Source organism: Mycobacterium sp. 4858 (assembly GCF_900240975.1).
In the GTDB taxonomy this organism is placed as follows: Bacteria; Actinomycetota; Actinomycetes; order Mycobacteriales; family Mycobacteriaceae; genus Mycobacterium.
In genome coordinates this window covers 227,718-283,926 of sequence record NZ_LT968776.1, presented here as the reverse complement: position 1 = coordinate 283,926, position 56,209 = coordinate 227,718, and the positions used below count along the sequence as shown (strand labels likewise).

The following is a 56,209-nucleotide window of genomic DNA, read 5'->3' as shown; positions in this document are numbered from 1 at the left end:
GGGGGCCCACGCCATATGGATGACACCGCTGGCCGGCGACCTCGGCTCTAAATTGATGGCCAACCCTTGAGATGACCGCGCTGCGCCCTGAGCGCGGCCGCGGCGATAATTCCCGATGCGGCCGGTGGCGAGCACGCGCGCAGCCAAGCGCCCCGTCAATCGCCCATCGACGTCGGACAGAACGGTTTCAGTTACTGACATGGCGATGACCGCCATAACAGTGGCTGTCATCATCTAGGATCGGGGCGTGAGTCGATGGGAACCCAATGCGCGGGGCCGCCTTGAACAGGCCGCCCTGGAGCTCTACAGCGAACGCGGGTTCGACCAGACGACGGTGGCGGAAATCGCTCAGCGCGCGGGGCTGACAGAGCGAACGTTCTTCCGGTACTTCGCCGATAAGCGCGAGGTGCTGTTCTGGGGCGAAGGAGTTCTACACGATTTGTTCGTGCGCGCCATTGCCGGCGCCCCCGACTCGGCGGCGCCGATGGACGCTATGGCCGCAGGGCTAAAGACCATCGGGATCCTCTTTGAGGGGCGCCCTCGCGAGCAGGCGCGGCAACGCCAGACCGTCATTGCCGCCAACGCACAGCTTCAGGAACGGGAGCTGATCAAGCTCGCCAAGCTTGCCGCGGGGATCGCCGAAACGTTATGCGGGCGCGGTGTGGCACAACCGGCCGCAAGCCTGACCGCAGAAATAGGAGTTGCGGTTTTCAAAGTGGCGTTTGAGCTTTGGGTCGACGACGTCAATGGCCGCGACCTGGCACAACTCATCAACGAGTCGCTCGAGGAAGTCAAAGCCTTAGCCACGCCTCGCTGATCGGCGCCGCCTGGCGGGCGGGACAGCAGGTGATGACAGTCCCTGTCATTGGTGCTAAGCTGATGACAGGTTATGACATCACGTTGAATCGATGGTGCCCGTGCGCTGCCGGCGATCGATGACACCAAGGAGAAGCTGCAGATGCCCGCCCAGAACATGGCTCTTTGGCTTCCGAAGCGCGGGGCTCGGTTCGAGGTCGGGCCTGCCCCGTACACCAGACCGGCGGCCGACGAGGTTGTTGTGCGGGCACGTGCGATCGCGGTGAATCCTGTCGACGGAATCCCCGGTTTCGCCTACCGGCTGATACTTCCGTGGCTGACGTTTCCCGCTGTGGTCGGCTCCGATGTTGCCGGCGAGGTTGTGGAAGTTGGATCCGACGTGACCCGTCTGCGCCCGGGCGATCGTGTCGTCGGCCATGCGGCAGGAATCGAGCGCAACCGCAATCGGGCAGCAGAAGGCGCTTTCCAGCTGTATGTGGTGCTCATGCAGCACATGGTCGCCCCACTGCCTATTGGTCTGCCCTTCGCGCAGGCGGCTGTGCTACCGATGGCAGTGTCGACGGCAGCGTCGGGCATGTTCCAGCAAGATCAGCTCGCACTGGCGTTGCCCACCAACGATTCCCGAGATCGCGGAGAAACCGTCCTGGTGTGGGGCGGATCGACCAGCGTCGGCAGCAATGCGATCCAGCTCGCGCGCCATGCCGGGTATCGCGTCATCGCCACCTCGTCGCCGCGCAACTTCGACTACCTCCGCTCACTGGGTGCCACCGAAACCGTCGACTACCACAGCCGCGCCGCGACCAGCGAACTCATCGACGCGATGGGCGATAGTCCGCTTGCCGGCACACTCGCGATTGGTCGAGGATCCCTGGCGCCGACGCTGGCCATCGCATCGAAAGTACTAGGCAGCCATCGGATCTCGTCCGCCCAGCCAGCGCTGTTCACCCGAGTCGAGTCGTCGTTCAGGCGCCGTAAAGGGGTCCGTGTGAATTCCATCTGGGGCGGAAGCCTCAAGGACAACGAAGTCGGCCCCGCGATATACGTGGACTTCCTGCCCAAAGCACTTTCCAACGGCACGTACCGAGCCGCACCCGACGCCATGGTCGTCGGCGACTTGCTCGACAAGATTCCCGACGCTCTCGAACGCCTTCGGAAGGGCGTCTCAGCAAGAAAGCTTGTCGTCACTGTATGACATGTACGACCGACCGTTAGCTATGAACTAAGTAGAAGCACAACATGTTTCGGCATCGAGGTGTTGAGATGATCGTGGATGAGCGGCCCGGCTTCACCGCCAGGGTCTTGGACCGGGCGGTTGCATGGCGCTGGAAGTTGCCGAAGGCAACACATCGCTTCCGGATCGAACATGACCTCGCCATACCCATGAGGGATGGGATCACGCTGCTGGCCGACCACTACGTGCCTGCTGACACCCAAGGGCGCGGAACGATCCTGATACGCACGCCGTACGGGCGGGGCCTGCCCATCAATATGGACGCGCGGCTATTTGCCGGACAGGGTTACCACGTGGTGACGCAGAGCTGCCGCGGCTCGTTCGGCTCCGGCGGTCAGTTCACGCCGATGGCCGCCGATATGGACGACGGCCAAGACACCATGGCCTGGTTGCGCACGCAGCCGTGGTTCGACGGGCGACTAGCCACGTACGGCGCGTCCGGTGTCGGATGGACGCAGTGGGCTCTGCTGGTCGATCCGCCACCAGAACTGCGCGCGGCGGTGATCATCGCCGGCCCGCACGATGCCACCGAATTCGGCTTGGGCACAGGTGCTTTCCGTCTCCACGACTTACTCACGTGGTCGAGGGTAATTGTGAACCAGGAACGGTTCGGGTTGTTCGGTACCATGTGGATCTTCGCTCGGGCAGCGAAGCTCAACGCCCGCACCGTCGCGGCGCTCCCTCTGGCAGATGCCGCGGACATTGCACTCGGACACCGGGCGCCGTGGTTCCGCAAGTGGCTGTGTACTTCAGACCTCAGCGACCCGTTCTGGGAGCCCTACAACGCCAGCGCCGCGCTGGAAAAGGTGTCGGTGCCGATCCGGCTCGTCGGCGGCTGGCAAGACCTGCTGCTTACCCAAACCATGCGCCAGTACGACGTGCTGCACGAACGTGGACTCGACGTCACACTCACCGTCGGGCCATGGATACACCAGGAGGTCGTCAGCGGCGCGAACGGACAACTCGCCGGCGACAACCTTGACTGGATGGCCGAGCACCTCGCGGGCGAACCCGTCATCCGCGCGCACCAGCCCGTCCGGATCGCCGTCACCGGCACTGACGAATGGCGCGAACACCCTCACTGGCCACCGCCAGGCACCGAACAGATCCACTATCTACAGCCGACCGGACACCTCACCACTCGGCAGGCGCAGTCCGGCACCACCTCGTTCACCTACGACCCCGCGCATCCCACACCCACGGTTTCCGGGCCCTTGATCGACAACAACGCCGGAGTGCGCGACAACCGCGACCTCGAATCACGCTCAGACGTGCTGACCTTCACCAGCCCCGCGCTACCCGCGATGCTGGAGATCATCGGCACCCCCATCGTGGAGCTCGACCACAGCACGAGCAATCCGCACGCCGACGTGTTCGTCCGGCTCTGCGATGTCGACACGAAAGGCTGTTCCCGCAATTTCTCTGAGACCTTCCTACGGCTCGATCCCGCCGCGGGGGACCAGCTGCTGCGGCTACGTCTGCACCCCTGTGCACACCGGCTCGCGGCCGGCCACCGGCTACGGCTACAGGTATCGGGCGGGTCGTTTCCTCAGTACATGCGGAACGAGGGCACCGACGCGTCACCTGGCACGGGCACCGAGCTACGAGCATGCCGCCACACCATCCACCACGGGAAGTCCCGGGTAATCCTTCCCGTTCCCGCATAGGTCTGGGTCTACCCGGGTATCTTCTCCGATATCTTGTCCACGATTGTCGCTAGGGCCGTCGGAGCGCCGTTGCCCTCTTCGCAAACCTGCGCATAGATGACCACATTGTTCTTTGCCCGGGCCCCTTTGGCGCAGACCGAACCGACGAGCTGACCGTTCTTCAATCCTGTTGCCGTCCAACGCACATCCGTAGCGGTGACGTCGATTTTTTGCCATTTAGTGTACATATTGAAAGAATTCTTGGTGACAGCATTGTCGCAGGAATTCAATGGCTTGGCGAAAGCGGTGTCCAGCAACTGCGTCGCTGTTTTCGCGTCGGCGACCATCGCAACGTCCTGATTGACCAGGGGAGGGTGCGTCATGTCGTGCTCATAAGAATTGGCCCGGTATGCGGTGTAATCGCCAAACGAGTCGGTGTTCGGCCCGTATAGCGCCCCGCACTCGGGGTTACCCTCGACGACGGCAACGGGTTTCGGAGGGGAAAGAAAGCCCGGCGGAGACTTGGCGACATAGTCGAATTTCGTCCCGACGATATCGCCGACGGTGTCCGGCGCCAGGATCAGCGAGTCGATGCTGGTGGGCGCCATCGTGGGTGGAGGCGGAGGTGGCGCTGTGGTTGTCACCGTGGTTGTCCCCGTTGGTGCCGCCGGCGTTGCGCTGTGGCCGCCGCCCTTCCCGCCGGCACACCCAACCGCCACCGTGATAGCGGCGAAGGTGGCGGCTACGGCGAAACTGTCCGTGATGTTCATCCCTGATCTCCTCAGGACCGTGGGCGGCTGCGACGCAGACCGGCCGCGATGCTTATGCAAAGCCAACGCGTAAACGGCCCGATGCACCTAGTGTCGAAAGTCCCTAGCTCGCCGCCAGGAAGCTCTCAATTCCCATTTCGAAACGCCGGGCCAGCCGTGTTGCTGCGCGCTACGTCAGAGTGTGAGTCTGACCCCCCAAGGAACGTTCTCGCCTGCTGTTTGTCCGTAGATGAGCAACGTTGGGATTCCCGGAGAGCAGGTATTCCGATGCCCAGCATCGGGGTGCAAGCACCGTGTCCGGTTTTATGTCGGAACACCGGATCAAGGGAACCTGGTATGAAGCTCCACTCCGATCACTCCGATCAGTGCCAAGCTCTGAGCGCCTCGTGACTGCCGCTACGCCTTGTTCACGGGATACGGCTTTGCGCAAACCGGCCTGTCGGCGGGGCTCTTCATCATCGGCCCGGCCTACGACCCCCGAAAAATTACCGCCATCGCCCCAGGTCATTCCGCGATAGGGTGACACGACCGGTGGGTTGGCCACCCTGTTTACGCGCGAGGACAGTGACCGTCGATGGCCGACGTGGATGCAGAGGCGATCCAGCAGGATCTGATCGCCGGGGTCGCCGCGGAACTCGACTTCGCGGGCGTCGAGCAGATCGGACGCGGCGGATTCGGGGTCGTCTACCGTTGCGCGCAGCCTGAGCTGGACCGCATGGTGGCCGTCAAGGTCCTGACCAACGACCTCGACCCCGAAAACCTGGACCGGTTCCTGCGCGAGCAGCGCGCGATGGGCCGGCTCTCCGGGCACCCGCACATCGTCACCGTCCTGCAGGTCGGCACCACCCGCGGCGGCCGGCCGTTCATCGTGATGCCCTACCACGGCACGGGGTCGCTGTGGGGGCAGGTCAGCGGGCACGGGCCCCTGGACTGGCGCCAGGCGCTCAGCATCGGCGTCAAGCTCGCCGGCGCGCTGGAGGCCGCGCACCGGGCCGGCATCCTGCACCGCGACGTGAAGCCGGGCAACGTGCTGCTGACCGACTACGGGGAACCGCAGCTGACCGACTTCGGGCTGGCCCGCATCGCCGGCGGGTTCGAGACCCGCTCGGGCGTGGTCATCGGTTCACCGGCGTTCATCGCCCCCGAACTCCTCGAAGGCGCGACTCCCACAACCGGATCCGACGTCTACTCGCTGGGCGCGACGCTGTTCTGCGCGCTGACCGGCCACCCGCCCATGGGCCGGCCCATCCCCGAGATGCTGGCCAGACAGCGGGTGCCCGAGGACGTCATCGCCGTCATCGAAACCGCCATGACCCGCGATCCGTCACGCCGGCCGGCGTCGGCCCTGGAATACGGTGAACAGCTGCGCGAGGTACAGCGCCGCCACCACCTCCCGGTCGACGACATGGTGGTGCCGGTCGAGCTCAAGCGCGCGGGCTCGCCGCCGGCCGGATCGTCGGATCATCGGCGCGAGGCCACCACGACACCCCCGGCGCCGTCGACGAAATACCGTCCCCCCGCGTCGATTCAGTCGCTGGTCCCGCGAGACCGGTTGATGGCGCTGCTGCGCGCGGCCGGGCGGCGGCGGCTGATCCTGCTGTACGCGCCGTCGGGTTACGGCAAAACCACCCTGGTCGCCCAGTGGCGCGCGGAACTGGCCGCCTCGGGCGTGACGGTGGCGTGGCTGACCGTCGACGACGACGACAACAACGTGGTCTGGTTCCTCGCCCACCTGCTCGCGGCCATCCGGCGGGTACGTCCCGCGCTCGCCGAACCGCTGGAGCAGATCATCGAGCAGCGCGGCGACGAGGCGACCCGCTACGTGTTGACCTCGCTGATCGACGCGATCGACGAGGCCGGCGAACCCGTCACGCTGGTCATCGACGACTGGCAGCGGGTCTCGGACGCCCAAACCATCGACGCTCTGCGATTTTTGATCGACCACGGTTGCGATCACCTGCAGATCATTGTGACCAGCTGGTCGCGCGCCGGATTGCCGTTGAGCAAGTTACGAGTTCGCGATGAGCTGGTCGAAATCGATTGCGAGAAACTGCGATTCGATGCCGAGGAGGCGCGGTCGCTGCTCAACGAGACCGTCGGGCTGCAGTTGGCGGGCAGCGACGTGACGGCCCTGACCGCATCGACGGACGGGTGGGTCGCCGGCCTGCAGATGGCCAAGCTGTCGCTGCGCGGCGGCGGCGATCCGGGCGCCTTGGTGAGCCGGATGTCGGGCGAAAGCGAGGAGGTCGGCGAATTCCTGGCCGAGAACGTCCTCGACATCCTCGACCCGCAACTGGTGGACTTCATGATGGCGACCGCGATCACCGAACGCATCTGCGGTGAGCTGGCGTCGGTGTTGGCCGGCGTCGACGGCGGACACGCCACGCTGGAAGAGGTCGAGCGCCGCGGCTTGTTCCTGCGCCACATCGACCATGACCCGCAGTGGTTTCGCTACCACCAGATGTTCGCCGGATTCCTCCGGCGCCGCCTCGAACGCGACGATCCCGGCCGCCTCCACGACCTGCACCGCGCCGCGTCGGCGTGGTTCGCCGAGCACGGCCACATCAGCGAGGCCGTCGACCACGCCCTGGCGGCGGGGGAGACCGCCCGGGCGGTGGACCTGGTGGAGGACCTCGAGACCAGGTCCCTGATCAACCAGTCACGCATGACCACCTTCCTCGGCCTGGTCGAGAAGCTGCCCCCGCAGCTCGTGACCACACGACCGCTGCTGCAACTCTCGATGGCGTGGTCGAACATCCTGCTGCACCGCACCCAGGCCACCGAGATCGCACTCGACCGCTTCGCCGCAGCCATCGCCACGTCCGACCTGCCGGAGGCGCGGTGCGCGGAGCTGACCCTGGAAGCCAGGGTGGTGCGGGCGGTGGCCGAGATCTATGCCGACCGGATCGAAGGCCTCGAGGACATGCTGGCCGAGGTGATGTCGAGGGCGCACGAACTGCGTCCGGTGCTCCCGCAGGCGGCCGCCATCGCGCTGGCGTTCGCGGCGATCCACCGCTTCGACCTTTCCGCCGCGCAACGACTCCTGGAGTGGGCGGAGCCGTTCAACGAGCAGGTCGGCGCGGTGGGCGCCGTCTACGCCCGCAGCTGGGCGGGCATCGCCGCGCGCCAGCAGCTCGACATCCCGCTGGCGTTGCGCAGGTTCCGGCAGGCGTTCGAGACCGGCACCGCGGCGGGGGCGCACTCGTACGCGGCGCGGATCGCCGGTGCGGTGCTCGGCGAAATGCTCTACGAAACGGGCGAATTGGACGAGGCCGCCGAACTGCTCGAGGAGAGCTATCACCTGGGCCCCGAAGGGGGCGGGGTCGACTACCTGGTGGCACGCTACGTCGTCGGCGCGAAAATCAAAGCCGCGCAGGGCGATCGCGAAGCCGCGGTGGACCGCCTCGACGCGGGCATGGCGGTGGCCGACAAGCTGCGGCTGCCACGCCTGGCCGCCGCCATCACCCTCGAGCGGGTCAGGCTGGGGCTGCCCATCGACCCCGCCGAGGCGGACCGGCTGCGGGCCGGCGGCGACATTCCCCGCGGCGGCGACGGCATCGCCATCCTCACCGCCGAGCTCGACGCGGCCTCGGGCATCCGGCTGCTCTCGCGCAGCCATGCCAGCGAAGACCGGGACGAGGCATGCCGGCGCGCCGGCGCCCTGGTGGCCGGAATGGACCCGGCCGCCCGGCCGTTGGCCGCCCTGCAGGCCCGCCTGCTGCTCATCGAAACCCTCACCGCGGCTGGGCGTGCCGCCGACGCGCGCGACGACATCGCGGCGGTGCGCGCCCTGTGCACCGAACAGGGATTGTCGCGGCTGCTCATCGACGCCGGCCTCGGTTAACGGGCGATCGTCCCGCGGGGGCCTGTAGTTGCAGGTACCTGTCGGTGCCGATAAGTTTCGAACATGCGAATCTGCGCCGGGTCGTGAGCCGGGGCGAGAATGCGCATCCAGATGCGGCTCCGGCAACCACACGAGTTTTCTCGTTCAGGCGTGTCCGGGGCCGGCGTCCGTTCGGTTGCTGACGGCTCTTCACGCTGACGCTCATGGCCGGGCCAGTCGTATCCGGGAGTCGTGCCGCGGAGGCCGAAGCCGTCTCCGAATTCCTGGACACCTGCCGCGCTATGCCCGCCTGCTTGCTGGTGGAGGGTGAGGCCGGAATCGGCAAAACCACCCTGTGGCTGGCCGCGACCGAGCAGGCCCGGGCGGTGGGCATGCGAGTGCTCACAGCGCGTGCGGCGATCACTGAATCGGTGACGGCCTACGTCTCGTTGGCCGACCTGTTTTCCTCGGTCGATCGCGAGGTCATCGAAGCGCTGCCCGGGCCGCAACGCCTGGCGGTCGACCAAATCATGTTGCAGGTCAGCGATGACGGCCGGGCAACCGATCAGCGTGCGGTAGCGGCGGCATTCCTGTCGGCGATCGACATACTGGCAGAAACCACGCCGGTGCTCTTGGCCGTCGACGACCTGCAGTGGCTGGATCCCTCCAGCGCTCGCGTGGTGGCGTTCGCAGCGCGACGCTTTTCGGGTCCGGTCGGCCTGCTGGCGACCGTGCGTACCGGCGGTGGTGACGATGTGTCTTGGCTGCAGCTCGAAAGGCCGGATGCCATAAGACGAATTGCCCTCAAGCCGTTGGCCCTCGGGGCATTGCGTCAGATCATCACTGCCCGGCTGGGACGCTCGGTTTCGCGGCATACCATGCTGCGGATCCATGAAGCTTCCGGCGGTAATCCGTTCTACGCCATCGAATTAGCGCGCACGATCCCTGAGGGTGAAGCGGGCATCGAGATGACGCTGCCAACCACCTTGGCCGGGCTGGTGGCTTCCAAGATCGATGTGCTCGATGAGGACACTCGCCAAATACTGCTTGCCGCTGCGTGCCTGGCCGAGCCGACGGTAGAGGCCGTGGCACAGGCTGCCGCCCAGGGCGTGGATGAGTGCGTACGGCGACTGCTGGTCGCGGAAGAGAGGGGCATCGTCACCATCGACCGGCACCGGCTGCGCTTCACCCACCCGCTGCTGACCGCCGCCGTATACACGATGGCCGCACCCACGCAACGGCGTGCAATGCACCGGCGATTGGCGTCGATCGTCGATCACCCTGAATTGCGCGCTCGTCACCTGGCGCTGGCCGCCACGCACGGCGACGCGAAGACGCTGGAGGCGCTGGATGCTGCCGCCGAATTGGCCAACAGGCGCGGGGCGCCGGCGGCTGCCGCGGAGTTCACCGAGTTGGCCAATGAGCTCGGCGTCGGCAGCCCCGAACGCCAGATTCGCTGTGCAACATTCTATTTCAGCGCTGGCGATGCCGTACGCGCACGCGATCTCCTCGAGGAGGTCATCAGGACGCCCGCGCCGGCGAAGGTACACGCTGAAGCGCTCAGCTTGCTGGGGCTGTGGGCTCTGCTCGACGGCAGTTCCCGGGAAGGCGCGAGGCAGCTCCAACGAGCAGCGGACTCCGCCACCGGCGACGATGAGTTGCTGGCTTACATACTCGCGTTGTTGGCGTTCGCGCGGATCAACATTCACGAGTTCGAAGGCGCCGTCGACGCGGCTGACGAAGCGGTCACCACCGCAACCCGGCTCGACGACCGTCAGCTGCTGAGCCAGGCGTCGAGCATGCGAGTGCTGGTGCGGTTCCTGGTCGGTGAGGGCTTCGACGAGGAGGGGCTGCGGACCGCGTTGCTGCTGGACGATGGCGACGACACACCGTCGGCCATGCTGTGGCCCACTCTCCAGCACGCCGCCTTGCTCAACGGGACGGGACGGCTCGACGAAGCGCGGCAAGCACTCAGGGCGATTCGGCAACGCTACATCGAGCGCGGCGCCGAAAGCGAAATGATGGTCGGTGCCTTCCATGGCGCGCTCAACGAAATATGGCGTGGCGACTTCGCAGAGGCATCACTCATCGGTGAGGATGCGCTGCAGCGTGCCCGCCAGCTCGATGCTGACCTGCCGTTGGCCGTGGCGCTGATGATTCAGGCGATGGTGGCCGCCTACGCCGGCGATGAGGCCGTCGCGCGTCGCGACGCCAGTGCCGCACTGACGGCTGCTGAACGCTGCGACTCGCCGGCGCTGGTCACCGTCTGGCCCACGAGCACACTGGGCTTTCTCGAGGTATCGCTGGGGAACTACGAATCGGCACTTCGGGTCCTGTCACCGCTGCTGCGTGGCTTCGAGCAGAGCCCGCGTGCCACGGAGATCTTTATCACCCCTTTTCTGCCTGACGCCGCTGAAGCCTTGATTCGTCTCGACAGGTTCACTGAGGCGAAGAACCTGATTGATGTGTTGGAGGACAACGGACGTCGGTTGGATCGGCCGTGGATGCTGGCGGTCGGTGCGCGGTGCCGGGCGATGCTTCTGGCCGGGGACCGCGATCTGACTGCGGCGCTGACGGCCGCGCAACGGGCGATGGCCGCGCATGAGCGCCTGCCGATGCCCTTCGAGCGTGGCCGCACGCAGTTGTTGCTCGGTGACATCCTGCGCAGGCAGCGCAGCCGCGAGAATGCGGCCGCGGCGATGCGCGCGGCGGCGGCCACATTCGAGGACCTGGGCACGCCGCTGTGGGAGCGCCGTGCCCGAACATCCCTCGAGCGCATCAATTTCGGCCCAGCCGACTCGAAAGTGCTGACGTCGGCCGAGCGGCGTATCGCCGACTTGGCAGCAGCCGGCAGGACCAATCATGACATCGCCTCCGCGCTGTTCATCAGTCCCAAGACCGTCGAGGTTCACCTCTCACGGATATACCGCAAGCTCGGCATCCGGTCGCGCGCAGAACTCGGCCGTCGCCTCGACCAACTGGAACGTGATGACTGACAACGGATTCGGCTACCGATTTGCCCAGGCGCGTCGCGGCCGCACAGAGATCAGGGCATCTGGTAGGCGCAGCGTCCCGGCGTGTGCTCGGTGAGGTGGACGGGTTGGCCGTCTACCAGGATCGAGCAGTCATGCGTACCGTGGTGATCGGTGTAATTCAAGGCCAGGAACTTGCTTCCCGTGACCTGCACGGTCTGCGACCACGGCGTCGGTACCCACGTGGTGGTGCTGGCGGGGTATACCGGGGTGCCGGGGTCGGGAATGGCGGAGAAGACATCGCCCGCGCCAAGGACCTGGTAGGTGACCGTATGCGCGCCCGCCGCAGGGGAATTGGTCTGCGGCTTCAATCCGCCGGTGGCGCCGACCCCGGCGTTCGCGTTCTCCTGCCACGTTTCGGTGCGCCGTTGCGGGGTGACGCACACCGCGTCGCCGTCGTATGCCTCGCGCCACACCAACCCTGAAACGCATGTCTTGGGGCCGTATGCGCCCCCGCCGGCGTAGCCCTTGCCGTCGGCTGCGGCGGCATTCTCGGTCTGGACCTCGGCGGCTATTGCGGGCGAGACGCAGACGTTGTCACCGGGCCGGGCCTGACGCGGAACCAGCCCGGGTGCGTCTCCGGGAATGCAGCCGCCATTCGCCGAAGCGGTGGGCGCGGCCACCGGGCCCAGGGCGGTAACAGCGACCGCATAGAGCACGGGTATCAAACGCACGCCCAGGTTGCGTGCTGCCCGCGTTGCCTCGCGGCCGGGCTGTGCCAGGGAAGTGCCCCCTGCTGGCGCATGACAAGACATGAGAACAACTCCCATCGACGTATGCCCTTCTGGTCGTCATTGGGAAGCTAACGCCGCCAGCGATGGGGATGGAATACGGAGTTTCCCTACCCAATTCCGGACTGGCGCCGCAGGGCCCCGCGTTCCGCGGCCGCTCGCCGAAAGCCGTCGGCAATGTAGGGGTTTTCCCTGATGTGGCGCGGACCAATTAGCGCTACCATCGGTCGCTACCTCGAACCTCCGAGCGACAGGGGTCGGATGCGGAACCGAGTCAGCGCCCGGGACGTCCGATGCGTGATCGTGCCGCTGCTTGCCGTATTCGCACTGGCCCTGGCAGCGGCGACCACCGTGGCGAGTACCGCGTCGGAGTCGTATCAGCTGGCCTCGACCTCGCCGCCGCCAACACCTCCCAGTACCTTGACCGCCAACGAGCAGGGCTACGTGCGCGTGACCACGGCCTCGAACGCTATCGGTTGTTCCATCAGCGCCGAACTGGTCGCCTGCCAAACCTCCGCCGACCGCTGGCCCCCTCGCGCCAGTGGTCAGCCGTTTCATACCGTAAGCGTCAGTGCCGACGGCAAATTCCAATTCGTGGACGCCGACCTTGGGGCGCTTGCCGGCAAGGTTGAGCTGGGACCCGGGACATACGAGGCTCAAGGCTGGACCGTCACGGCGACCGTCGACACCGTCACCTTCACCAATGACCGCACCGGCCACGGCATGCAGGTGAGCACACAGTCCGTCCAACCTATGTAGGGCTGGTCCTGCGGGGCACCCTTGCTTGTGCGGGGCAGCGTCGCAGGGCGACGCCAAAGTATAGGGAAACCACTGATATCACCCGCCGCTTGGCCGCGCCTAGCGTGGGAGCCGCACGCTGTCGATCCCATGCGTAGCCGAAAGGACGGCCATGTTGACCAAACCCATGCCGTGGACAGCGCTCTGCACGATCGTCCTTTGCGGCGCGACTCTGATCGTCGAAGCACCGGCTGCGACGGCCGACCCGCCGGCTCCGGCCTGCAAGCCGGGGTTCGTCTGGCGCGCCGCTCGCCCAGGCGATGCAGTGTGTGTCACCCCCGAGGTCAGGGACAAGACCGCACAGCAGAACGCCGTCGCGGCACAAAACGTCCAACCCGGTGGTGGCAACGCCTGCAAGCCCGGTTTCGTTTGGCGCAATGCCTATTCGGGTGACGCGGTCTGCGTGACGCCCGATGTGCGCGACCAGGCGGCCGCCGACAACGCGGCCGCCGCCTCCCGCACGGTCAGCGCCACCGGCGCGTGCCAGAAGTGGCGTGGCGTCAGTGAAGAACTCCTCCTCGCCGAAGACAACGGCTACAAAGTCTTCGCGTACACGTCGTTGACCGGCCAGGCCAGTTTCGAGGGGCACGGCGGACCCGAGGTCAAGGGGAGGATAAGCGCCGGCCCCGGGATCAGGGGCAGTGACATCGGCTTCGCCGTGGTCTGGGACAACGGCTGGAACAGTCGATACGCCGGCATGATCCACCCCGACGGCAGCGCGCGTGGCGGCTATGAAGACTTCGGTCCTGGAAACGCGGGTATCCACAGCGGCAACTGGGACGCGGTCGGAAAGTTCGTCTGTGACCAATAACTTTCTACTGCAGCAGTATTCGCTTTGATGCAGCAGCTGCGGTGACTTCCGGCAGGGCCACAAGAGGGGAGCGTCTCATGCCAGTTTCACATCGCCTGACCCGCAGTGCCGGAGTCGACCTGCACAAGCTTGCCCATACCTGCTACCTGTTGGCGGCGGTGGCCGCGGGCGCAATCGCTTTCGGGGTAGCTCCGTCGCACGCGGACCCGAACCTGCCCTACGGACCCAATACCTGTGTCCAGGGCCTGGTCTGGCGGGAGGCGCGGGTCGGCGACGCTGTGTGTGTTCGCCCGGGTGACCGCACCCGCACAGCACAAGAGAACGCCGCAGCCGCCGACCGGCGCGATCCCAACGGCCCGTACGGGCCACAGAGTTGTAAGCAGGGATCGGTGTGGCGGGAGGCGTTCGACGGCGACACGGTTTGCGTAACGCCAGACACCCGGCGAGAAAACCTCGACTGGAATGGGTATCGGTGCGGCACGGTTCTCGGTGCACAGCAGCACGCGGGTTACTGCCCGCCGTACCCGCCGCCGCCCAACGACATCGGCTAGTTGCGTGCGCCTTTCCCGAACCGCTTTGATGTGCGTTCCACGCGAAACCGGTAGGGAAACACCCTATTTCTCCAACACCCCGCCGCGAATAGCGTCAGGCAACAGGTGAATTGAGAGGAGCTTCTCATGTCGGTGAGTACGACACTGCAAGCTGCGCGTAACCCGCTCCTAGCCGGGATGCGGCTGCCCATGTTGCCGTTGTGGGTGGCGGCGGCCACCGTGCTGAGCGGTGTGACGGGGTTACCGGCCGCGTCGGCGAACGGTAATTGCATTCCCAACGACATGGCCAATTTGGTTCCGCGCAAAGCGCGACCGGGCGATATGGTTTGCGTACCCTCGAACATCGCCCAGACCGTCCAGGACGAAAACAATGCTGCGGCAAAGGGTGTGGGCTATGTGCCCGGTGGCGGCGCTTATGGGCCCAAGACCTGCACTTCTGGTTTGGTGTGGCGCGAGGCGTTCGACGGCGATGCGGTGTGCGTGAGTCCGCAACGGCGGCAACAAACGTGGCAGGAGAACGCCGACGCCGGTGTCGGCAACACCGGCGGCCTCAAACCCGAGGCCGGCTTCAATCCCGGTGGCGCCAAAGCGGCCCCCGGAAGCGGCGGGCCAGATGCGGCCTTACTCGCCGCAGTCAACGACGCCCGGGTGAACCCGGGCAAGTACCTCCCGCACCCCACGGACAAGGACGGCACCAAATGGGATACCTCCGGCGCGCTTACGAAACCTTGCCCGAAACCCTTCGCCGATTCGGGGGCCTTGGACAACACGGCGGCCACCCATAACGGCTTCATCGCCAATATGGACGCCAGTACGGTCGACAATTTCCCGAACATGCACAAGACCGCGAGTGGTGGCCTGACCACGGACCAGGGTGGGCCCATCACCCAGGCCGGATACTCCAATACGGGCGAGATCGTCGCCGATGGGTTCCCCTCGGAAGCGGCCGCCGTGCAGTTCTGGATGCAAGATGACGGCGGCAAGAACAATTGGGGTCACCGCAACCTGATCCTGAACTGTGGCCTCACCGATGCCGGTGCGGCGCACTTCGCCGGCGGCCCCAGGGGGCATTACTGGACCGTCGACATGGGATCTCACTGAAACGCCTGATATCGGGGATATTCCCAGTCTTCGGAAGCGTCGGAGGGTGCCCGACACCCTTGCCTGGTCGCACCCAGTGGGCCACCATAAGACCGCGGCTGGGTGCGCTCGACAAGGGACGGTGGAGATGGCAGGAAACCAAGAAGGCATCGGCATCCTCAAACTCGAGTGCCCGCAAGGCCATCCGGTGGGCAGGCTGCTCAAGGACGCTCCCCATCAGTCGGTCGCCTACGACCCCGGCGCGCAGGCGGGGCCGCGCCGGTTCTGGCCGGACGAAGACGACCAGCCGCAGTTCAAGGCGACCTGCAGATACTGCGAGCGGCCGGTGGGGCAAGCCACAGCCACGCTGCAGAGCGCGCTCGCGGCGTTGCTCGACGACGCGGCCACCACCAGCGCCACGGCGACGCTGCCGTATGCCTGACCGGCCGCCGGGGCTACTGTAAGAGCGACAGTAGCGACCGACGCACGAGGAGTCCCGTGGCGCAGATCCCGCCGACATCCCAGAGCACGCCCCGCCCGCCTGAGGGCGACTGGCTCGGCACCCCCTATCTGACCCTCGAGCGCCAGGGGTCGATCGCGGTGTGCACCATCGACCGGCCCGAGGCGCGCAACGCCCTGACGCCGGCGATGTACTTCGGAATCCGTTACGCCGTGGGCCGTGTCAACGAGGACCCGGACCTGGCCGGGCTGCTGCTCACCGGGACAGGCGACGTCTTCGCGCCCGGCGGCGACATGGGCGGCGGCGGAGCCACGGACAACTGGATCACCTTCGGCGGCGCGCTGGGAATGGACGTCACCCCGTTCGACGCGGTGCGCACCTCCGCGAAGCCAGTCGTTTCCGCGGTAAACGGCCTGTGTCAGGGCGGCGGGTTCCAGATCGCGCTGTGCAGCGACCTGGCCGTGGTCAGCGAGCGGGCCACCTTCCGCGTGCCCGAACTGTTCCGCGGCTACGCCGACACCTATTACAGCCAGATGCTCACCCGCGTCATCGGGCCGGTGCGCACCCGCGACCTGATGTTCACCGGACGGGTGCTCACCGCGGCCGAGGCGCTGGACTGGGGCCTGGTCACCCGCGTGGTCGCGCACGACGACCTGCTCGCCGAGGCGAAAGACCTACTGGCGCAATGCTGTCGCACCGCGCCGCGCGCCCGCGGCGTGATCAAGTCCAGCATCGACAGCTATCTGGGGCTCTACGACCGCATCGGCATGACCAGCAGCCTGAGTGACGCCGAGGCGCGCGAGGGCTTCCGCGCGTTCAAGGAGCGCCGCTCGCCCGATTGGGTGCACCCGGACCTGCGGGTCGACGGGCGGCTCTAGATCACCACAGGTCGATCCACTCCCCGTGGGGCGTGACCCGTAACCGCTCGCTGATCCCGGCCTGGTCGAACGCCGCGGCGAATTCGTCGACACCCTCGGTGAAGTGGGCCCAGCCGTCGACGTGGGCGGGGATCACCACGCGGGCGCCCAGGATCTCGGCGGCGGCCGCCGCGCGGGCCGCGGTCAGGGTCAGCGGTCGCCCGCCTTCTTTGGCGGGCACGCTGGCCGCGCCCGCGAACAGCACGGCGACGTCGATGACGCCCGCCCGGTCGGCGACGTCCTTGACCGCCGCGATCGAGGCGTTGTCTCCGCTGAGGTACACGGTGGGCAGGCCGGGCCCGGACAGCACGAAGCCGGTCACCTCGCAGTTGACGTGGCCGCCTTCGTCGCGCTGTCCGTCGGCCGGGCCGTGCACGGCCGGAACGGCTTGCACGTCAAGCGATCCGGACAGTTCGTGGGTCTGCCAGGGCGCCACCCCCAACGCCGGGGGGCCCAGCCGGCCCGCCGCGCCGGGGTGGGTGATCACCAGCGGGGCGGCCAGGGCCATCCGGCGGCCGTCGTCGTCGAGGTTGTCGGGATGCTGGTCATGGCTGATCAACACCGCATCCACCCGGCCGAGCGCCTCGGGGCTCACAGCGGGCCCGGTCAGCTTGGTCAGGTAGGCGTGCACGCCGGGCGGGTCGAACGTCGGATCCATCACCAGCCGGTGGCCCGCGATGTCCAGCACCGTGGTCGGGCCGCCCAGTACGCTGATCGCGCAGTCGCGTCGATGCGCGTCCACCAGCGCGCTCATACCGCTCGCGTCCGGTCGCGCCAGTACGGTTCGCGCAGCTGGGTTTTGAGGATCTTTCCGCTCGCGTTACGGGGTAGCGCCTCCACGAACTCCACGGTTCGCGGGCACTTGTAGCCGGCGAGGTGACGGCGGCAGAACTCGATGACGTCTTTTTCGTCGACCTCGCCGGAAGCCACCACGATCGCCTTGACCGATTCGCCCCAGAAGTCGTCGGGCACCCCGATCACCGCGGCGTCCGCGATGGCGGGGTGCTCGACGAGCACGCTTTCCACCTCGGGGCCGTACACGTTCTCCCCGCCGGTGATGATCATGTCCCTGAGCCGGTCCTCGATGTAGACGTAGCCGTCGGCGTCCAGGCGCCCCACGTCGCCCGTGCGCACCCAGTCGTCGCCGGTGATCGTCTCGGCGGTCGCCTCCGGCCGGTTCAGATAGCCGCTCATGTTCTGGTTGCTGCGTACCCAGATCTCGCCGGGCTCCCCGGCGGGCACCTCGACACCCGTGTCGGGATCGACGACCCGGATCTCGGTGCCCAGCACCGCCTTTCCGGCCGCCAGCTGCAGGTGTGGACGGGCGGAGTCGCGGTGGTCGGCGTCGCTGAGCGCGGTGACCGCGCCGCACAGTTCCGTCTGCCCGTACACCTGAACGAATCGCGTGTCGGGCCAGGTGGACAGCGCCCGGTGCAGCAGGGGCAGCGGCATGGGCGCCGCCCCGTACACGATGTAGCGCAGGCCCGCGACCGTGGCGTGGGCCGCTTCGCCGGCGTCGAGGAATCGGGCGATCACCGGCGGGACGAAGAACGCATGGGTGGCCCCGGCCCGCACCGCGCCGATCAGGGCGGCGGCGTCGGGTTCGCGGGTCATGATCGTCGGCACCCCGGCGCGAATGCCGAAGAGCGCGTAGCCGATTCCGCCGACATGGAACAGGGGCATGGCCACCAGGTTCGCGTCCCCGTCGCCGAACGGGAACTCCGGCGCCAGGTTCGCCGCGTGATTGACCAGCGCGCGCTGGCTCAGCAGCACGCCTTTGGGTCGCCCCGTGGTGCCGGAGCTGTAGATCACCAGCGCGGTCTCGCCCTCGTCGACGCCGGCGTCGCCCTCGGTGGGCGCCGCCGCGGCGAGCAGGGATTCGTACTCGTCGCCCACCGCGACGATGCGTTCCACGCCGGGCACCCGTGCGGCGGCCGCCTCGGCCGCCGGCTGCAGCTCGGCGCCGACGATGAGCAGCCGCGCCCCGCTGTCATCGAGCACGTGCACGAGTTCGTCGCCGATGACGCGCCAGTTGACGATGGTCGTCACCGCCCCGATCGACGCGGCGGCGAACAGCACCTCGAGGCAGGCGGGGTGGTTCTTGTCCAGAAACGCCACGCACTGACCCCGCTGCACACCGGCGGCGCGCAGCGCCCCGGCCACGCGACGGATCCGCTCGGCCCAGTCGGCCCAGGACCACTGCCGTTCGCCGTAGCGGATGGCCACGGCGTCGGGCCGCTGCTGTGCGTGCCGGTCGACGAATCCGGCCAGCGTCTCGGTCGTGTTCGCCGTGGTGTCGGCTGGTGGCATGAAACCCCTCCGAGTTCGATTCGCTCCACTATGTGATACGCGGTCACGTCCGCGCTCGCCACGTCGGCCCTCCGTTTGACTGGGAGCCTCCGCCTACCAGTGATCACCAACAAGTCCTGGCGCGCGCACCGGCGTCGGCGCACGATCAGGCTATGCCCGAGACGACGCGTCTGCCGCTGCTGCCACCGCTCAGTCTGAGCCCGGAGCAGAAGCGCCTCTACGACGACATGGCGGCGGTGATCGAGCGCAACTTCGACGGACTCGTCGCACGCCGCGAGGACGGCGCCCTGATCGGCCCCTTCAACGGCTGGCTGCATTTTCCGCAGTTCGGAAAGCCGGCCTGGGCGTTCAACAAGGCGCTTTGGGAACACAGGGTGCTGCCCGACGCCATCCATCAGTTGGTGATCCTGGTGACCGCCGCAAAATTCGGCGCCCGCTATGAGATCTACGGCCACGAGCACTTCGCCAGGCGAGCAGGTCTCGCGGAGCGCAAGATCGCGACGATCGCCGCGGGCGAACGCCCCCACGACCTCGACGACGACGAGGGTGCGGCCTACGACATGGCGGCCGCGCTGAACCGGGGCGGCTCGCTCCCGGAGACGACGTACCAGGCAGCGCGACAAGCGTTTGGCGCGGAGGGCCTCGCCGAGATCGTCTTTCTGGTGGGATGTTTCTCGATGGTCGGCGTCACGCTGAACGCGTTCGATGCGTCGGTACCGGGCAGGGAGGAAAGCCTCGGCTGATGCTGCTCCCGTTGGTGCTTCATCGACGAGCGAGCCGCAGCGCTCACTCCATGGACCGGATCATCATCCCGCCGTCGTCGACGGCCTGAGGAGTGGCATTGTTGTTCTGTCTGAAGTCGATGAAGACCGACCGTTGGTTGGACGTGTTCAGCAGTTCGGTGAAGGTGCCGATGACCGGAATGCGCCCCTCTGCTGCCGGCACATCGGCGGTGTAATCCACCGAGGCTTGTTGCTGGAAGTTGGCGCTCTGGAGCGGTTGCGTCTCGAGCGCGGTCAGGTTCCTCATATTGCCCAGACCGGATGAGGATGCGTACTGATCCATGTCGCCTTGCAGGACCGCATCGACGTCCGTGTTGCCGGCCGGCTTGACCGCGACCCGCAGTTGGGCGCTGCCGTCGGCATTGCTGAGCGCCAGCCAGTTCGGGCCGCGGTGGCCGGGCGTCCAGCCGGGCGCCGGAGAGATCGAAACGCCCTGAGCAACGGCGATCGGCTCGGCCGATGCGAGCCGCACCGGCGACGGTTCGGCGGCGACGTTCAGGACGATCGTGGCCGTCATGGCGGTGGCCACGGCCATCGCGGTGCCGACCCGTCGGGGTCGTGGTAGCTCGAGTGTCGACGTATTCATGCGCCAGCTCCTGATGCGGGTTTGGGCAAAGGGTGGGTCTCGCCCGCTATGTCCACGATCTCCCCGAAAGCGGATGGTGTCCAAGACCGGGCCGCTATTTGCCGATAGCTCTCCGTTATCGAAATCGGCTTCGGCGGCGGACCGGTGTGTCAACATGTCTGCGGCCTGACACGATTTTTCGAGCAGAGGGGACCGAGCGTGGTGAACCCTGACCGTGCCCGCTCACGCACGTTCGTCGTGACGGGCGCCGCATCCGGAATCGGCCTGGCGACCGCCAGGCGGCTGCTGGCCGAGGGGGGCACGGTCGTCGGCGCCGACCTGGCCGCCGCGCCGGACCTCGGGCCCCGGTTCACGTTCGTGACCGCGGACGTGGCCGACGAGGCCGCGGTCGCCGCGGTGCTGGCCGCCGTGCCCGATCGTCTCGACGGCGTCCTGCACGCCGCCGGGGTCGCCGGGGGCGGACCGGTCCACCTGCTCGACCGGGCCGAATGGGAGCGGGTGATCGGGATCAACCTCACCGGCACGTTCCTGGTCGCCAAGGCGGCGCTGGCCCGGATGATCGAGCAGCCCCGCGTGGACGGCGAACGCGGTTCGCTGGTGACCGTCGCCAGCGTCGAGGGCCTGGAAGGCACCGCGGGCGGCAGCTCCTACAACGCGGCCAAGGGCGGCGTCGTGCTGCTCACCAAGAACATCGCGCTCGACTACGGCCCCAGCGGCATCCGGGCCAACGCGATCTGCCCCGGCTTCATCGAAACGCCGATGGCGCAAAGCGTCTTCGGTCTCCCCGGCATGGAGGGACCGCTGCAATCGATCACTGCCGAGCACGCACTGCAACGTCTGGGCCGGCCGGAGGAGGTCGCGGCCATGGCGGCGTTCCTGCTGTCGCCCGACGCCTCGTTCGTCAGCGGCCAGGCGATCGCCGTCGACGGCGGCTACACGGCCGGCCGCGACCACGGTGTGGTCAAACTCTTCGGCTTTCCCTCCTAGCGCCTTAAGATTCGCGCATGGTCACTCCCGACGAGGCGATCGAGGCGATTCGGGGCACCGGCGGTGCGCAGCCGGGTTGCCGCGCGCTGCACGCCAAGGGCACGCTCTACCGCGGCACGTTCACCGCCACACCCGATGCGGCGATGCTTACGCGCGCAAAGCATCTCGACGGTTCGACGGTCCCGGCGCTGATCCGTTTCTCCAATGGCGCCGGCAACCCCAAACAGCGTGACAACGTGCCGGGAATCCGCGGGATGGCGGTCAAGTTCACCCTGCCCGACGGCTCCACCACCGACGTCGTGACGCAGACCGCGCGCCTGTTCGTCTCGAGCACACCGGACGGATTCGTCGATCTGCTCAAGGCGATGCGGCCCGGCCTGACGACGCCGCTGCGCATGGCCAAGTACTTCCTCACCCATCCCCGGCTGCTCGGCGCGCTGCCGGTGCTGCGCGACGCGAACAAGATCCCGGCCAGCTATGCCACCATCGAGTACCACGGCTTGCACGCGTTCCGCTGGGTCGCCGCCGACGGCAGCGCCAGATTCGTTCGCTACCACCTGGTTCCGGCCGCCGCAGCGAACTACCTGTCGGCGTCGGCCGCCCAGGGCGAAGGAGCGGACTTTCTCACCGACGAGCTGAACGCGCGCCTGGCGAGCGGGCCGGTGCGATTCGACTATCGGGTGCAGATCGGCGGGCCCACCGACTCCACGGTCGATCCGTCGGCGCCCTGGCAGAGCACCCAGATCGCGACCGTCGGCACCGTGGAGATCACCGGCCTGGAGACCGAGCGCGAACACGGCGGCGACATCGTGGTGTTCGACCCGATGCGGGTGACCGACGGCATCGAGCCCTCCGACGATCCGGTCCTGCGGTTCCGGACGCTTGCGTATTCGGCGTCGGTGAAGCTGCGGACGGGCGTCGAGCGCGGGGCCGAAGCCCCGCCCGCCTGACCATAACCTCGGACCGCCCGGTCGCCCGCGAGCCGAAACCGGCGGCAGGCTAGGGTTTTCCTTCAGTGTCGCCTTCCCACATGCTGCTGATCTGCTTGGCCGGGTTCGGCGCCGGCGCCATCAACGCGCTCGTCGGGTCCGGCACCCTGATCACGTTCCCGACGCTGGTCGCCCTCGGCTTCCCACCGGTCACGGCCACCATGTCCAACGCGACCGGTCTGGTAGCCGGCAGCGTGTCGGGCACCTGGGGTTACCGCGCCGAGCTGGGCGGCCAGTGGGACCGGCTGCGTTGGCAGCTCCCGGCGTCGCTGGCCGGTGCGGTGCTGGGCGCATTCCTGCTGCTGCACCTGCCGGAGAAGGTCTTCGCCGAAGTGGTGCCGGTGTTGTTGATCCTGGCGCTGATCCTGGTGGTCGCCGGGCCGCGGATCCAGGCGTGGACGAGCCGGCGGGCCGAGGCCGCGGGCCGTTCGGCCGAGCACATCACGCCCGCCCGGATGGCCGTGCTGGTGCTCGGCACGTTCGCCGTCGGCGTCTACGGCGGCTACTTCACCGCGGCGCAGGGCATCTTGCTGGTCGGCCTGATGGGTGCGCTGCTGCCGGAGTCGGTGCAGCGGATGAACGCCGCCAAAAACCTCATGACGCTGGTGGTGAATGTGGTTGCGGCGGTGGCCTATACGTTGGTGGCCTTCGACCGGATCAGCTGGCCGGCCGCCGGGCTGATCGCGGCCGGCTCACTGGTCGGGGGACTGGTCGGGGCCCGCTACGGGCGCCGGCTGTCGGGCAACGCGCTGCGCGCCACCATCGTGGTGGTGGGCCTGATCGGGCTGTATCGACTGCTCGCCGTCGCCTGACAGAAAAGGGTTGCCGCACAAAGCGTTCAGTTCAGCGTGGCGACGGCCGCCTCCTCGATCACGTCCATCACCTCGCCCCGACGACGCCAGGCCCGCAGCTGGCGCATCGCCCCGTTGCCCTGCTCGGCGACCCGGTCGAGTTCGGCCACGACGCGGTCATACTCACCGAGCGACTCCAACGCCGCCCGCACGCGTCGCACGAGCGCGCCCAGCTGCTCACGCGCCGGCACCGCCCCGCGGCCGTGGACCAGGTCGAGCGTGCGTCCGGCGAGCCCGTCGTGGGCGGCCTTCCAGTACGCCGCGCGCAGGGCCGCCGGCGGAAGCCGGCCGGGCCCATCGGCTTCGAGCGCCGTCATCACCGCCGCCCTGACCAGGGTGGCCAGCAGCACCGTCTCCGCGACCGTCGCCGGCACGTCGGCCACCCGCACCTCGATCGTCGGGAAATTCTCCGACGGGCGCACGTCCCAATAGACCATCTTCTGGTCCAGGATCACTTCGCTGTCGATCAGCATCCGCACCGTGCGGTCGTAGTCGTCGGGCGACGGGAAGAAGGGCGGCGGCCCGGCTACCGGCCAGCGCCGCCACAGCACGCTGCGCCAGCTCGCGTAGCCGCTGTCGGCGCAGCGATACACCGCCGAATTCGCCGACAGCGCAAGCAAAGACGGCAGCCAGGGCCGCAGCCAGTTGCTGACCGCGACGGCGGCCGCGCGGTCGGGAACCGCAACGTGCACATGGCATCCGCAGATGCCCTGCTCGTGGGCGACCATCCCGTACTCGGCGCCGATGCGCCGGTAGCGGGGCGTGTCGGTGACGGGGAACTCGTGCGGCGTGGCGGGCGGTAGCCCGGCGGCGAGCAGCTGAAGCCCCACCGCCTCGGCCGCCCGGGCCGCCGTGCGCCGCAGCCGCGACAGTTCCTCGCCGAGTTCGGTACTGGCTGCCACAACGCTGGAGGTCGTTTCGACCTGGCAGCTGCTCAGTTCCAGCTGCAGCTCGACGCCACGGCGGGCCGCCTCGGCGGCCACGTCAACGTTCCGCGGAGCCGGTTCTCCGGTTCGCGGGTCGACGAGGAGGAATTCCTCCTCCGCGCCGAAGGTGGGCGGGTCGCTCATCTGGCCCGGGGGAGGGCGATCAGGGGTTGGGCCGCCCCGTCACCAGCGGGCCGCGGACCCCAGGGCGGAATCGGCGGTCGGGTAGATGGGCAGCAGCGCGGACAGGCCGCACGCGTCGACGATGCGGGCGACGATCGGTTCGCGGCTCACCAGGCGCAATTCGATGCCACGCTCCTTGCAGCGCTTCGCCTCGTCGGCCAGCACCGCGAAGGCGCAGCAGCCCATGAAATCGAGTCCGGTGACGTCGACGACGAAAGGGCCGGGAGCGATGACGATGCCGGCCACCTCGGAGACCAGCTGGCGCCAGGTGTGCTCGTTGCAGGCGTCGACCTCACCGCCCGCGTAGATGAGCACCGCCGGGCCGCTGCGATCGGCGGTCGCGCGCAGGGTGCTGTTCGGATCGCCGAGCTCGTAGACCAGCTTCGTGCTCAGCATCAAGTGGGTAGTTGTCATAGGTTCTGCAATGGCCGAGCACATCGTGGACTCCTAATCGACCGGCGTCTACGACGCTGCGATGGATGCCCGTCCTGCCCTCTGAAGACAGACTCTTCGCGGAAGTGCGAATCTCATTTCTATAACAAGACAGGTCGGTCTGTCTACCTGTCCCGGCTAAGAGTATGTTGTGGGTTGTTATGACAGCTTCCGACCTCGGAAGGCCCGCCGCGTCGGCTCGTGAGCGCATCTTGACCGCGGCATATGACCTGTTCAGCCGGCGCGGGATCCGTGCTGTCGGCACCGAAGAGGTCATCGAGAAGGCCGGGGTCGCCAAGGCCACGTTGTACCGTCACTTCGCCACCAAGAACGACCTGGTGCTGGCAGTGCTGCAGCGGCGCGAGGAGCTGTGGACGCACGGGCTGATCGAGGAGCAGTCCCGGCAGCGCGGCGAGACGCCCGAGGAACAGTTGCTGGCGATCTTCGACGTCATGCACGAATGGATTCAGCTGCGCGACGGCTACGAGGGCTGCTCGTTCATCAACGTGCTGCTCGAGCTCGGGCCCGATTCCCCCGCGGGACGGGCCTGCGTCACCCACATCGACCACGTCCGCGACATCGTGCGGCACCGCGCCGTCGCGGCGGGGCTGACCGACGTCGAGGATTTCGCCTCGTCCTGGCACATCCTGATGAAGGGCGCGATCGTGCTGGCGGCCGTCGGCGACCGGGACGCCGCCCTCCGTGCCCGCAGGATGGCCGTCGCGCTCATCGAAGAGCACCGGCCGGTCGTACCGGAGGATGTCGGCGAGGCGGCCAGTTAGCCGCCGCTGTCACGCGGCGTCGGCCGCGGTGTTCTCCGCCTTGCGGTAGTGCTCGGCCTCGAGTTCGGCGATGGCCCGCGAGGTGCGCTCGCGCAGCGCGAAGGCGGCGATCAGCCCGAACACGATGGCGATGACGAGCGCGATCCAGGAGAACCGCTCCATCCAGCGCTCGGCGGCCATCCCGGCGTAATACACCAGCGCGGTGGTGCCGCCGGCCCAGCAGATGGCGCCCGAGACGTTGGCGGTCAGGAAGCGGGGGTAGTGCATCTTCAGGGCGCCGGCCAGCGGCCCGGCGAAAATGCGCAGCAGCGCGATGAAGCGGCCGAAGAAGACCGCTCGAACTCCCCAGCGGTTGAACAACTTTTCGGCCAACGCGACGTGTCCGGGACCGAAATGTTTGGGGAACCGCCGGCCGAGGCGGTCGAAGAGCGGCATGCCGAACCGGCGCCCGATCGCATAGCCGATCGAGTCGCCGACCACGGCGCCGATCACCGCCGCGACGCCGACCCCGACGGGGTTGACCGGCAAGTCGTCATGCGACGACATCAACGCGGCACTGACCAGGATGATCTCCCCGGGAAGGGGAATGCCCAGGCTCTCCAGCCCGACCACACCGCCGACCACCAGGTAGACCGCGAGCGGCGGGATCGCGTGCAGCAAAGCCTCCACATCCATGCGTCCAGGATGCCTGACCGCCCGGCGATACGCGCCCTAAACCCTCCGGTTGGCGTCGGCCGGTCTGCTCGGCTCGCTGAGGCTCTCCAGCCGCGGTCGTTTGGGTTCCCGCCCGTCGGCCGACGACAGGCCGCGCAGCCGCCGCCAGATCCACGGGAAGAAACTGTCCTGCGTCCACCGCAGCTGTTCGTAAGCCCCGCTGCTGCGCGACCGGCGCCTGGCGTCGGGGCTGGCGTGTGCCCAATCATGGTTGCTGCCAGGCAGATTCAGGGCCTCGGCGGCCGCGGCGGCGAACAGCATGTGCCCCTTGGTGGAGGCGTGCACGCGGTCGATCGCCCAGGTGTCCAGTTCGCGCATCGACGGCGCGTTGTACAGGTCGACCAGCCCGAACCCGTAGCGGTCGGCCGCCGCCGTGATCGCGGCGTTGATGCGGGCCAGGCGCCCCGACACCAGCCGCCCCAGCGGGAGGAACTGCGCGACGTTCGGAAAGGTCGTCGTCACCACCGTCGCGCCGGATCTGGCCAGCGCGGCGTAGACGTACTCGAGGTCGGCCAGGGCGGGGCTGAACGAGCGCCCCGGCTGAATGACGTCGTTCATCCCGGCGCACACGGTGATCAGGTCCGGCTGCATCGCCAGCGCCTGCGGGACCTGTTCGTACAGGACGTCGGCGATCCGCTTGCCGCGGATCGCCAGGTTGGCGTAGTGCAGGCCGGGGTAGAGCGAATCGAGCATGACGGCGAGCCGGTCGGCGAATCCGAGGAGACCCACGACGTCGTCGCCGTCCCACAAGCCCTCGGTCTGACTGTCCCCGATGGCGACGTAACGGCGATACCCGGACGGAATGGCCCCGCGCACGAAGCCGAGAATAATAGCCATCGCCGGCCCGGTGTGTGAAGCATGGCCGCCCACCTCCGCTGCGCAGAACCGCGATCCGTGGGCTAGCGTCGGTGAGCGTGGCTATGCCTTTGAAGGGCAAGGAAATTCACATCGGTCGCCGGGGCGGCGTCGCGTTCGGTGTTTCGGTCGCCGTGGCCGTGTTCGTGGCGGGGTTGCTGTGGGCCAAGTGGCTGCCCTACGCGGCGAAGGCGGCCGCGGCCCACCGGAGCCGCCACTGGCCCGGATCGAGCATCCTCACCGTGGGCGGGGTGCACGCCGGGGACCGCCCGACGTGGCATGCCGCCGCGACCTTCTTCCACGCGTACGTGTCGTCGATCTGGCCGGCGCTGATCGTGGCGCTGCTGATCAGCGCCTCGGTGCAGGCGTTGATGCCCCGGGCGTGGCTGCCGCGCGCGTTGAACCGTCGACACCCCGTCTCCAGCGGGCTCGCCGGCGGGCTTGCGGGTATGCCGTCGATGATGTGCACGTGTTGCGCCGCTCCGGTCGCCGTGACCTTGCGGCGCAACGGCATCACTCCCGCGGCCGCCATCGCCTACTGGTTGGGTAACCCGCTGCTCAACCCGGCGGTGCTGGTGTTCCTGTTCTTCGTCGCGCCCTGGCAATGGACGCTGACCAGGGCGATCGTCGGAGTCGCGACGGTGCTCGGAGTCGCGGCCTCGGTGGGCTGGGTCTCGCGTGCGTCCGGCGGCGAGCCCGCCCCGGCGGGGACGGTCGCGGCCGCTGACGACGACGAGCCCGCGGGCCGGCCGCGCAGGTTCGTGCGGGCGCTGCTGTACCTGTGTCTGTTCCTGCTGCCCGAGTACGCCGTGCTGGTGCTGCTCGCCGGGGCGGTGCGGGGTTGGCTGCTCACCTTGGGTCAGCCGGCGCACCATGGACTGCTCCTGGGCCTTTCCCTCGTGGTGGTCGTCGCGATCGCCGGGACGCTCATGGTCATCCCGACGGCGGGGGAGATTCCGATCCTGCAGGGGCTGGCCATGCTGGGCGCGTCGTCGGGCACGATCGGTGCGTTGCTGATCACCCTCCCGGCGGTGAGCGCCCCGGGCGCCGCCATGGTCGCCCGCAGCTTCGGTTGGCGGGCCGTCGCAACCACGACTGCCGTGGTGGTCGCGGCGGGGCTGCTCGGGGCGGCCGTCCTCAGCTTGCTCTGAGTCGCAACCCGGGCGGGTGGTCCTTGGGTACCTTCACTGTCATGCCGAGGAAGCGTGAGCAGGACGCCGAGGCGCCCGCCGCCGACTCGCTTGCGCCGCAGTACCCGATCGAGTCCGTCGACAACGCCTTGAAACTGCTGCTGCTGTTGGGCGAGCAACCCGAGATCCGGTTGAGCGAGGCCACCCGCTACCTGGGTGTGGCGTCGTCCACCGCGCATCGGCTGCTGGCGATGCTGGCCTACCGCGGGTTCGTCCGGCAAGACCCGGTGTCGAAGGTCTATCTGCCCGGTCCGTCGTTGACCGGGGTGGCGTTCGCGATCTTCGGCCGCGTCGACATCCAGCGAACCGCCATGCCGATCATGCGAAGCCTGGCCGAGCAGCTGCGCGAAACCGTTCACGTCGGGATGCTGGACGGCGCAGGCGTCCGCTTTGTCGCCGCGGTGGAGGGCCCGGCCGCGGTCCGGGTGGCGTCCCGGTTGGGCCGCACCCTGCCCGCGCATTGCACCTCGACGGGCAAGGTCATGCTGGCGCAGCTGCCCGAGCCAGAACTGCGCCAGCTGCTGCCGCAGGAGCGGCTCGAACGCATCACGCCGTCCTCGATCGGCACCCGCACCGAGCTGGAGGCCGAGCTCGCCGCCATCCGCGAGCGTGGGTACGCGATCAACCGCGAGGAGAGCGAGGAAGGCGTGGCCTCGGTCGCGGTGCCCATACCGACGCGGGCGCCGGGTCTGCGGCTCGCGCTCAACGCCGCAGCGCCGCAGAACCGGCTGGACAGCTCCCGGTATGCCGCGGTGGCCGCCGCACTCGTCAAGGCGGCCAAGGAGATTGGCGATCAGCTGGGCTGAGGCGCCTTGGTGGTGCCCCGCCCGTGCGGGACCTCCGGCCGCAGGAAGACGTCGTCGAGCGTCACGGTGCGCAGCCCGCGCGAGCGAATGATGTCCACCAGCCGGGCGTACACGTGCGTGACCGGCGGGTGGTTGAGGTGGCCGATCACGATGTTCTGCGGCAGGAAGGACTGGTGGGCCATCCGGACGATCTGGTCCTCGGACACCGGCGCGGAATCGCGCAAGTCGCCGGACCACAGGGTGGTCACCTGGTAGCCCAGGTCGGCGGCCACCGCGGCGACCGCGGCGTTGTGATGGCCATACGGTGGCCGCAGGTATGGGGCGGCGTCGACTCCGTAGGTGTTGCGCAGCAGCGCGTCCGTGCGGCTCAGCTCGTCGGCGATCTGGCCCTTGGACAGTTTGGTCAGGTCGGGATGCGTCCAGGTGTGGTTGCCCAGCTGGATCTGCCCGGATTCGACCAGCGGGCGAAGCAAGCCGGCGTTGTCCGTCCACGAGCGGTAGCCGCCGGTGACGAAGTAGGTGAGCCGCACCCCGGTGTCCTTGGCGAATTGCGTGTAGAGCCGGACCACGTCGGTGTCCGCGCCGTCGTCGACCGTCCATGCCAACAGAGCGTCGTTGCCCGGAAGCTTTTTCAGCACACCGCCGCCGGGCAGCGCGACGCGCGATCGCGGGTCCGGTGGGGGTGACAACGGCGGCCCGACGGGAGCGCCCGGGAGGGGTGCGACCCCGGCGACATCGGCACGCACCGCCGCGGTTTCGGGCCCACCGGTGGCGACGGCCACCGTCGCGGCCAGCGCGACCAGGAAGCGTCGCCTGTCCAGTGCGGCCACGTCAGTACTCCTCGGCTGCCGGTGCCGGTCCGGGCACCGAATTCGGGGCAGTTAGCTGGACAGGCTAGGTGCGCGGCGACCGCGATCCCGGCACATCCGTGCGGTGTTCGCCGGCCGATACGAAGCTGTGACGCAAACTCAGCCGGCCGGCGACCGCGCCGCTTCGTGACGGCCGCCGGTGCCGTCTGTAATTGAGTAGTCTTACGGATTCCGGCGAGCAGCGGCCTGCCGCAGGCTTATTCGCATGACCGTTCCCTCTAGCATGTCCAAGACCACTGCTGCCTTCTTCGTTCAAGCGGCCGTCGCGTTCGCGATCAGCTTCGTGACCGCGCTGGGCGGGATCTACCTGCTTCCGCTTGACCTGTGGCAGCGATCCTTCCTCGGCATCACGTTCCTGTTCTTGGTGTCCAGCGCCTTCACCTTGGCCAAGGTGATTCGCGACCAACAGGAAGCCGCCACCGTGCGGGTGCGACTCGACGAGGCACGCATCGAGAAACTGCTGGCGGACTACGACCCGCTCCATGTCGCCAACTGAGTAGTACTCCCGGCTACATCCAATTCCACTCCCCGACAACAGGTTTCCCGAAAGGACCGGTTCCCATGGCAACTCTCAGCAGATTCCCGGACGTCGCCGAAGTGGCGGCGGCCACCCCGCCCGACCGCGATCGCGTCCTGGACGTCATCCGCATCACGTCGCTGGTCGGGGTGGTGCTCGGTCACACCGTGATGGCCATCAGCATCATCGAAAACCACGTCTTGATCTGGGACAACCTGCTGACCACCTCGGCGGTGTTCCAGGCGGCGACCTGGATCCTGCAGATCATGCCGCTGTTCTTCTTCGCCGGCGCCGCGGCGTGCCTGTCTTCCTGGTCCGCCGGCACGAACTGGGGTGACTGGCTGATGAAACGCTGCACCCGACTGTTCCGGCCGGTGTTCTACTACCTGGCGTTCTGGGCGGTGGCGCTGACGGTGCTGTATCACGCCCTGCCGCAACACATCTACGAGCCGGTGGCCGGCGTCAGCACGCAGCTGCTGTGGTTCCTGGGCGCCTACGTCCTGGTGCTGGCCGCCATGCCGATGCTGTACCGCATCACCACGGTGGGGCGTCTCGCCGCCGCCGTGGCCGCCGTCTACGGGGCCATCGCGGCGATCGACGCCGTCCGGCTGCACTGGCCGGCCATGATGCCCCTGGGCTACCTCAACCTGGCCGTCTGGCTCATCCCCGCCATGTTCGGCGTCGCCTACCGCCGGCGGCTGCTCACCGGGCGCGCCGCGCTGGCCGTCGCCGCCGTCTTCTTCGCCGTCGACGTCGCGCTGGTGCACTGGGGTCCCTACCGGATCAGCATGGTCGGCACCGGTGACCACCAGCTGTCCAACACCAGCCCGCCCTCACTGCTGCTGGCCGGGCACGCAATCATCCTGAGCGCCTTGGCCATCGCCGCCGCGCCGGCGATCGCACGCTGGGCCCGGCGGCCGCGGGTGTGGTGGTGGACCGCGATCGGCAACTCCGGGGCCATGACGCTGTACCTGTGGCACATGCCCGTGCTGCTGGGCGTGCACCTGGCCTTCGACTACCTGGGCTGCCCGCGCTACCCGGGCGCGCAGGATTTCCTCGCCCTCAGCCTCATCCAGCTGCTCGTCGTGGTCGTCGCCGTGGCGGTGCTCTTCGTCGCGCTGCGACCGCTGGAGAACAACCCGCTGTCGGGCTGGGACGGCGCCCCCACGGTGACGGCGCGCGGACGCGGAGCGGTCGTCGGCGCCCTGCTGTGCGTGGCGGGCGTGGCGATCCTTGCCGCCATCCGATGGGGGCTCAAAGACGACGGCCTGGTGTGCATGGCCGTGATGGTGACCGCGTTGGTCGGCGCCCGCGTGCTGGCCGCCGCACCGGCGAAACGCCTCAGCTCGGTTCGCGGGTAGCTCGAGACGTCGTTGACCCGCGGTGCGGTCGCCCGGCCGCCCGCGGGTCACGGCTCCTCGTCGAGGCCGTGCTCGATGGCGTAGCGCGCCAGCTCCACTCGGTTGGCGACCTGGAGTTTGCGAAAAGTCGCCTGCACGTGATTCTCGACCGTGCGGTGGCTCAGCGACAGCTTCTGGGCGATCTGCTTGGCGGACAGCCCCTTTGCCACATAGCGCAGCACCTCGGTTTCCCGTTCGGTGAGGCTGGGCGGAGCGGGACCGTCGTCCTTGCGCTGCGCGATTCGCCGGTATTCCCCCAACACCAGCCCGGCCAGGCTGGGGGTGAACACGGCGCGGCCCTCGGCCGTCGCCGAAACGGCTTGCGCCAGTTCCGACTTGGAGGCGCTCTTGACCAGGTATCCGGTGGCGCCGGCCTTGACGGCTTCGAGCACGTCCTCTCGCTCGTCGGAGGCCGAGAGGACCAATACCCGGGACGAGGGGGAGACGGCGAGCACGCCCGCGGTCGCCTGTGCGCCGTCGCCGTCGGGCAGCTGCATATCCATCACCACTACGTCGGGCTTGACCACGGCGGCGCGCCGCCGGGCGGCGGCGACACCGTCGGCGGTGGCGACCACGGTGAAGCCTTCTTCGGCCAGGTCGCGGGCGACCGCGTCGCGCCAGATGGGATGGTCGTCGACGACCATCACCGTGGTGGGGGTGTCACCGGCCATCGGGCGCCTTTCCGCGTGGCAGGCACAGCTCCCACTCCGTGCCTTGTCCGGGTTCGCTGTGCAGGTGCGCGGTGCCGCCCAGCGCAGTCAGCCGCCCGACGATCGATTGGGAGACGCCCAGGCGCCCCTGGCCCGCCGCTTCCTCGAGCCGGCCCGCGGCGATTCCCACGCCGTCGTCGCGGACGCTCACCACCACCGAATCGCCCAGGTCCTCGACGAGCACAAACGCGCGTGCGCCGGGGCCGGCGTGTGCGGCCACGTTGTCCAGCGCGTTGCCCACCGCCGCGTCGAGCTCGGCGCCCACCCGGCGTCCCAGGGGCACCGGCGTGGCGGGCAGGCTCAGCGACACCCGGTCGGATTCCCGGCGGCGCAGCAGGGTGCGCAGGTCGATGGTGGCGCCGTCGGTGTCCCGGTCGATGTCGGTGCTGGCCAGCCACCGCCGCAGGGCGCGTTCCTGCTCGCCGGCCAGCGCGGCGAGTTCCGCTGTGGCACCGCCGATTTCGTTCCCCTTCTTGGCCACCAGCGCCAGCACCTGGATGGCTCCGTCGTGGACCTGGCGGGACAGGCGTTCCCGTTCTTGCACCGCGGCCGTCAATCGGGCGGCTTGCTGGAGTTCGTCGTGGGCGCGTCGCGCGGTTTGGGCGGCCATGCCGATGGCCATGCCGACCGCCAGCTCGATGATGACGGTGGCGTTATGCCCCAGGTTGAGGGCGAGATAGTTCTTGACCGCGAAATTGGTGGCCATCACCACCAGGCCGGTGAGCATGCCGCCGGCCGGGCCGAACAGGATGGCCGCCGAGATCGTCGGGTTGCTGGCCCACAGCGTCGTCGGCCAGGTCTGGTTCTCGGCCGCCCAGTGTGGGGTGGTGACGATGGTGTTCGACGCCATGAGCAGCACGGCGATCACGATCTCGGCGAGCACCCACGCCGGCCGGCGGCCGAACCCGCGCAGGTACGCCAGCGCGCACGCCGCGCTCCAGCCGATCAGCACCGCGAACAGCGCCCAGCCCAGCGCGGGCAGGCGCAGGTCCGGGTTGATGGCGATCTGGAAGCCGGTGGCGTAGATGCAGCTCAGCAGCCGGAACACCTGCGCCGCACGCCATAACGGCGTGGTCGGATCGGGGCTGCTGTTCGCCATCGAGGTCAGCATAAATGTGCGGCCTGACGCCGGTGGTCAAGTTCTCAGTCGGCCGGCAACCGCGCCACCTCGTGGCGCCAGGCGGCCTCGGTGTGCAGCGACGCTCCCAGGTCCGGCAGGTCGTCCCAATCGGCGTCGTCGATGTCGCGCAGGGTGCCGCCGGCGTTCTTGACCCGCAACGACATTCGGGCCAGCGCGTCGAGGCCGATCGCCTGCAGCACGGCCTGCGGCACGGTCGCGGCCGCGCTGGTGATCCCGTGTCCGCGGCAGATCACCACCTGCCGTCCGCCCATGGCCGCCACCATCTGCCTGGCCAGCGCCCGGGTGCGGATGAGCACGGCGCGCTCGTAGACGGGCACGCCCCCGCGGGCCAGCCGCGCGCCCGGAATGTCGTAGGCGCCGTAGATCGGCCGCAGCGCGATTCCGGCCAGGTCGGCGGCGACCACGGCGGGCGGATGCAGGTGCGCGACGGCGCGATGCGCCGGATCGGCCAGCATGGTCTCGACGTGGATGGGCAGTTCGTTGGGCACGCGGTACCCGTCGAGTTCGCCGTCACCGCCCGCGCCGCCGTCGAAGGTGACCAGCCGGATGTCGCTGGGCCGGGTGAACGCCACGCCGGCGTCGGTGTCGCTGCGGCATCGGACGAGCAGCCGCTCGTCGTCGACCCGCAGGCTCAGGTGGCCGAGGACACCGTCGACCAGGCCGCGGGCCGCGGCCACCCGACAGCCCTGCGCCACCAGGGCGCGCTGCTCGTCGAGGGAGGTCATGTCGGCGCGCCCAGCCCGAATCCGCCGTCGGGGCGGACGATTTCGCCGGTGATCCCGCGGGCCCGGTCGGAGGCCAGGAACACGAAACTCCAGGCGTGGTCGGCCCCGGTGAGCGCGACGTTCAGCGGCGTGCGCGCGGCCAGCTCCTGCGCCCGGTTGGGGGAGTCGTCCAGGCGAACCCCCTCGAGGCCCAGGCTGGCGAGCCCGCGCAGGTCGGTGCCCAGCGTGCCGCCCGGCGCCACCGCGTTGACCCGGATCCGCGGCGCCAGCTCGTGGGCCAGGGCGGCCACCAGGCCGCGGACGGCGAACTTCGACGCCACGTACAGGGTTCCGCCGCGTCCGGGATAGAAGGACGAGGCGGACGCGGTCAGGATGATCGAGGGTCCCGTGCCGGATCGCAACCGGGGGAGCGCCGCCTTGACCGACTGCAGTTGGCTCAGCACGTTGGTGCGAAACATCTCGTCGAACGCGCCGGGGAGGTCGTCGGCGGGGATGTCGCCGATGCCCCGGTAGAAGTCGAAGATCCCGACGCAGTGAACCAGCGTGTCCAGCCCGCCGTGGGCGCCCACCGCGGCGTCGATCGCTCGTTCGTTGGCGTCGCGGGTGACCGCGTCGCCCTCCACGACCGGGACGTCGGGTGACTCCGCGCGCAGGCTCTCGCACTTCTGGTGGTCGCGTTCCAGCGCAGCGACTTTGGCGCCCTCGGCGCGGAACGCGTCGAGCACGGCCCGGCCTATCCCCGAGCCGGCGCCGACGACCAGGGCGCGCTTGCCCTCGAGCCAGCCCGTCATCGCGGGTCCTCGTCGTCCGGCAGCAGCGGGGCGTGCGGATTGCCGACCATCGCCGCCAGGGTGCGGCTGTTCTGCCGGGTCAGGGCCTCGACTTCCAGCGCGTCCAGGGTGATCCACTGCCCCGATCGCGGCGCGCTGACCAGCAGCCTCGACCCGTTGCGGGTGTCGACGCGGCGCACCACCACCTCGGTGAATTCGTTTGCGACGACGAGGGGCTCGCCGACCGCCCCGTCGAGGAGTCGCTGCAGTTGTTCGCTCACAGGAACACCGCCAGGTTCTGCATCCGGAGCACGGATTCGTCGACAAAAATGTTGCGGCGGGCCAGCTTCCAGCCGTCGTCACACCGGCGCAGCAGGTCCTCGCGGCCGCACGACAGCAACGCGCTTTCGTTCACGTCACCCCGGCTGCGGAACAGCAGCTCGGCCGATTCGACCACCAGGTGCGCGGGGTCGTCGCCTTCGAAGGTGCGCACGTTGCTGACGAAGTGCCGCAGCCGCGACGGCGGATCCTCGGCCCAGGCGTGTTCGGTACCCATCCGGGCGACCCGCTGGCTCAGCGAATACTTGTCCTCGTCGAAGTGCGCCATTCCCGGTGAGGCGTCGAACCCGGCGCCGCGCGCGGTGGTCACCCGCACCGGCATCACGTAGCGGACGTCGTCGCTCAGCGTGTCCAGCCACTCCTCGTACCGCTGGGCGTCCAGCAGGTAGGCCTCGTCGACCAGGAACTGGTGGGCCTGCAGATGCCGAATGTCATGAAACGGCAACGCCTTTCTCATGCGCCTACCCCCTGCAGGTAGTCGGCCCACATGCTCAGCAGCGCGCGCTGGTTGTGCTCGTTGTAGCCGACCTGCGCCCGCCCCGGCCCGTGGAATGCCTCGGCGGTCAGTGGCTCGACCACCGGGCTGCCGTCGGGCAGCAGGCCCATCCGGCTGTTCAGCAGCAGCCGCCGCGCCATGGCACCGCCCGCGGTGGTGGTCAGCGACACCCAGTTCTCCACGTCGTCCTGCTCGAACATGCCGGTCGAACCGAAGCACATCAGATACGCCTTGTACGAATCCTGTTTGTACTGCGGGGGAGCGGCGGAGTCCACCGCGAACCACGAGCAGACCTCGGTCTCGTTCTCGCTGATCGGCTGCCACAGCCGGATCGAGATGAAGGGCAGGGTTTCATCGTGCTGACCGTCCCGCACCTTGGGCCAGTTGTGCACGAAGCTCAGATTGGGAAAGCAGGTGGCGGCCGAGATCATGAAGCCGTCCTCGCCGACCAAGCGCTGCTGTCGCGCCGTCCACACGTCCTTGATCCGGGCGATCATGTCGTCGGGATAGCCGACGTAGCGCATGCGCTCGTCGAAACCGCCCGGCGGCAGCTTGTAGGTGGTGCCGCCGCCCCGGTGCGCCCAGTAGGTCGCGCCGTCCTTGCGTTTCTGCGCTTTCGGCTCGCGAAACAGGCCGATGTCGACGATCGACGCATGGGTGTGCGGCGTGTGGTACATGTCGCCGGCGAAGTTCTCGGCGCCGATCTTCCAGTTGGCCCTGATGCGCCAGCGCTGCGGCCCCCGCACCTCGAGGCCGCCGGCGCTCTGCTTGGTGTAGAAGTCCAGATAGAACCGGAAGTCGCCGAGGAAGTCTTCGAGCGGTTCGGCTGCCGCGTCCATGCTGATGAACAGCAGACCGTTATAGCTCGCGAATTTCGGTGCGGGCAAAAGGGTTTGAGTATCCTTGGCGAACCCGTCCTCGCCGCCGTAGGCCTCCCGGTGGAACGGCAGGCCGGTGAGTCGGCCGTCGTTGCGGTAGGTCCAACCGTGGTAGGGGCAGCGGAAGTTGGTGGCGTTGCCCATCTCCGCGCGGCACACCTGCATGCCACGGTGCAGGCACATATTGAACAAGGCGCGCAATCGCCCGGTCGAGTCGCGGGTGATGATGAAGGAATCGTCGAGGACGCGGCGCACCACGTAGTCGCCGTCCTGCGGGATCTCGGACTCGTGCGCCACGAACGTCCACGCCCGGCCGAACAGTCGCTCCTTCTCCAGCGCGAACAGCTCGGCGTCGTTGTAGATGTGCGCGGGGATCATGCCGTCGCGGACGCTGGCGAAAACGGGGTCGAGAAGGCCGTCGCGGGCGGCGCGATGGACTGCCACGGCACCCCCGTCCCACGCTGTCATGTCTGCTGTGCAGAGATATCTTCCGCTAAGTAGAATCCCGCATTCACCCGCCCCCGGTCAATCGGGCGTTCCCGGGTGTCTCACCGGCGAGGATTCTCGGCCAGCTTTCTACAAGAAGGCTTTGTGGTAATTCACAGGTTGCTGACAATCATGTGGCCACGAGGCCGGGATACGGTGGTCACGTCGGCGCCACTGTCCATGTGAGCGCGCGGTAACCAAGGGGTAAAGGGTTTGATTTTGCGTGCGCTGCGACCAATTTGCGGCGCAGGTGAGGAAGGGCTGGTGCCATGGCCGCTCGGTCACTGGATGGTCGATTGCAAAAGCTCGGATCGCGAGTGGTGTCCGCCATCGGGCGTCAAGAGTGGCTGGATCGGCCGAGTTATCGGTTCGAGCACTTGTTGAGCTTCGCCTTCAACGGCCTCGGCGGCGCCCGCAACACCGTCACCAACGCGTTGCACGGAGTGTGGCTCGGCCACCCCGTGCACCCGCCGCTGGCGTCGCTGACGAGCGGCGCGTTGGGTACCACCGTCGCGCTCGACGCGCTCAGCCTGCTGCCGGGCCAACCCGCCACCGAGGTGCGCGACGCCTCGAAGTTCGCGTCCCGCGCGCTCGGCGTGGGGATCCTGGCCAGCATCGGTTCGGCCGTCACCGGCGTCACCGATTGGCAGCACACCCATGAGGCCGACCGCCGGGTGGGCGCCGTGCACGGTCTGGTGAACCTGGCCGCCACCGCGCTCTACGCGCAGTCGTGGTGGGATCGCCGCCGCGGCCGCCACGGCCGCGGAATCGCCCTCACCGCACTGGGTTACGGCATCACCGTCGCGGGCAGCTACCTGGGCGGCGCGTTGGTGTTCGAATCCGGCATCGGCATCGACCAGTCCGGCGCGCGGCTGCGCACCACGGAATGGAAGCCCGTGCTGCCCGCGAGCTCGCTGAACGGCAAGCCGGTGCGTGTCGAGGTCGACGGGGTGGGGCTGGTGGTCTGCCAGACCAGGCCGGGGGAGGTCGCGGCGTTCGGGGAGCTGTGTCCGCACCTGGCGGCCCCCATGGCCGACGGCTGGATCGACCGGGGGCGGCTCGTATGCCCTTGGCACGGTTCATGGTTCGCGGCCGAGTCGGGCGAAGTGCTGCGTGGCCCGGCGGCGGCGCCGCTGCCGTGCTATCAGGCGAGGTTGGTCGACGGAATGGTCGAGGTCCGGTCGGAACCCGAGCCCGGGCTCGGCGCAGCGGTGGGAATCGGAGAAGGGGAAGGCAAATGAACGCCTACGACGTGCTCAAAGAACACCACATCGTGATCAAGGGCCTGGGCCGCAAGGTCAGCGAGGCGCCGGTGAACAGCGAGGAGCGGCATGCCCTCTTCGACGACATGCTGATCGAACTCGACATCCACTTCCGCATCGAGGACGACCTGTACTACCCGGCCCTCAAGGACGCCACCAAACTGATCGCGGTGGCCCACGCCGAGCACCGCCAGGTGATCGACCAGCTTTCCGTGCTGCTCAAGACGCCGCAGAGCGCGCCGGGTTATGAGGACGAATGGAACTCCTTCAAGACGGTGCTGGAGGCCCACGCCGACGAAGAGGAGCGCGACATGATTCCGGCGCCCCCCGAGGTGAAGATCACCGACGCCGAACTCGAAGAGCTCGGCAACAAGATGGCCGCCAAGATGGAGCAGTACCGCGGGTCCGCCCTGTACAAGATGCGCACCAAGGGGCGGGCGGCGCTGGTGCGCTCGCTCTGACGGCGATCGCGCCGCTGATATGCGCGGCGTGCGCGGCCATCGAGAGTAGCGTCACGGCTCATGACCGCCGAGTGCGTCGCGTCTCAGGCTGACATCACGGCCGAGATCGCCGCCATCGCAGCCCAATACCGGGGGGCCGAAGCGCAGCCCCGGCTCGATTACCCGCCCTACCGCGGCACCGTGCTGCGCCATCCCACCCGCGCGCTGGTGGCGGTCGATCCCGAAGACATCGAACGCTGGGCACCGTGCTTCGGCCACCGCGACGTCGACCCGCTCGAGGCCGACCTGACGGCCGGCCATCCGGGCCAACCTCTGGGCGAACGGATCATCGTCGCCGGGCGGGTGCTCGACGGATCGGGCAAACCGGTCGCCGGACAGCTTCTCGAGGTCTGGCAAGCCAACGCGGGCGGCCGCTATCGCCACCAGCGCGACCAGCACCCCGCCCCGCTCGACCCCAACTTCACCGGGGCGGGCCGGTGCCTGACGGGGCCGGACGGCTCGTACCGCTTCGTCACCATCAAGCCCGGGCCGTACCCGTGGCGCAACCACCGCAACGCGTGGCGTCCCGCGCACGTCCACTTCTCCGTCTTCGGGACCGCGTTCACCCAGCGCCTGGTCACCCAGATGTACTTCCCGGGCGACCCGATGTTCGACCTGGACCCCATCTTTCAATCGGTGCTCGACCCCGCCGCGCGTCGACGGCTGATCGCCCGCTACGACCACGACCTCACCGAGCCCGAGTACGCGACCGGGTATCGCTGGGACATCGTGCTGGCCGGCGCGCGGAGAACGCCCGTCGAGGACGACGATGGCTGAATCCTGCTGCACCCCAGGACAAACGGTCGGACCGTTCCTCGACCTCGGCTTGCCCTATCCCGGCGATCGCGCGCTGGTGGGCGAGGGCCATCCGCGCGCCATCCGGCTGCGGGGCACCGTCTACGACGGCGCGGGCGAGGGTGTACCGGACGCGCTGGTCGAGCTGTGGCAGCCCGACGGCGCGGGGCGCGTCATCCAGCAGCCCGGTTCACTGCGCCGCGATACCGCCACGTTCACGGGATGGGGTCGGTGCGCGACCGACGCCGCCGGTGCCTACCGCTTCACCACCGTGACGCCCGGCTCGCCCGACGCCGCCCGGCCGCCGTTCTTCGCCCTCACCGTGTTCGCGCGGGGCCTGTTGGACTGCCTGTACACCCGCGCATACCTGCCCGACGGTGGCCTGGGCGCCGACCCGCTGCTGGCGGGCCTGGACGCCGAGCGCCGCGCCACCCTGCTGTGCGTCGCCGAAAACGAGTGCCCCGGCTACCGTTTCGACATCCGCCTGCAGGGGCCGGGCGAGACCGTGTTCCTGGCCTACCGGGGCGGTCGGCGATGACCAACCTGCTGTGGCCCGGAGACCATCGGGCCGGAGAGCACATGACGGATCGGGCCCTGCTGGAATCCATGGTCGCGGTGGAATCCGCCTGGCTGGACGCCCTGTCCGCCGCGGGCCTGGCCCCACCCGAGTGCGCCGGAGCCGACCTGCCAATGCTATTGACGCCCAACGATTGTGAGGCCCTGGCGGTTGGCGCCGAGGGTGGCGGCAACCCGGTGATCGGCCTCGTCGGCCTGCTGCGGGAGCGCGCCGCGCCGGCCGTGGCGCCGTGGATCCATCGCGGGCTCACCAGTCAGGACGTGCTGGACACCGGCCTGATGCTCGGCGTGCGCGAGGTCGTGGGGGAGCTGGCCGCACAACTGAAGGGTCAGATCTCGACGCTGACCGAGCTGGCCACCCTGCACCGGGTGACGCCCATGGTGGCACGCACCCTCACCCAGCACGCGGCGCCCACCACGTTCGGGGCGAAGGTGGCCGGCTGGCTGAACGGTGCCGTCGATGCCTTCGAGGGGTTGGCCGCGGTGGTCTGCCCCGTCCAGATCGGCGGGGCGGCCGGCACCTTGGCCGCCGGCACCGAGCTGGCGGCGCTGCTCACCGGCGCCGCCGACGCAGCCGCGGCCTCCACCGGCCTGGTGCACAGCGTCGCAACGGATTTGGGTTTGGTTTCCCGGCCGCCGTGGCACACGACGCGCACACCGGTCACCGCGGCGGCCGACGCGTTCGTCGGCTGCACCGACTCCTGGGGCCGGATCGCCTCGGACGTCGTCACCCTGACCCGTCCGGAGATCGGCGAGCTGAGCGAGCCGGGCGCCGCAAACCGTGGGGGTTCGTCGTCCATGCCGCACAAGCGGAACCCGGTGCTGTCCATCCTCATCCGCCGGGCCGCCCTGTCCGCACCCCAGCTGGCGGCCACCCTGCACACCGCCGCGGCGCTGACCAACGACGAGCGGCCTGACGGCGCCTGGCACGCCGAATGGGACGCCCTGCGCACTCTGGCCCGGCGCAGCCTCGTCGCCGGATCCCAATGCGGCGAACTGCTGGCGGGGCTGACGGTGCACGCCGACCGGATGTCCGACAACCTCGACGCGGCAGACGTTTCGGGGGAACAGAACGCGATCGCCGAGCTGGCGGGGAAGCCGCCGTCACCAACCTACTTCGGCGCGGTCGACCGACTGATCGACCAGAGCCTCGACCGCGCCCGGGGGGCCCTCGCTCAGCGCTGGTAGATGCTGGCCAGCCAGATGTGCAGCAAGGTTTCGACCGCCCTGTCCTCCGGCATCGCCTCGTCCTCGGCGGTGAACGTCGCGGCCATCACCCGCTCGCTCAACATGTTCAGTGCGACCGACAGCTGCTCGGCCGGGATGGTGTCGGGCGCTGCGCCCCGACCGCGCTCGGCCTTGATGGCCGCCGTGGTCAGCGAGATCCACCGCTGCATGAGCGCCGACCACAACTGGCGCACCTCGGGGTTGGTCGCCTTCGCCGCGGCGCCCGCCACGGCGACCGCCGGGTGAGAGCCCGACACCTCGAAGAACGCCTCGATGCGCGCCCGCCACAGCTCCGCGGGGTCGCCGGACGATATCCCGCCGAGATTCCTCAGTGCCGCATGCGCCTTGCCGTTCATCTGGTCGAGCAGCGACAGCAGCACCGCGTTCTTCGATCGGAAATAGAAGTAGAAGGTGGGGCGCGAAATCCCGGCGCCTTTTGCTAGGTCGTCCACGGAAAAGTCGGCCAGCGGTCGCTCCTGCAGCAGGCGCTCGGCCGTGGCCAGGATCGCCTGTTCGCGGTCGTCGCCCGAATGGGGCGACGACCGGCGGCCCCGCGAGGCATGCAGGTACTTGGTCTGTGTCGGGACGTCGGACACGCCCGTTACTGTTGGGCACGTCGATATACACGAACGAAACTGTCGATTAAGCCCAGCAATAATGTCGATTAAGTCGGCGCATTCTTCGTGCGCGTCCGCGCATTTGCTGATCTGCCTTCAACGCGCCCGGCCGGGCGTGGCGTGGCCGACGAACGGCCCGGCGATTCGGGACTTCCGCCCCTACTCGGGCACAGGCACGAAGTGGTCGCATCAATAGCGCCGAGGAAACGCTCGGCAACCCGAGGAGATCTGGCGATGACGAACACCGACGACGGCACCAAGCAATGCCACATCGACGTGCTGGTCGAAGAGCGCGACGAACGGACGCGGGCCAAGGCACGACTGTCGTGGGCGGGCAAGACGCTCGTGGGCACCGGCCTGGCGCGACTCGATCCGGCCGACCCGCCGGTGGCCGCCATCGGCGACGAGCTGGCCATCGCCCGCGCGCTGTCCGATCTGGCGAACCAGCTGTTCGCCGCGACATCCACCGACATCCAGGCCAGTACGCACGAGCCCGTCACGGGCCTGCATCACTGAGCGACACGACGGAGAACGAAAGCCATCATGAGACAACGCCCCGATCTGCCGGCCGCATTCGAGGTGCGGGTGACGACGCACGGTCAGCTGCCCGATGCCGAGGACTACGCACGCACGAAGATCGGCGAGCTCAGCCACCTCACCCACGAACCGGTGCTGGACGCCCACGTCAGGCTGAGCGAGCACGGTGACCCCGCCGTGGCTCGCCGCGTCATCGCTCAGGCGAACCTCGACGTCAACGGCCGGCCGGTGCGTGCGCAGGTCGAAGGCACCACCGAGCGGGAGGCGATCGATCGGCTCGAGGCGCGGCTACGCCGCCAGCTGGAGCGCGCCGCCGAGCACTGGGAGGCCAAACGGGCCGGTGTGCCCCGCCGCGGTCCGCATGAATGGCGGCACGAGAGCGAGCCGACGCACCGGCCGGAGTACTTCCCGCGGCCGGAAGACGAACGCCGAATCATGCGGCACAAGTCATACAGCCTGCCGACCTGCACGGTGGAAGAAGCTGCGCACGAGATGGAACAGCTCGACTACGACTTCCACCTCTTCACCGAGCAGGGCACCCGCCAAGACAGCGTCCTGTATCGCGGCGGGCCGACGGAATACCGCCTGGCACAGGTCAATCCGGCCGCCGGCGAGCTGGCGCCGTCCCGTCTGCCGCTGACCGTCAGCCCGCAGCCCGCCCCGCGGCTCGACGTCGAGCAAGCCATCGAGCGGATCGGGTTGCTCGGCCTGCCCTTCCTGTTCTTCGTCGACACCGCCCGCGACCGTGGCAGCGTGCTGTATCACCGCTACGACGGGCACTACGGCCTGATCACACCGGCAGGCTGAACACCGATAGACCAACTGAATCCGCGGCGGTCCCGGCATCCCCCCGTCCGGGACCGCCGCCCCAAACCCTCACAGGCGTGCAAACGGAAATGCTCCGTGCAAACGGAAATCCTCAGGGGTGCAAACGGATTCAGTGTTCCAGCTGCGCGAGGTGCTCGGTGAACCAGTCGCGCGCGAGCACAGCCACTTGCGCCAGGGCGCCCGTTTCCTCGAAGAGGTGGGTGGCGCCCGGCACCACAGCGACCTCACACTCGACCGGGATCTTCGATTGGGCCTGCCGGTTGAGCGCCAGCACCATCTCGTCGCGTCCGCCCACGATCAACAACGTCGGGGCGTCAACGTGGCTCAGCGCGTCGCCGGCCAGATCCGGCCGGCCGCCGCGCGAGACGACCGCGGCGACCTTGACCCCGGGATGGGCGGCGGCGCTCAGCGCCGCGCCCGCCCCGGTGCTGGCGCCGAAGTAGCCGACCGGCAATGCGGCGGTGTCGGGCTGCCCCGCCAGCCAGCCCGTCACGTCCACCAGGCGACCCGCGAGCAGCGCGATGTCGAATACATTGGCGCGGTTGCGTTCTTCCGCCGGGGTGAGCAGGTCGAAGAGCACGGTGGCGAAGCCGGCGTTGTTGAGCACCTCGGCGACAAAGCGATTGCGCGGACTGTGCCTGCTGCTGCCGCTGCCGTGGGCGAATACCACGACACCCTTGGGGCGCTCGGGAATGGTCAGGTGCCCGGCCACCGCAACGGGTCCCGTCGGCACCCAGATCTCCTCGTCGCGCAGCGGCGGATCATCGGTGTCGGCGGCGACCACCCCGAAATCGTCTCGCGCGCTTTCGAGCAGGGCGACCACCTCGTCATCCGAGGTCTGAGGGAAGTGCCGGTATCCCTGGCCGACGGCCAGATACGGCACCGGCGTCTCCAGGCACACCACCTCGTCGGCGTATTGAGCGAACTGCCGGGCGGTCTCCGCCGCCGCGATGGGAACGGCCAACACCACCCTGCTGGCCCCCTCGGCCCGGGCCACCTGGCAGGCGGCCTGTGCGGTGGCGCCGGTCGCGATGCCGTCGTCGACGATCAGCGCGATCCGGCCGACCAGCGGAACCGGTTGGTGCGCACCGCGGAAGCGTTCCGACCGGTGTTGCAGCTCGGCCAGCTCCTGGGCCTCGACCGCAGCCATCTCCTGGTGGGTGAGCCGGGCCTCGCGAACCACGGCGTCGCTGAATACCCGAACTCCGCCGTCGCCGACCGCGCCGAACGCGAGTTCGCGGTGGTAGGGCACTCCGAGCTTGCGCACCAACAGCACGTCGAGGGGGGCGTGCAGCGCCTTGGCGACCTCGAAGGCCACCGGAACCCCGCCGCGCGGCAGGCCGAGCACCACAACGTCCTGCCCGCGCAGATATCCCATCCGCGAGGCCAATTGGCGTCCCGCGTCGGCCCGGTCGATGAAACGCCTCATGGTGAGCTCCCTAAGTTCGGCGACCCGCGACTCTGTCGGTCGCGGCATACCGCAGCAACGCGCCGGCGCCGGCCTCGGGCGCGATCCGGTTGCCGGCCCGCACCAGGGAGGCGCCGACCGCGATCGCGCAGAACGGCAACGCCTCGTCGGCCCTGGCCACCCGTTTCACCGGTTCACCCAGCTCGGACAGCGCATCGGCATCGGGAGCGATCGTGGTCAGCGCCTGGCCGGTAACCACCGTGGCGTCGCCCAGGTCGCCGACGAGCAGCGTGTCGACGTTCCCGTCGCGCAGCACCGCGCACACGGCGGCCAGGCCGTCGACCGACAGCCCGGAGTGGCGTCCCTGTTCGGCTTCGAATCGTTCGGCGGCGCCGGCCATTTCGGCGCTTCGACGGCGTTCGAACTCGGCGGCGGTCAGTTCGCGGATTTCGTTCTCGTCGATACCGGTCTTGCGGGCGGCGGCGTGCAGCTGCACGACCCGGACGGCCACCCGCTCCGGCAGCTCGACCGTCACGTCCGCGAGCGAACGCACCTGCCCGCTGAGGAACACCACCTCGGGGTCCGCCTCGTCCACCAGCCGGGTGAGCTCGTCGGCGACCGCACGGCAGTTCATCCGGATCGCCTCCTCGGTGGTGTGCTGGAGGTCGCCATACCCGTTCCAGCCGGCCGTGACCGGCTTATGCACCGGGTAGCCGCCACCGTCGACAGTCTTCGAGGTGACGGCACCGCCCTGAAAGAGGCTGATGTCCGCCCCGGTGTGATCGACCGCGGCGAACACGTACGTCGGGTGCTGCACCTGCATACCGATCAACGGCACGACATACGGGTAATCGGAGAGGCGCACCACCGTGGCCGCCGGTGGGGCGATCAGCGGCTCGTCGACCAGCACCTGATCGCCCGTCGCGATCACGGCGCGGCCCCGCCGACCGACGGCGGGCCGATGATGCAGCACGGCCTGCTCGAGCAGGCCCAGGACGTTCGTGCCCGCGCCCATGTCCTCGAGTTGCCTGCGGATGTCGCCCCACTTCACTTCGAGCTGCTCGGCGGCGTCCAAGGTGTCGTGCGAGTCGTCGAAGTACACCGACACGAACGGGCCCTGCGCCTTCGCCAGCCCCTTAAGGCGATCTGCGTGCATGCCATCCCTCCACTGCTTGCGTCGTCTTTTGCTGTTCACCCGACCGTATGGAGCACGACAGTGACGACACGAGGGCCGTTGGCCCCTGGCTGCGGGTCTAAGGTCCCAGACCTTGCGCGGCCGCGACGCCTGGCGCCGCTTCCCGGACCGAAGCGGTCGTTTCGATGACTTTCTTCCCTACTTCCTCGCCGCCGGCTTGCCAACGATGGGACGGGTGGAACGACGAACCGGGGGATCCGTCATCGCACAGGTGACATTCGACGACCGGCTGCACGACCTCACCGCCAATCCCGGCAACTCGGTTGGCTACGCGGCGCTGAGCGACTCGGTGGCATTCATCAGCAGCCAGCACGAGGTCTCGTGCGCGATCCCGGTCGGGGCGCATCCCAGGGCGCTGACGATGGGCGCCGACGGCAGCCGGCTGTACACCGTCAACCACGGCGGCTCGATCTCGGTGATCGACATATCCGACCACCGCGTCGGTGTCATTCCCGGCGCGTGCTGCGTGCAGCAGGTCGACACACCGGATGGGGCGGTGGTCTACGCGGCCGGCAATGCCGCGAATCGAGGGCTGGTGTGGGCGCTCGGCGAGGGCGCCGCCATCGGCGGCGCCGTGGCCGCGTTCGACGGCCGCGTCGTCACCGGCCTGGTGGCCGACGCCGAACGCCAACGCCTGTACGTGGGGCTGTGCCGACCCAGCGATCACCACCGCCAATACGACGCCGGTTCGCTCGCGGTCATCGACACCGCAACGGATGCGGTGATCCACACGGTTGACCTGATCGGCGCGCCCGACATGATCACCATCGGCGGGTCGCTGCTGTGCGCGACACATTATGACCATTGCCGTGTCTCGGCAATCGATCTCGTGTCCTTCGACGTCAGGTCAATCAACCTGGGAGACAAGCCGATCGAGGCGCAAATCACGCCGGATGGCTTGCGGGCGTTTGTGGTGAACAGCGGTTCGTTGTCGGTGATCGACACGGTCGCCGGCGAAGCGGAGCGAATGCCGGCCGGGGACCTGCCGCGCTGTGTGCGGATCAGCCCGAGCGGCAAATACGCCTATGTGAGCAACTTCGGCGGGCGCAGCGTGTCGATCGTCGACACCATCGCCCAATGCGTAACGGACACCATCGATTTCGACGGTCATCCCGAAGCGCTGGCGGTGAGCGCGGACGGCGAACGGCTCTACGTCGGCGACTACTGGTCGGGAACCGTCACCGTCGTCTCGGTCCAGCCGTAGCTTTACCAAGAACGGTAGAGGCGCCGTTCACCCGTACAGGGCGTCCAGGGGGTCGGCGAACTTTTCGATGACCACCTTGCGCTTGAGCTTCATGCTGGGCGTCAGATCGCCCGACTCCACGGTGAATTCGCGGTCGGCGATGGTGAACTTCTTGATCTGCTCCCAGCGATTCAGCTCGGCGTTCAAGGCGTCGATGTAGCCGGCGATCAGCTCCTGGGTCTTGTCGTCATGCGCGATCTCGGCGAACGACTTACCCGCCAGACCGTTCTTGTCGGCCCAGTCGGTGATGGCCTCGGTGTCGAGGCTGACCAGAGCGACACAGTATGGCTTGCCCTCGCCGTAGACGACGATCTCGCTCACGTACGGGCAAGAGCCTTTGAACCGCGCATCGATCGCCGACGGCGCCACGTACTTGCCTTGCGAGGTCTTGAACATGTCCTTCTTGCGGTCGGTGATCCGCAGGAACCCGTCGGCGTCGATCTGCCCGATGTCGCCGGTGTGGAACCAGCCGTCCCCGTCGAGCGCCTCGGCCGTGGCGTCCGGCAGGCCGTGGTAGGCGGTCATCAGACCGGGCCCCTTGAGCAAGATCTCGCCGTCGTCGGCGATCTTGACGTCGGTGGCCGGGAAGGGCCGGCCGACGGTCCCGAACCGGTATGCGTTGGGGCGGTTGATGAACGATGCGGCCGCCGTCTCGGTCAGCCCGTAGCCTTCGAGCACGATGATGCCCACCGCGTCGAACCATTGCGCGACGTCGCGGTCGAGGGCCGCGGCCGCGGAGACGAAGAACCGCAGGCGCCCGCCGAACCGTTCCCGGATCGTGGAGAGCACCAGCCGGTCGGCGACCTTGTAGGACAGCGACGACGCCAGCGAGGGAGCCTTGCCGGCCTGCCGGGCTTTCGACACCTTCAGGCCGACCCCGATCGCCCAATCGAAGACCATCTTCTTGAGCCTGCCCTGCTCGGCGGCCATGTCCTGGATGCGGGCGTGCGCCTTCTCGAAGATGCGCGGCGCCGCGCCCATAATGGTCGGGCGCAGGGCCGCGAGGTTATCGATGATCCTCTCGACCCGGCCGTCGATGGCCGTGGGGAAACCGATCTGCAGGGGCAACGCCAGCATCACCTTGCCGAACGCGTGCGCCAGCGGCAGCCAGAGGAAATTCAGGTCGTCGGGGCCCAGGATGTCCAGCGAATCGATGGCCGCCGCGGTGTACGTCCACGCCCCGTGCGTCAACCGCACACCCTTGGGCCGCCCGGTGGTGCCGGAGGTGTAGATGAGGCTGGCCAGCTGTTGGGGGCCGACGGCGGCGATCCGCTGGTTGACGGCGTCGGGTGAATCGGCAAGCAGTTGCTTGCCCAACAGATCCAGGTCGGAAAGGGAGATCACCCAGTCGCCGTCGCCGTTGCCGTCGATCATGACGACCTTGCGCACATCGGGCAGTTCGGCGCGGTGCTCGAGCAGCTTGTCCAGCTGAGTTTGGTTCTCGGCGACCACCACCCGGCTGCCGGAGTTGGCGACGATGTAGGCGACATCGCCGGCGTTGGTCGTCGGGTAGACCGTGGTGGTCGCGGCGCCCGCGCACATGATCGCGAAGTCGACGAGCACCCACTCGTAACGGGTCGCGCACGCGAGCGCGACCCGATCCTCGTGCTCGATTCCCAGCGAGATCAGGCCCGCGGCGAGATTATTGACGCGCTCGCCGACCTGCTGCCAGGTCACGCTTGCCCAGGTGTGGTCTTGTGGGTAGCGAAAGGCCTCCGCGTGCGGGGTGGCGGCGACGCGGTTGACGAACATCTGTGCCACCGACGGCGCGCGGTTCTCGATCTTGCGGAAATCGGGCCTCTCCGTTGAGGCGAGTGATGCTTTCATAGCTCGAATCCATTGTTGCCGAACGGGAACCGGTGGCGTGCTGCACCGGCATATGATTCGATCCTGCGGAGGGTGGCGGTCCGGCGATAGAGACGAAAGTCACGTGGAAGGTCGGCAAACGTCCCCGGGGACCGCGTCCGACCGGCGGCGGTTGTCAGTCCGTCGGGGCTATCTCGATGGACAGGCACTCGCCCAGGGCGTGTGCCGCGGACCAGTCGCCGCCTCGAACGGCGCGCTCGAGGTCGTCGACCAAGGGGCTGTGGGCACCGAGTTCGGCCAGCCAGGCGGACACGGTTTCGGGAATCTGATTGGCGGGCACGCGGGCGACATGTCCCTCGTGGAGGCGATCGGTCAGCTGATAGATCGCGGCCGTGGGCTTACGCTGAGGCCAATGTTGCCGCCACTTCGCTGTATTCATGTCCCCTCCCCATTAGCCGTAACGATCCATTCGACCAGTCCCGAAGGTCCGGCCGTAGAGGCCAAGAGCACGATTACCGAAAGGCTTTGGTCTTACTTCCGGCCTGCCGAAGTCCCAGTCCGGCAGGGTCTTTTGTCACTGCGGTCACCTACTTACTTCTCCGGCGATGGCGGTGCCGGTCGCGTACCGTACATCGCGGATGGTGCATGGCCACGTTACTCGTTTCAAGGGTCCTGGATTCCGAATTCGGCGAGATGACCGCATTAGCAATGGATTCGCAATCGGGGTGTGACTCGGGACGGAGTCTGAGGCTGACGGGTGGCCCGCTGTGATGTCTGTCAGCGCCGAGGAACTGGCGGCGCTGCCGGTGTTCGCCGATATCGAGGCGAAGGACCTCGCGGGGTTGGCTACCCTCCTCGAGCCCTTGCATGCCGCCGCCGGCGAGGTCCTGATGCGGCAGGGGGAGCCAGCGGAATCATTCGCGATCATCGCGTCCGGCTCGGTCGCCATCAGGCATGTCGGCCCGAAGGGGCGGGTGATCACCACCGAGCTGTCGTGCGCGACCGTCGTCGGCGAGATCGCTTTGCTGCGCCACGCGAGCCGGACGGCAACGGTGACCGCGCGGGAGGACGTGTCGGGCTACACCGGATACAGCGCCGCCTTCGACCTCATGCTGGCCATGCCGGTTATCGCCGAGAGGTTGCTGCGTACCGCGCGGCAGCGGCTGGCCGCTTACGTCGCCCCCATCCCGGTATCGACCAAAGACGGCGCCGCGCTCTCGTTGCGCCCCGTCCTGCCCGGTGACGCCGAGCGGTTCAAGAGCAGCGGTTCCTTCTCGCGCGAGACCCTGTACCGGCGGTACCAGGGCGGCGCCCCGACCGACGCGCGGCTGACCTATCTGTTCGAGGTCGACTATGTCGACCACTTCGTCTGGGTCGTCACCGACGGCGTGACGGGCCCGGTCGTCGCTGACGCCCGTTTCGTCCGGGATCAAGACGATCCGGCCTCGGCGGAGGTCGCGCTCACCGTGGCGGACGGCTACCAGGGCCGTGGAATCGGCACGCTGTTGCTGGGCGCACTGGCGGTCGCGGCCCGCGTCGACGGCATCAAGCGGTTCCACGCCCGCGTGCTGTCCGACAATCCGCCCGCGCGCGCGTTGGGCGACAAAGTGGACGCCCACTGGGCGCACGAGGAACCGGGCGTGGTCACCACGAGGGGGGAGATCCCCCGTTTCCGCGATCTGCCCCTCGATCGCGCCATGTACCAGCAGATCGGGCAGGTGGCCCGCCAGGTGATCCATGCATTCGACTAGCGCCCCGAGTGACAAACGCCCCGCGGTTTGATGGCTTTGCGCCCTTACCGGAAAGCCGGGCACGCCCGCACCATGAGGACTGATTCGCCAGTTCGAGGATTGCAGTTCGAGGAGTCGTGCCATGGAGTCGCTCATCGGGTGCGCTTTCGGATCCCCGGCCGCTTCGTGACCAATGGCGACCCAAGACTGCGCTCCTCCGGTCCTGGCCCTGGTGCGAGGCCTCGTCGAAGAGGTTCACCCACAGGCCGCGTCGCCATCGGTGACGCTCGATAGCCCCTTCGACACACTCGGCATCGGCAGCCTGGAGCTGGCGGAATTGTTGCTGCGGGTCCAGGACAAGTTCGGGGTGGCGTTGCCGCCGCACATCCTGTCCAGTGCCGAGACGCCGCGCGACCTGGTGACGGCCCTCAATCCGGCCCTGGCGCGCGGCCGTCCGGCGGTGCGGGTGGGCCGTGGTGTCGTTTCGTTGCCGGCTACCGCGCCGCCCGCTTCGACGCCGGAGTCCGCGCAGAGCCTCAACGACATGCTCGGTTGGCACGCCGATGCCACGCCCGACCGGACCCATCTGCGCATCCTCGACGACACGGGCGACCCCCCGAACGGCTCCGACATGACCTATGGCGCCCTGCACCGGGAGGCGGCGGCCGTGGCGGCCGGGCTGATCGCACACGACGTGGCGCCGGGCGAGGCGGTCGCGATCATGTTGCCCACCTCGAGGGCGTATTTCGTGACCTTCGCCGGCGTGGTCCTCGCCGGCGCCGTGCCCGTCCCGGTCTACCCGCCGGCGCGCCCGTCCCAGCTGCCGGATCACCTGCGCCGCACCGCAGGCATCCTCAGCAACGCCCGTGCCACGCTGCTCGTCACGGTTGAAGAGGCCGTCACCCTCGGCCACCTGCTGCGCTCGAATGTCGAAAGCCTGCGTCACGTCGTCGTACCCGAATCCCTCACGCGCGCAGGCGAAGGCGCCACACGACCGCTTGCCCGGCCGCGGGCGGACGACCTCGCACTGTTGCAGTACACCTCCGGCAGCACCGGGCAGCCCAAAGGCGTCGCACTCACACACCGCAACCTGCTCGCCAACATCCGGGTGATGGGTCAGGCCGCCGGGGTGACCGGGTCGGACACGTTCGTCAGCTGGCTGCCGCTCTACCACGACATGGGCCTGATCGGTGCGTGGCTCGGTTGCATGTACTTCGGTGTGCCGCTGGTGGTGATGAGCCCGCAGGCGTTCCTGATCCGCCCGTCGCGATGGCTGTGGGCGATTCATGCCAACCGCGCCACCATGTCGGCCGGACCCAATTTCGCCTACGAACTGTGTCTGTCGAAGATCCGCGACGACGAGATCGAGGGACTGGACCTCAGCAGCTGGCGGTTGGCCTATAACGGTGCCGAACCGGTGAGCGCCGACACCATCGAGCGCTTCGGTGATCGCTTCGCCCCGTATGGATTTCGCCGGGAAGCGATGACCCCGGTGTATGGGCTGGCGGAGTCGTCGGTGGGACTGGCGTTTCCGCCGCCCGGCCGCGGTCCGGTGATCGACCGCATCCGCCGAGACACCTTTGCAAGGTCCGGGCGGGCCGAGCCCGCCAGGCCCGGGGAGCGGGACCGACGATTCGTCGCCTGCGGCCGGCCGCTGCCGGGACATGAAATCCGCATCGTCGACGCCGCCGGCAACGAGTTGAGCGACCGCCGCGAAGGCCGCATCGAGTTTCGCGGGCCGTCGGCGACAGCAGGCTACTTCAACAACCCGGCGGCGACGCGCGCACTGTTCCACGACGGCTGGCTCGACACCGGCGATCTGGGGTACACCGTCGAGGCCGACGTCTACGTGACCGGCCGGATCAAGGACATGATCATCCGGGCCGGGCGCAACCTGCACCCCGCGGAACTGGAAGAAGCGGTGGGCGGCATCAAAGGTGTCCGCAAGGGCTGTGTCGCGGTGTTCGCCTCTCCCGATCCCTCCGGCGGCCCCGAGCGGCTCGTCGTCATGGCCGAGACGCGAGCGCTGCGGGACGACGCACGCGCGGCACTACGCTCCGAAATCGCAGCCACCACAGTCGATCTGCTCGGGGTAGCGCCCGACGATGTGGTGCTGGCGCCGCCGCGCACGGTGTTGAAGACATCCAGCGGCAAGATCCGCCGGTCCGCCAGCCGGGCCATCTACCAGGCCGGCAAGATCGGCGCGCGACCGCGCGCGCTGTGGTGGGAACTGGCCCGGCTCCGCCTGCGCGGCGCGGCACCGTCGCTGCGCCGCGCCCGGCGCGCCGGGGCGGATCTGGCCTTCGCCGGCTACGCGTGGGCGGTGTACACCACGCTGGGGTTGTCGGTCGCCGTCTTGGTGCTGCTGCTCCCACGCGCGGGGTGGCGGTGGCAGGTGGCGCGGGCGGCGGTCCGGCTGCTGGCCCGCCTCACGGGAACCGCGATCACCGTGCACGGCCTTGACCACCTTCCCCCGGACGCGTCAATCGCGGTGGCCAACCACCCCAGCTGGATCGATCCGTTGGCGCTGGCCTGCGTCATGCCGCAATCGTTTCGCTTCGTCGCCGCCGAAGTCCTTGAGCATCAAGGGATCAACGGATTCGTACTGAGGCGGCTGGGCCACCAGTTCGTCGAGCGCCACGAGCGCGAACACGGCGTGGCGGACGCCGACCGGCTGGCCGGGCTGGTGCGTGCCGGCCAGTCGCTCGTCATCTTCCCCGAAGGCCGCCTGGCCCGCGCGCCCGGCCTGCGGCCGTTTCACATGGGTGCCTTCGTGGTGGCCGCCCGGACCGGGGTGGCCGTCACCCCGGTGGGGATTCGCGGGACGCGGACCATCCTGCGTCCAGAACACCACTTCCCGCGACATGGGGCCATCGACATCACCGTCGGTGAGCCCATCAGGCCCTCGGGCAACAGCTGGACCGCGGCGGTCGAACTGCAGCGTGCCGCGCGAGAAGCCATCCTGCTGCTGTCCGGGGAGCCGGACGTCGAATGAGCGGGCAGCCCGTGCGGGCGAGGTTCAGTCGTCGCGCTTGCTGACGGCCTGACCGGCGCTTCGGACCACGTTCCGGAAGAACTTGATGCGCGTTGCGGACCGCCTCGATGCTTGCTTGCGGTCGTTTTGACACGAGTGACGGAAGGCCCTTCGCGCCCGGTCAGGGGGCTCCGGGCCGGGGCGCCGGCCCTCGGCTTGACGGCCAAGGACTTTCGCGGCCGTGACCGGGCCGTAAGTCCCTAACACGCCGATTCGCGCGCCTGCTAACTTGCCACCATGGCGGTATCGACCAACAACGGTGCTCCCCGGCGCCCGGGCCCTTTGCCTCTGACCCCGCCCGGGGGCGTCGGCCTGGGCAGCGCCGTCAAACCGTTCACCAGCACCGGTCGGTACGTCGCCGAGTCGTGGCGCGACTACCTGAGCCAGGCGCCCGACGAGCTTCCCATCGCGCGACCCACCCTCGCCCTGGCGGCGCAGGCGTTTCGCGACGAGGTCGTCCTGCTGGGCCTGAAGGCGCGACGCCCGGTCAGCCGCCCCGAAGAATTCGAGCGGATCACGAGCGAGGTGGTCGCCGGGCTGAAGTTCTACGGCGACCGCGGATGGCTCGACAACCCCAAGAGGTTTTTCGGTGCCCCGCCACCGCTTTCGGACGTCGACGTGCGAAAGGTCAAGAAGGGCAAGCGCACCTTCTATCGCATGTCCTTCGACAGCGGGTATCTGCCCCGGCCCGGCGAGCCGGGCGCGGACCGGTGGATGGGCTACACCGCGAACAACCGCGAATACGCCCTGCTGCTTCGCCATCCGCAACCGCGGCCATGGCTGGTGTGCATCCACGGAACCGAAATGGGCCGAGCCGCTTTGGATCTCGCCCTGTTCCGGGCCTGGCGGTTGCACGAAGATCTCGGTTTGAACGTCGTCATGCCGGTCCTCCCGATGCACGGGCCCCGCGCCAGGGGCCTCCCGAAGGGCGCGGTCTTCCCCGGAGAGGACGTCCTCGACGACGTACATGCGACGGGGCAGGCGGTGTGGGACATCCGGCGGTTGCTGTCCTGGATACGCCGCCAAGAGCCCGAATCGCAGATCGGGTTGAACGGCTTGTCGCTGGGCGGCTACATCACCGCGTTGGTCGCCAGCCTCGAAACCGGGCTGACGTGCGCGATCCTCGGTGTCCCGGTCGCGGACCTGGTCGGCCTGCTCAGTCGGCACTCCGGGCTTGCCGCCGGCGATCCCCGCCGCCAGACGATCGAACTCGCCGAGCCCATCGGACGGATGACGTCACCCCTGTCACTGGCCCCGCTCGTGCCCATGCCGGGCCGGTTCATCTACGCGGGCGTCGCCGATCAGGTGGTGCACCCACGCGAGCAGGTCGTCCGCCTCTGGGAGCACTGGGGCAAACCCGAAATCGTCTGGTACCGCGGCGGGCACACCGGATTCTTCCGCGCCCGACCGGTGCAGCGGTTCGTCGAGGCGGCGTTGCAGCAGTCGGGCCTGCTGACCGGTACCGTAGACGAGCACGACCGCCCCGCCTAGCCGCGGAGGTTCGACGATGAACCCGCTGGATCCGCTCGACGCGGCGATGATGACCGCGGAGTGGGTGTCCAACCCGATGCACGTCGGTGCCGTGCTGATCCTGTCGCCGCCCGGCGACGCCGGGCCCGACTACGTCGACGAGTTGCATCGGATGACGCTGGCCGGGAACGGCTCGATCGATCCCCGGTTGCGCAAGTATCCGCACCGCGGTGTGGACACCGGTGGCATGTGGGTCTGGCGGCACATGGATCTCGTTGATATCAGCCGACATTGCCAGCGTCGCACCGTCTCCGGGGACGGTTTGTGGCGGCTGATCGGCGAGCTGGACGCACTGGGCCTCGATCGGTCACGGCCGATGTGGATGTCGTATCTGATCGACGGCCTCGACGGGGGCCGGTTCGCCTTCTACATCAAGGTGCACCACACCGTCGTCGACGGTGTGGCCGGATTCCGGATGATCACCGATGCGCTCAGCGACGACCCGGACCGGCGCTCGATGGCACCGTTTTATGCCGACTCCTGTGGCGAGCCCGCGGGGTCGTCGCCGGAGTCGGGCGGGCTGATCTCCCG

Annotated in this window: 54 protein-coding genes (1 of these 54 running past the window's edge); 32 read left to right on the top strand and 22 right to left on the bottom strand. The window is 68.5% G+C overall.

What is annotated here, in order from left to right:
* The first annotated feature begins 247 nt into the window (after positions 1–247).
* From C1737_RS09510 to C1737_RS09500, 3 genes are all read left to right on the top strand, one after another.
* A complete protein-coding gene (locus tag C1737_RS09510) occupies positions 248–817 on the top strand; it encodes a TetR family transcriptional regulator (RefSeq protein ID WP_102417947.1) in 570 nt (189 codons plus the stop codon).
* A 141-nt stretch (positions 818–958) separates the two neighbouring features.
* Complete coding sequence (locus tag C1737_RS09505; protein ID WP_102417946.1) at positions 959–2,008, top strand: zinc-binding alcohol dehydrogenase family protein; 1,050 nt, start codon at positions 959–961, stop codon at positions 2,006–2,008.
* 68 nt (positions 2,009–2,076) lie between these two features.
* Entirely contained in the window at positions 2,077–3,714 is a 1,638-nt protein-coding gene (locus C1737_RS09500) for a CocE/NonD family hydrolase (protein ID WP_102417945.1), read from the top strand.
* 8 nt (positions 3,715–3,722) lie between these two features.
* On the opposite strand, the gene C1737_RS09495 is transcribed toward C1737_RS09500, so the two are convergent.
* Positions 3,723–4,463 (bottom strand): sensor domain-containing protein, encoded by a 741-nt coding sequence (locus C1737_RS09495; RefSeq protein WP_102417944.1) that lies wholly within the window; start codon positions 4,461–4,463, stop codon positions 3,723–3,725.
* Positions 4,464–5,037: 574 nt separating this feature from the next.
* Between C1737_RS09495 and C1737_RS09490 the strand changes: the two genes are divergently transcribed.
* The gene (locus C1737_RS09490) at positions 5,038–8,307 is read left to right on the top strand and encodes a serine/threonine-protein kinase (RefSeq protein ID WP_102417943.1); all 3,270 of its coding nucleotides are present in this window, start codon (positions 5,038–5,040) and stop codon (positions 8,305–8,307) included.
* A gap of 203 nt (positions 8,308–8,510) precedes the next feature.
* Positions 8,511–11,282, top strand: coding sequence for a LuxR family transcriptional regulator (locus C1737_RS09485; protein WP_068095886.1), 2,772 nt, complete (start codon positions 8,511–8,513; stop codon positions 11,280–11,282).
* A 50-nt stretch (positions 11,283–11,332) separates the two neighbouring features.
* On the opposite strand, the gene C1737_RS09480 is transcribed toward C1737_RS09485, so the two are convergent.
* The gene (locus tag C1737_RS09480; protein WP_142393447.1) at positions 11,333–11,992 is read right to left on the bottom strand and encodes a hypothetical protein; all 660 of its coding nucleotides are present in this window, start codon (positions 11,990–11,992) and stop codon (positions 11,333–11,335) included.
* 354 nt (positions 11,993–12,346) lie between these two features.
* Here C1737_RS09480 and C1737_RS09475 point away from each other — a divergent pair, with 354 nt between their 5' ends.
* The 6 genes from C1737_RS09475 (at position 12,347) to C1737_RS09455 (ending at position 16,627) form a co-directional block, all read left to right on the top strand.
* A complete protein-coding gene (locus tag C1737_RS09475) occupies positions 12,347–12,808 on the top strand; it encodes a hypothetical protein (RefSeq protein WP_142393446.1) in 462 nt (153 codons plus the stop codon).
* Between the two features lie 151 nt (positions 12,809–12,959).
* Positions 12,960–13,658: a hypothetical protein gene (locus C1737_RS09470; RefSeq protein ID WP_068095890.1), complete on the top strand. Its 699-nt coding sequence runs from the start codon at positions 12,960–12,962 to the stop codon at positions 13,656–13,658.
* Between the two features lie 77 nt (positions 13,659–13,735).
* A complete protein-coding gene (locus C1737_RS26595) occupies positions 13,736–14,209 on the top strand; it encodes a hypothetical protein (RefSeq protein WP_142393445.1) in 474 nt (157 codons plus the stop codon).
* Between the two features lie 177 nt (positions 14,210–14,386).
* Positions 14,387–15,310 (top strand): CAP domain-containing protein, encoded by a 924-nt coding sequence (locus tag C1737_RS09465; protein ID WP_068095892.1) that lies wholly within the window; start codon positions 14,387–14,389, stop codon positions 15,308–15,310.
* 127 nt (positions 15,311–15,437) lie between these two features.
* Positions 15,438–15,731 (top strand): hypothetical protein, encoded by a 294-nt coding sequence (locus tag C1737_RS09460; protein WP_067927379.1) that lies wholly within the window; start codon positions 15,438–15,440, stop codon positions 15,729–15,731.
* Positions 15,732–15,787: 56 nt separating this feature from the next.
* Positions 15,788–16,627, top strand: coding sequence for an enoyl-CoA hydratase/isomerase family protein (locus tag C1737_RS09455; RefSeq protein WP_068095894.1), 840 nt, complete (start codon positions 15,788–15,790; stop codon positions 16,625–16,627).
* A 1-nt stretch (position 16,628) separates the two neighbouring features.
* On the opposite strand, the gene C1737_RS09450 is transcribed toward C1737_RS09455, so the two are convergent.
* Both C1737_RS09450 and C1737_RS09445 read right to left on the bottom strand, forming a co-directional pair.
* Positions 16,629–17,408: an MBL fold metallo-hydrolase gene (locus C1737_RS09450; RefSeq protein ID WP_068095923.1), complete on the bottom strand. Its 780-nt coding sequence runs from the start codon at positions 17,406–17,408 to the stop codon at positions 16,629–16,631.
* A gap of 8 nt (positions 17,409–17,416) precedes the next feature.
* A complete protein-coding gene (locus tag C1737_RS09445; protein ID WP_068095896.1) occupies positions 17,417–18,976 on the bottom strand; it encodes a long-chain-fatty-acid--CoA ligase in 1,560 nt (519 codons plus the stop codon).
* 152 nt (positions 18,977–19,128) lie between these two features.
* Between C1737_RS09445 and C1737_RS09440 the strand changes: the two genes are divergently transcribed.
* Positions 19,129–19,719, top strand: a complete 591-nt coding sequence (locus C1737_RS09440; protein WP_068095898.1) for a carboxymuconolactone decarboxylase family protein — start codon at positions 19,129–19,131, stop codon at positions 19,717–19,719.
* A gap of 43 nt (positions 19,720–19,762) precedes the next feature.
* On the opposite strand, the gene C1737_RS09435 is transcribed toward C1737_RS09440, so the two are convergent.
* Positions 19,763–20,230 (bottom strand): hypothetical protein, encoded by a 468-nt coding sequence (locus C1737_RS09435; protein WP_197516362.1) that lies wholly within the window; start codon positions 20,228–20,230, stop codon positions 19,763–19,765.
* A 312-nt stretch (positions 20,231–20,542) separates the two neighbouring features.
* Between C1737_RS09435 and C1737_RS09430 the strand changes: the two genes are divergently transcribed.
* The 3 genes from C1737_RS09430 to C1737_RS09420 all read left to right on the top strand — a co-directional run bounded on the left by C1737_RS09430 (position 20,543) and on the right by C1737_RS09420 (position 23,132).
* Positions 20,543–21,331, top strand: coding sequence for an SDR family NAD(P)-dependent oxidoreductase (locus C1737_RS09430; RefSeq protein ID WP_067927213.1), 789 nt, complete (start codon positions 20,543–20,545; stop codon positions 21,329–21,331).
* A 17-nt stretch (positions 21,332–21,348) separates the two neighbouring features.
* Positions 21,349–22,281, top strand: coding sequence for a catalase family peroxidase (locus tag C1737_RS09425; protein WP_068095902.1), 933 nt, complete (start codon positions 21,349–21,351; stop codon positions 22,279–22,281).
* Positions 22,282–22,346: 65 nt separating this feature from the next.
* Positions 22,347–23,132, top strand: a complete 786-nt coding sequence (locus C1737_RS09420) for a sulfite exporter TauE/SafE family protein (protein WP_068095904.1) — start codon at positions 22,347–22,349, stop codon at positions 23,130–23,132.
* A gap of 26 nt (positions 23,133–23,158) precedes the next feature.
* On the opposite strand, the gene C1737_RS09415 is transcribed toward C1737_RS09420, so the two are convergent.
* Positions 23,159–24,241, bottom strand: a complete 1,083-nt coding sequence (locus C1737_RS09415; RefSeq protein WP_068095906.1) for a glutamate--cysteine ligase — start codon at positions 24,239–24,241, stop codon at positions 23,159–23,161.
* Positions 24,242–24,280: 39 nt separating this feature from the next.
* Complete coding sequence (locus C1737_RS09410; protein ID WP_067927204.1) at positions 24,281–24,718, bottom strand: anti-sigma factor antagonist; 438 nt, start codon at positions 24,716–24,718, stop codon at positions 24,281–24,283.
* 155 nt (positions 24,719–24,873) lie between these two features.
* Between C1737_RS09410 and C1737_RS09405 the strand changes: the two genes are divergently transcribed.
* Positions 24,874–25,494, top strand: a complete 621-nt coding sequence (locus C1737_RS09405; protein WP_067927201.1) for a TetR/AcrR family transcriptional regulator — start codon at positions 24,874–24,876, stop codon at positions 25,492–25,494.
* A 9-nt stretch (positions 25,495–25,503) separates the two neighbouring features.
* On the opposite strand, the gene C1737_RS09400 is transcribed toward C1737_RS09405, so the two are convergent.
* Together C1737_RS09400 and C1737_RS09395 are read right to left on the bottom strand one after the other, a co-directional pair.
* The gene (locus C1737_RS09400) at positions 25,504–26,169 is read right to left on the bottom strand and encodes a DedA family protein (protein WP_067927199.1); all 666 of its coding nucleotides are present in this window, start codon (positions 26,167–26,169) and stop codon (positions 25,504–25,506) included.
* A 36-nt stretch (positions 26,170–26,205) separates the two neighbouring features.
* Positions 26,206–27,024 carry an SGNH/GDSL hydrolase family protein gene (locus C1737_RS09395; RefSeq protein ID WP_082972922.1) on the bottom strand — a complete coding sequence of 273 codons (819 nt, stop codon included), beginning with the start codon at positions 27,022–27,024 and terminating at the stop codon, positions 26,206–26,208.
* Positions 27,025–27,128: 104 nt separating this feature from the next.
* Here C1737_RS09395 and C1737_RS09390 point away from each other — a divergent pair, with 104 nt between their 5' ends.
* Positions 27,129–28,214, top strand: coding sequence for a permease (locus C1737_RS09390; RefSeq protein ID WP_102417942.1), 1,086 nt, complete (start codon positions 27,129–27,131; stop codon positions 28,212–28,214).
* A 41-nt stretch (positions 28,215–28,255) separates the two neighbouring features.
* On the top strand, positions 28,256–29,059 hold the full coding sequence (locus tag C1737_RS09385) for an IclR family transcriptional regulator (RefSeq protein ID WP_102417941.1): 804 nt from the start codon (positions 28,256–28,258) through the stop codon (positions 29,057–29,059).
* Here the strand turns inward: C1737_RS09385 and C1737_RS09380 are convergent.
* Complete coding sequence (locus tag C1737_RS09380; RefSeq protein ID WP_199182952.1) at positions 29,047–29,880, bottom strand: polysaccharide deacetylase family protein; 834 nt, start codon at positions 29,878–29,880, stop codon at positions 29,047–29,049. The genes C1737_RS09385 and C1737_RS09380 overlap by 13 nt on opposite strands.
* Before the next feature lie 253 nt (positions 29,881–30,133).
* On the opposite strand from C1737_RS09380, the gene C1737_RS09375 reads away from it, so the two are divergent.
* Together C1737_RS09375 and C1737_RS09370 are read left to right on the top strand one after the other, a co-directional pair.
* Positions 30,134–30,424 carry a YiaA/YiaB family inner membrane protein gene (locus tag C1737_RS09375; RefSeq protein WP_068093301.1) on the top strand — a complete coding sequence of 97 codons (291 nt, stop codon included), beginning with the start codon at positions 30,134–30,136 and terminating at the stop codon, positions 30,422–30,424.
* Between the two features lie 65 nt (positions 30,425–30,489).
* The gene (locus C1737_RS09370; RefSeq protein WP_102417939.1) at positions 30,490–31,806 is read left to right on the top strand and encodes an acyltransferase; all 1,317 of its coding nucleotides are present in this window, start codon (positions 30,490–30,492) and stop codon (positions 31,804–31,806) included.
* Between the two features lie 47 nt (positions 31,807–31,853).
* Here C1737_RS09370 and C1737_RS09365 read toward each other — a convergent pair whose 3' ends face one another.
* From C1737_RS09365 to C1737_RS09335, 7 genes are read right to left on the bottom strand one after another with little or no spacing between them, the layout of a single operon-like run.
* Positions 31,854–32,516, bottom strand: coding sequence for a response regulator transcription factor (locus C1737_RS09365; protein WP_102417938.1), 663 nt, complete (start codon positions 32,514–32,516; stop codon positions 31,854–31,856).
* Complete coding sequence (macS, locus tag C1737_RS09360) at positions 32,506–33,666, bottom strand: MacS family sensor histidine kinase (protein WP_102417937.1); 1,161 nt, start codon at positions 33,664–33,666, stop codon at positions 32,506–32,508. The genes C1737_RS09365 and macS overlap by 11 nt, the downstream gene beginning before the upstream one ends.
* 32 nt (positions 33,667–33,698) lie before the next feature.
* Positions 33,699–34,421, bottom strand: a complete 723-nt coding sequence (locus tag C1737_RS09355) for a class II aldolase/adducin family protein (RefSeq protein ID WP_068097204.1) — start codon at positions 34,419–34,421, stop codon at positions 33,699–33,701.
* Positions 34,418–35,212: a 3-(cis-5,6-dihydroxycyclohexa-1,3-dien-1-yl)propanoate dehydrogenase gene (gene hcaB / locus C1737_RS09350; RefSeq protein ID WP_068097202.1), complete on the bottom strand. Its 795-nt coding sequence runs from the start codon at positions 35,210–35,212 to the stop codon at positions 34,418–34,420. The genes C1737_RS09355 and hcaB overlap by 4 nt, the downstream gene beginning before the upstream one ends.
* Positions 35,209–35,472, bottom strand: a complete 264-nt coding sequence (locus tag C1737_RS09345; protein ID WP_068097199.1) for a dihydrodiol dehydrogenase — start codon at positions 35,470–35,472, stop codon at positions 35,209–35,211. Before C1737_RS09345 ends, hcaB begins: the two co-directional genes overlap by 4 nt.
* Entirely contained in the window at positions 35,469–35,987 is a 519-nt protein-coding gene (locus C1737_RS09340; RefSeq protein ID WP_068097196.1) for a 3-phenylpropionate/cinnamic acid dioxygenase subunit beta, read from the bottom strand. The genes C1737_RS09345 and C1737_RS09340 overlap by 4 nt, the downstream gene beginning before the upstream one ends.
* Positions 35,984–37,282, bottom strand: coding sequence for an aromatic ring-hydroxylating dioxygenase subunit alpha (locus C1737_RS09335; protein ID WP_231980465.1), 1,299 nt, complete (start codon positions 37,280–37,282; stop codon positions 35,984–35,986). The genes C1737_RS09340 and C1737_RS09335 overlap by 4 nt, the downstream gene beginning before the upstream one ends.
* A 377-nt stretch (positions 37,283–37,659) precedes the next feature.
* Between C1737_RS09335 and C1737_RS09330 the strand changes: the two genes are divergently transcribed.
* From C1737_RS09330 to C1737_RS09310, 5 genes are read left to right on the top strand one after another with little or no spacing between them, the layout of a single operon-like run.
* Positions 37,660–38,631, top strand: coding sequence for a Rieske 2Fe-2S domain-containing protein (locus C1737_RS09330; protein WP_068097190.1), 972 nt, complete (start codon positions 37,660–37,662; stop codon positions 38,629–38,631).
* Entirely contained in the window at positions 38,628–39,113 is a 486-nt protein-coding gene (locus C1737_RS09325) for a hemerythrin domain-containing protein (protein ID WP_067918666.1), read from the top strand. The genes C1737_RS09330 and C1737_RS09325 overlap by 4 nt, the downstream gene beginning before the upstream one ends.
* A 60-nt stretch (positions 39,114–39,173) precedes the next feature.
* Positions 39,174–39,929 carry a protocatechuate 3,4-dioxygenase subunit beta gene (pcaH, locus tag C1737_RS09320; RefSeq protein WP_068097187.1) on the top strand — a complete coding sequence of 252 codons (756 nt, stop codon included), beginning with the start codon at positions 39,174–39,176 and terminating at the stop codon, positions 39,927–39,929.
* Positions 39,922–40,485 (top strand): protocatechuate 3,4-dioxygenase subunit alpha, encoded by a 564-nt coding sequence (gene pcaG / locus C1737_RS09315; protein WP_068097184.1) that lies wholly within the window; start codon positions 39,922–39,924, stop codon positions 40,483–40,485. The genes pcaH and pcaG overlap by 8 nt, the downstream gene beginning before the upstream one ends.
* Positions 40,482–41,711, top strand: a complete 1,230-nt coding sequence (locus C1737_RS09310) for a lyase family protein (protein WP_102417936.1) — start codon at positions 40,482–40,484, stop codon at positions 41,709–41,711. Before pcaG ends, C1737_RS09310 begins: the two co-directional genes overlap by 4 nt.
* Here C1737_RS09310 and C1737_RS09305 read toward each other — a convergent pair.
* Complete coding sequence (locus tag C1737_RS09305; protein ID WP_067918657.1) at positions 41,699–42,346, bottom strand: TetR/AcrR family transcriptional regulator; 648 nt, start codon at positions 42,344–42,346, stop codon at positions 41,699–41,701. The two genes, C1737_RS09310 and C1737_RS09305, sit on opposite strands and share 13 nt — an antisense overlap.
* Before the next feature lie 255 nt (positions 42,347–42,601).
* On the opposite strand from C1737_RS09305, the gene C1737_RS09300 reads away from it, so the two are divergent.
* Together C1737_RS09300 and C1737_RS09295 are read left to right on the top strand one after the other, a co-directional pair.
* Positions 42,602–42,883, top strand: a complete 282-nt coding sequence (locus C1737_RS09300; RefSeq protein ID WP_067918654.1) for a DUF1876 domain-containing protein — start codon at positions 42,602–42,604, stop codon at positions 42,881–42,883.
* 27 nt (positions 42,884–42,910) lie between these two features.
* A complete protein-coding gene (locus C1737_RS09295; protein WP_068097179.1) occupies positions 42,911–43,711 on the top strand; it encodes an HPF/RaiA family ribosome-associated protein in 801 nt (266 codons plus the stop codon).
* A 130-nt stretch (positions 43,712–43,841) separates the two neighbouring features.
* Here C1737_RS09295 and C1737_RS09290 read toward each other — a convergent pair whose 3' ends face one another.
* Positions 43,842–45,161, bottom strand: a complete 1,320-nt coding sequence (locus tag C1737_RS09290) for a phosphoribosyltransferase (protein WP_068097176.1) — start codon at positions 45,159–45,161, stop codon at positions 43,842–43,844.
* Between the two features lie 10 nt (positions 45,162–45,171).
* Positions 45,172–46,296 carry a hypothetical protein gene (locus C1737_RS09285; RefSeq protein WP_068097173.1) on the bottom strand — a complete coding sequence of 375 codons (1,125 nt, stop codon included), beginning with the start codon at positions 46,294–46,296 and terminating at the stop codon, positions 45,172–45,174.
* A 214-nt stretch (positions 46,297–46,510) separates the two neighbouring features.
* Here C1737_RS09285 and C1737_RS09280 point away from each other — a divergent pair, with 214 nt between their 5' ends.
* Complete coding sequence (locus C1737_RS09280; protein ID WP_142393443.1) at positions 46,511–47,539, top strand: YncE family protein; 1,029 nt, start codon at positions 46,511–46,513, stop codon at positions 47,537–47,539.
* A gap of 27 nt (positions 47,540–47,566) precedes the next feature.
* On the opposite strand, the gene C1737_RS09275 is transcribed toward C1737_RS09280, so the two are convergent.
* Together C1737_RS09275 and C1737_RS09270 are read right to left on the bottom strand one after the other, a co-directional pair.
* Complete coding sequence (locus tag C1737_RS09275) at positions 47,567–49,405, bottom strand: long-chain fatty acid--CoA ligase (protein WP_068097166.1); 1,839 nt, start codon at positions 49,403–49,405, stop codon at positions 47,567–47,569.
* A gap of 154 nt (positions 49,406–49,559) precedes the next feature.
* Positions 49,560–49,823 carry a hypothetical protein gene (locus C1737_RS09270; RefSeq protein WP_067918642.1) on the bottom strand — a complete coding sequence of 88 codons (264 nt, stop codon included), beginning with the start codon at positions 49,821–49,823 and terminating at the stop codon, positions 49,560–49,562.
* A gap of 331 nt (positions 49,824–50,154) precedes the next feature.
* Here C1737_RS09270 and C1737_RS09265 point away from each other — a divergent pair, with 331 nt between their 5' ends.
* From C1737_RS09265 to C1737_RS09250, 4 genes are all read left to right on the top strand, one after another.
* Entirely contained in the window at positions 50,155–51,135 is a 981-nt protein-coding gene (locus tag C1737_RS09265; RefSeq protein ID WP_199182820.1) for a GNAT family N-acetyltransferase, read from the top strand.
* A 172-nt stretch (positions 51,136–51,307) separates the two neighbouring features.
* The gene (locus C1737_RS09260; RefSeq protein WP_102417934.1) at positions 51,308–54,109 is read left to right on the top strand and encodes an AMP-binding protein; all 2,802 of its coding nucleotides are present in this window, start codon (positions 51,308–51,310) and stop codon (positions 54,107–54,109) included.
* A gap of 276 nt (positions 54,110–54,385) precedes the next feature.
* Positions 54,386–55,639: a S9 family peptidase gene (locus tag C1737_RS09255; protein ID WP_067918636.1), complete on the top strand. Its 1,254-nt coding sequence runs from the start codon at positions 54,386–54,388 to the stop codon at positions 55,637–55,639.
* Between the two features lie 16 nt (positions 55,640–55,655).
* Positions 55,656–56,209: the 5' portion of a wax ester/triacylglycerol synthase family O-acyltransferase gene (locus C1737_RS09250; RefSeq protein ID WP_068097161.1), read on the top strand. The gene runs 847 nt beyond the window's last position; 554 of the gene's 1,401 nt are visible here — the first part of the coding sequence; the start codon lies at positions 55,656–55,658; its stop codon lies off the right edge, out of view.

Bases quoted from the DNA above. Each gene is read 5' to 3' on its own strand.
- C1737_RS09505 (WP_102417946.1), top strand. From the start codon at position 959: ATGCCCGCCCAGAACATGGCTCTTTGGCTTCCGAAGCGCGGGGCTCGG.
- C1737_RS09500 (WP_102417945.1), top strand. From the start codon at position 2,077: ATGATCGTGGATGAGCGGCCCGGCTTCACCGCCAGGGTCTTGGACCGG.
- C1737_RS09495 (WP_102417944.1), bottom strand. From the start codon at position 4,463: ATGAACATCACGGACAGTTTCGCCGTAGCCGCCACCTTCGCCGCTATC.
- C1737_RS09490 (WP_102417943.1), top strand. From the start codon at position 5,038: ATGGCCGACGTGGATGCAGAGGCGATCCAGCAGGATCTGATCGCCGGG.
- C1737_RS09485 (WP_068095886.1), top strand. From the start codon at position 8,511: ATGGCCGGGCCAGTCGTATCCGGGAGTCGTGCCGCGGAGGCCGAAGCC.
- C1737_RS09470 (WP_068095890.1), top strand. From the start codon at position 12,960: ATGTTGACCAAACCCATGCCGTGGACAGCGCTCTGCACGATCGTCCTT.
- C1737_RS26595 (WP_142393445.1), top strand. From the start codon at position 13,736: ATGCCAGTTTCACATCGCCTGACCCGCAGTGCCGGAGTCGACCTGCAC.
- C1737_RS09465 (WP_068095892.1), top strand. From the start codon at position 14,387: ATGCGGCTGCCCATGTTGCCGTTGTGGGTGGCGGCGGCCACCGTGCTG.
- C1737_RS09460 (WP_067927379.1), top strand. From the start codon at position 15,438: ATGGCAGGAAACCAAGAAGGCATCGGCATCCTCAAACTCGAGTGCCCG.
- C1737_RS09445 (WP_068095896.1), bottom strand. From the start codon at position 18,976: ATGCCACCAGCCGACACCACGGCGAACACGACCGAGACGCTGGCCGGA.
- C1737_RS09440 (WP_068095898.1), top strand. From the start codon at position 19,129: ATGCCCGAGACGACGCGTCTGCCGCTGCTGCCACCGCTCAGTCTGAGC.
- C1737_RS09425 (WP_068095902.1), top strand. From the start codon at position 21,349: ATGGTCACTCCCGACGAGGCGATCGAGGCGATTCGGGGCACCGGCGGT.
- C1737_RS09415 (WP_068095906.1), bottom strand. From the start codon at position 24,241: ATGAGCGACCCGCCCACCTTCGGCGCGGAGGAGGAATTCCTCCTCGTC.
- C1737_RS09410 (WP_067927204.1), bottom strand. From the start codon at position 24,718: ATGTGCTCGGCCATTGCAGAACCTATGACAACTACCCACTTGATGCTG.
- C1737_RS09405 (WP_067927201.1), top strand. From the start codon at position 24,874: ATGACAGCTTCCGACCTCGGAAGGCCCGCCGCGTCGGCTCGTGAGCGC.
- C1737_RS09400 (WP_067927199.1), bottom strand. From the start codon at position 26,169: ATGGATGTGGAGGCTTTGCTGCACGCGATCCCGCCGCTCGCGGTCTAC.
- C1737_RS09390 (WP_102417942.1), top strand. From the start codon at position 27,129: ATGCCTTTGAAGGGCAAGGAAATTCACATCGGTCGCCGGGGCGGCGTC.
- C1737_RS09385 (WP_102417941.1), top strand. From the start codon at position 28,256: ATGCCGAGGAAGCGTGAGCAGGACGCCGAGGCGCCCGCCGCCGACTCG.
- C1737_RS09375 (WP_068093301.1), top strand. From the start codon at position 30,134: ATGACCGTTCCCTCTAGCATGTCCAAGACCACTGCTGCCTTCTTCGTT.
- C1737_RS09370 (WP_102417939.1), top strand. From the start codon at position 30,490: ATGGCAACTCTCAGCAGATTCCCGGACGTCGCCGAAGTGGCGGCGGCC.
- C1737_RS09365 (WP_102417938.1), bottom strand. From the start codon at position 32,516: ATGGCCGGTGACACCCCCACCACGGTGATGGTCGTCGACGACCATCCC.
- macS (WP_102417937.1), bottom strand. From the start codon at position 33,666: ATGCTGACCTCGATGGCGAACAGCAGCCCCGATCCGACCACGCCGTTA.
- C1737_RS09355 (WP_068097204.1), bottom strand. From the start codon at position 34,421: ATGACCTCCCTCGACGAGCAGCGCGCCCTGGTGGCGCAGGGCTGTCGG.
- hcaB (WP_068097202.1), bottom strand. From the start codon at position 35,212: ATGACGGGCTGGCTCGAGGGCAAGCGCGCCCTGGTCGTCGGCGCCGGC.
- C1737_RS09340 (WP_068097196.1), bottom strand. From the start codon at position 35,987: ATGAGAAAGGCGTTGCCGTTTCATGACATTCGGCATCTGCAGGCCCAC.
- C1737_RS09335 (WP_231980465.1), bottom strand. From the start codon at position 37,282: ATGATCCCCGCGCACATCTACAACGACGCCGAGCTGTTCGCGCTGGAG.
- C1737_RS09330 (WP_068097190.1), top strand. From the start codon at position 37,660: ATGGCCGCTCGGTCACTGGATGGTCGATTGCAAAAGCTCGGATCGCGA.
- C1737_RS09325 (WP_067918666.1), top strand. From the start codon at position 38,628: ATGAACGCCTACGACGTGCTCAAAGAACACCACATCGTGATCAAGGGC.
- pcaH (WP_068097187.1), top strand. From the start codon at position 39,174: ATGACCGCCGAGTGCGTCGCGTCTCAGGCTGACATCACGGCCGAGATC.
- pcaG (WP_068097184.1), top strand. From the start codon at position 39,922: ATGGCTGAATCCTGCTGCACCCCAGGACAAACGGTCGGACCGTTCCTC.
- C1737_RS09310 (WP_102417936.1), top strand. From the start codon at position 40,482: ATGACCAACCTGCTGTGGCCCGGAGACCATCGGGCCGGAGAGCACATG.
- C1737_RS09300 (WP_067918654.1), top strand. From the start codon at position 42,602: ATGACGAACACCGACGACGGCACCAAGCAATGCCACATCGACGTGCTG.
- C1737_RS09295 (WP_068097179.1), top strand. From the start codon at position 42,911: ATGAGACAACGCCCCGATCTGCCGGCCGCATTCGAGGTGCGGGTGACG.
- C1737_RS09290 (WP_068097176.1), bottom strand. From the start codon at position 45,161: ATGAGGCGTTTCATCGACCGGGCCGACGCGGGACGCCAATTGGCCTCG.
- C1737_RS09285 (WP_068097173.1), bottom strand. From the start codon at position 46,296: ATGCACGCAGATCGCCTTAAGGGGCTGGCGAAGGCGCAGGGCCCGTTC.
- C1737_RS09275 (WP_068097166.1), bottom strand. From the start codon at position 49,405: ATGAAAGCATCACTCGCCTCAACGGAGAGGCCCGATTTCCGCAAGATC.
- C1737_RS09270 (WP_067918642.1), bottom strand. From the start codon at position 49,823: ATGAATACAGCGAAGTGGCGGCAACATTGGCCTCAGCGTAAGCCCACG.
- C1737_RS09265 (WP_199182820.1), top strand. From the start codon at position 50,155: ATGTCTGTCAGCGCCGAGGAACTGGCGGCGCTGCCGGTGTTCGCCGAT.
- C1737_RS09260 (WP_102417934.1), top strand. From the start codon at position 51,308: ATGGCGACCCAAGACTGCGCTCCTCCGGTCCTGGCCCTGGTGCGAGGC.
- C1737_RS09255 (WP_067918636.1), top strand. From the start codon at position 54,386: ATGGCGGTATCGACCAACAACGGTGCTCCCCGGCGCCCGGGCCCTTTG.